The 57,671-nt window shown below is 60.2% G+C and carries 43 protein-coding genes and 1 other RNA gene (1 of these 44 cut by a window edge); 26 read left to right on the top strand and 18 right to left on the bottom strand.

The window, feature by feature from the left end; translation table 11 throughout:
- Both prpF and prpD read left to right on the top strand, forming a co-directional pair.
- Positions 1-860: the 3' portion of a 2-methylaconitate cis-trans isomerase PrpF gene (prpF, locus tag BLU01_RS03640; protein ID WP_092270963.1), read on the top strand. 343 nt of this gene lie to the left of the window's left edge; only the last 860 of its 1,203 coding nucleotides appear in the window; its start codon lies beyond the left edge, outside the window; it ends in the stop codon at positions 858-860.
- Positions 861-1,365: 505 nt separating this feature from the next.
- Positions 1,366-2,850, top strand: a complete 1,485-nt coding sequence (gene prpD, locus BLU01_RS03635; RefSeq protein ID WP_092270960.1) for a 2-methylcitrate dehydratase — start codon at positions 1,366-1,368, stop codon at positions 2,848-2,850.
- Positions 2,851-2,949: 99 nt separating this feature from the next.
- Here the strand turns inward: prpD and BLU01_RS03630 are convergent, their stop codons facing one another.
- Positions 2,950-3,837 (bottom strand): DMT family transporter, encoded by an 888-nt coding sequence (locus tag BLU01_RS03630; protein WP_167370461.1) that lies wholly within the window; start codon positions 3,835-3,837, stop codon positions 2,950-2,952.
- 139 nt (positions 3,838-3,976) lie between these two features.
- Between BLU01_RS03630 and BLU01_RS03625 the strand changes: the two genes are divergently transcribed.
- Positions 3,977-5,386 (top strand): aminotransferase-like domain-containing protein, encoded by a 1,410-nt coding sequence (locus BLU01_RS03625; protein ID WP_092270954.1) that lies wholly within the window; start codon positions 3,977-3,979, stop codon positions 5,384-5,386.
- A 120-nt stretch (positions 5,387-5,506) separates the two neighbouring features.
- Here the strand turns inward: BLU01_RS03625 and ppsR are convergent, their stop codons facing one another.
- Positions 5,507-6,325 carry a posphoenolpyruvate synthetase regulatory kinase/phosphorylase PpsR gene (gene ppsR / locus BLU01_RS03620; RefSeq protein ID WP_092270951.1) on the bottom strand — a complete coding sequence of 273 codons (819 nt, stop codon included), beginning with the start codon at positions 6,323-6,325 and terminating at the stop codon, positions 5,507-5,509.
- A gap of 174 nt (positions 6,326-6,499) precedes the next feature.
- On the opposite strand from ppsR, the gene ppsA reads away from it, so the two are divergent.
- From ppsA to BLU01_RS03580, 8 genes are all read left to right on the top strand, one after another.
- Positions 6,500-8,887, top strand: coding sequence for a phosphoenolpyruvate synthase (ppsA, locus tag BLU01_RS03615; protein ID WP_092270948.1), 2,388 nt, complete (start codon positions 6,500-6,502; stop codon positions 8,885-8,887).
- Positions 8,888-9,041: 154 nt separating this feature from the next.
- Positions 9,042-10,031, top strand: a complete 990-nt coding sequence (locus BLU01_RS03610; RefSeq protein ID WP_092270945.1) for an alpha/beta fold hydrolase — start codon at positions 9,042-9,044, stop codon at positions 10,029-10,031.
- Between the two features lie 118 nt (positions 10,032-10,149).
- Positions 10,150-10,641, top strand: a complete 492-nt coding sequence (gene rraA, locus BLU01_RS03605) for a ribonuclease E activity regulator RraA (RefSeq protein WP_092270942.1) — start codon at positions 10,150-10,152, stop codon at positions 10,639-10,641.
- Positions 10,642-10,691: 50 nt separating this feature from the next.
- A complete protein-coding gene (locus BLU01_RS03600; protein ID WP_092270938.1) occupies positions 10,692-11,687 on the top strand; it encodes a zinc transporter ZntB in 996 nt (331 codons plus the stop codon).
- Positions 11,688-11,750: 63 nt separating this feature from the next.
- Entirely contained in the window at positions 11,751-11,999 is a 249-nt protein-coding gene (locus BLU01_RS03595) for a CrfX protein (protein WP_092270935.1), read from the top strand.
- Positions 12,000-12,001: 2 nt separating this feature from the next.
- A complete protein-coding gene (locus BLU01_RS03590; RefSeq protein WP_092270932.1) occupies positions 12,002-12,826 on the top strand; it encodes a mechanosensitive ion channel family protein in 825 nt (274 codons plus the stop codon).
- A gap of 87 nt (positions 12,827-12,913) precedes the next feature.
- Positions 12,914-13,504 carry an RNA polymerase sigma factor SigX gene (gene sigX, locus BLU01_RS03585; protein WP_092270928.1) on the top strand — a complete coding sequence of 197 codons (591 nt, stop codon included), beginning with the start codon at positions 12,914-12,916 and terminating at the stop codon, positions 13,502-13,504.
- A 107-nt stretch (positions 13,505-13,611) separates the two neighbouring features.
- Complete coding sequence (locus tag BLU01_RS03580) at positions 13,612-14,646, top strand: OmpA family protein (RefSeq protein ID WP_092270924.1); 1,035 nt, start codon at positions 13,612-13,614, stop codon at positions 14,644-14,646.
- Positions 14,647-14,730: 84 nt separating this feature from the next.
- Here BLU01_RS03580 and cobA read toward each other — a convergent pair whose 3' ends face one another.
- The 5 genes from cobA to BLU01_RS03555 all read right to left on the bottom strand — a co-directional run bounded on the left by cobA (position 14,731) and on the right by BLU01_RS03555 (position 20,518).
- Positions 14,731-15,495, bottom strand: a complete 765-nt coding sequence (gene cobA / locus BLU01_RS03575) for a uroporphyrinogen-III C-methyltransferase (RefSeq protein ID WP_092270921.1) — start codon at positions 15,493-15,495, stop codon at positions 14,731-14,733.
- 57 nt (positions 15,496-15,552) lie between these two features.
- Entirely contained in the window at positions 15,553-17,223 is a 1,671-nt protein-coding gene (locus tag BLU01_RS03570; RefSeq protein ID WP_092270918.1) for a bifunctional protein-serine/threonine kinase/phosphatase, read from the bottom strand.
- A 7-nt stretch (positions 17,224-17,230) separates the two neighbouring features.
- Positions 17,231-18,442, bottom strand: coding sequence for a nitrate/nitrite transporter (locus BLU01_RS03565; RefSeq protein WP_092270915.1), 1,212 nt, complete (start codon positions 18,440-18,442; stop codon positions 17,231-17,233).
- A gap of 273 nt (positions 18,443-18,715) precedes the next feature.
- Positions 18,716-19,291, bottom strand: coding sequence for an ANTAR domain-containing response regulator (locus BLU01_RS03560; RefSeq protein ID WP_092270912.1), 576 nt, complete (start codon positions 19,289-19,291; stop codon positions 18,716-18,718).
- Between the two features lie 15 nt (positions 19,292-19,306).
- On the bottom strand, positions 19,307-20,518 hold the full coding sequence (locus BLU01_RS03555; RefSeq protein WP_092270909.1) for a CmpA/NrtA family ABC transporter substrate-binding protein: 1,212 nt from the start codon (positions 20,516-20,518) through the stop codon (positions 19,307-19,309).
- 241 nt (positions 20,519-20,759) lie between these two features.
- Here BLU01_RS03555 and BLU01_RS03550 point away from each other — a divergent pair, with 241 nt between their 5' ends.
- Positions 20,760-21,779, top strand: coding sequence for a quinone-dependent dihydroorotate dehydrogenase (locus BLU01_RS03550; protein ID WP_092281454.1), 1,020 nt, complete (start codon positions 20,760-20,762; stop codon positions 21,777-21,779).
- Positions 21,780-22,080: 301 nt separating this feature from the next.
- Here the strand turns inward: BLU01_RS03550 and rmf are convergent, their stop codons facing one another.
- Entirely contained in the window at positions 22,081-22,296 is a 216-nt protein-coding gene (gene rmf / locus BLU01_RS03545) for a ribosome modulation factor (protein WP_003223300.1), read from the bottom strand.
- 531 nt (positions 22,297-22,827) lie between these two features.
- Between rmf and rlmKL the strand changes: the two genes are divergently transcribed.
- Both rlmKL and BLU01_RS03535 read left to right on the top strand, forming a co-directional pair.
- Entirely contained in the window at positions 22,828-25,098 is a 2,271-nt protein-coding gene (gene rlmKL, locus BLU01_RS03540) for a bifunctional 23S rRNA (guanine(2069)-N(7))-methyltransferase RlmK/23S rRNA (guanine(2445)-N(2))-methyltransferase RlmL (RefSeq protein WP_092270906.1), read from the top strand.
- A 144-nt stretch (positions 25,099-25,242) separates the two neighbouring features.
- The gene (locus tag BLU01_RS03535; RefSeq protein ID WP_092270903.1) at positions 25,243-27,639 is read left to right on the top strand and encodes a sensor domain-containing diguanylate cyclase; all 2,397 of its coding nucleotides are present in this window, start codon (positions 25,243-25,245) and stop codon (positions 27,637-27,639) included.
- A gap of 469 nt (positions 27,640-28,108) precedes the next feature.
- Here BLU01_RS03535 and dacB read toward each other — a convergent pair whose 3' ends face one another.
- A complete protein-coding gene (dacB, locus tag BLU01_RS03530) occupies positions 28,109-29,569 on the bottom strand; it encodes a D-alanyl-D-alanine carboxypeptidase/D-alanyl-D-alanine endopeptidase (RefSeq protein WP_092270900.1) in 1,461 nt (486 codons plus the stop codon).
- Positions 29,570-29,803: 234 nt separating this feature from the next.
- On the opposite strand from dacB, the gene BLU01_RS03525 reads away from it, so the two are divergent.
- Positions 29,804-30,148 carry a YggL family protein gene (locus BLU01_RS03525; protein WP_092270897.1) on the top strand — a complete coding sequence of 115 codons (345 nt, stop codon included), beginning with the start codon at positions 29,804-29,806 and terminating at the stop codon, positions 30,146-30,148.
- Between the two features lie 133 nt (positions 30,149-30,281).
- On the opposite strand, the gene BLU01_RS03520 is transcribed toward BLU01_RS03525, so the two are convergent.
- Complete coding sequence (locus BLU01_RS03520; protein ID WP_092270894.1) at positions 30,282-31,475, bottom strand: benzoate/H(+) symporter BenE family transporter; 1,194 nt, start codon at positions 31,473-31,475, stop codon at positions 30,282-30,284.
- A 390-nt stretch (positions 31,476-31,865) separates the two neighbouring features.
- Here BLU01_RS03520 and BLU01_RS03515 point away from each other — a divergent pair, with 390 nt between their 5' ends.
- Positions 31,866-32,630, top strand: coding sequence for a GntR family transcriptional regulator (locus BLU01_RS03515; RefSeq protein WP_092270891.1), 765 nt, complete (start codon positions 31,866-31,868; stop codon positions 32,628-32,630).
- A gap of 273 nt (positions 32,631-32,903) precedes the next feature.
- Here BLU01_RS03515 and guaD read toward each other — a convergent pair whose 3' ends face one another.
- From guaD to xdhA, 4 genes are all read right to left on the bottom strand, one after another.
- Positions 32,904-34,208, bottom strand: a complete 1,305-nt coding sequence (guaD, locus tag BLU01_RS03510) for a guanine deaminase (protein WP_092270888.1) — start codon at positions 34,206-34,208, stop codon at positions 32,904-32,906.
- Positions 34,209-34,232: 24 nt separating this feature from the next.
- Positions 34,233-35,078, bottom strand: a complete 846-nt coding sequence (gene xdhC / locus BLU01_RS03505; RefSeq protein ID WP_092270885.1) for a xanthine dehydrogenase accessory protein XdhC — start codon at positions 35,076-35,078, stop codon at positions 34,233-34,235.
- Between the two features lie 118 nt (positions 35,079-35,196).
- Positions 35,197-37,596 carry a xanthine dehydrogenase molybdopterin binding subunit gene (gene xdhB, locus BLU01_RS03500; RefSeq protein ID WP_092270882.1) on the bottom strand — a complete coding sequence of 800 codons (2,400 nt, stop codon included), beginning with the start codon at positions 37,594-37,596 and terminating at the stop codon, positions 35,197-35,199.
- A complete protein-coding gene (xdhA, locus tag BLU01_RS03495) occupies positions 37,589-39,043 on the bottom strand; it encodes a xanthine dehydrogenase small subunit (protein ID WP_092270879.1) in 1,455 nt (484 codons plus the stop codon). The genes xdhB and xdhA overlap by 8 nt, the downstream gene beginning before the upstream one ends.
- A 266-nt stretch (positions 39,044-39,309) precedes the next feature.
- Here xdhA and BLU01_RS03490 point away from each other — a divergent pair, with 266 nt between their 5' ends.
- The 5 genes from BLU01_RS03490 (at position 39,310) to ffs (ending at position 47,432) form a co-directional block, all read left to right on the top strand.
- Positions 39,310-39,969: a GntR family transcriptional regulator gene (locus BLU01_RS03490; RefSeq protein ID WP_092270877.1), complete on the top strand. Its 660-nt coding sequence runs from the start codon at positions 39,310-39,312 to the stop codon at positions 39,967-39,969.
- 2 nt (positions 39,970-39,971) lie between these two features.
- Positions 39,972-43,460, top strand: coding sequence for a chromosome segregation protein SMC (gene smc, locus BLU01_RS03485; protein ID WP_092270874.1), 3,489 nt, complete (start codon positions 39,972-39,974; stop codon positions 43,458-43,460).
- 258 nt (positions 43,461-43,718) lie between these two features.
- A complete protein-coding gene (zipA, locus tag BLU01_RS03480; protein ID WP_092270871.1) occupies positions 43,719-44,573 on the top strand; it encodes a cell division protein ZipA in 855 nt (284 codons plus the stop codon).
- Positions 44,574-44,799: 226 nt separating this feature from the next.
- On the top strand, positions 44,800-47,157 hold the full coding sequence (ligA, locus tag BLU01_RS03475) for an NAD-dependent DNA ligase LigA (protein WP_092270868.1): 2,358 nt from the start codon (positions 44,800-44,802) through the stop codon (positions 47,155-47,157).
- A 178-nt stretch (positions 47,158-47,335) separates the two neighbouring features.
- An RNA gene (gene ffs, locus BLU01_RS03470) (signal recognition particle sRNA small type) lies at positions 47,336-47,432 on the top strand.
- Positions 47,433-47,647: 215 nt separating this feature from the next.
- Here ffs and BLU01_RS03465 read toward each other — a convergent pair.
- Positions 47,648-48,397, bottom strand: a complete 750-nt coding sequence (locus BLU01_RS03465; RefSeq protein WP_092270865.1) for a substrate-binding periplasmic protein — start codon at positions 48,395-48,397, stop codon at positions 47,648-47,650.
- 142 nt (positions 48,398-48,539) lie between these two features.
- Here BLU01_RS03465 and dnaX point away from each other — a divergent pair, with 142 nt between their 5' ends.
- From dnaX to BLU01_RS03440, 5 genes are all read left to right on the top strand, one after another.
- Positions 48,540-50,642, top strand: a complete 2,103-nt coding sequence (gene dnaX, locus BLU01_RS03460; protein ID WP_092270862.1) for a DNA polymerase III subunit gamma/tau — start codon at positions 48,540-48,542, stop codon at positions 50,640-50,642.
- A gap of 66 nt (positions 50,643-50,708) precedes the next feature.
- Positions 50,709-51,047, top strand: a complete 339-nt coding sequence (locus tag BLU01_RS03455) for a YbaB/EbfC family nucleoid-associated protein (protein ID WP_092270859.1) — start codon at positions 50,709-50,711, stop codon at positions 51,045-51,047.
- A 288-nt stretch (positions 51,048-51,335) separates the two neighbouring features.
- Positions 51,336-52,370: an NADP-dependent oxidoreductase gene (locus tag BLU01_RS03450; protein WP_092270856.1), complete on the top strand. Its 1,035-nt coding sequence runs from the start codon at positions 51,336-51,338 to the stop codon at positions 52,368-52,370.
- A 65-nt stretch (positions 52,371-52,435) separates the two neighbouring features.
- Positions 52,436-53,038, top strand: coding sequence for a recombination mediator RecR (gene recR, locus BLU01_RS03445; RefSeq protein WP_092270852.1), 603 nt, complete (start codon positions 52,436-52,438; stop codon positions 53,036-53,038).
- 182 nt (positions 53,039-53,220) lie between these two features.
- Positions 53,221-54,369 (top strand): acyl-CoA dehydrogenase family protein, encoded by a 1,149-nt coding sequence (locus BLU01_RS03440; protein WP_092270849.1) that lies wholly within the window; start codon positions 53,221-53,223, stop codon positions 54,367-54,369.
- 117 nt (positions 54,370-54,486) lie between these two features.
- On the opposite strand, the gene BLU01_RS03435 is transcribed toward BLU01_RS03440, so the two are convergent.
- From BLU01_RS03435 to hemN, 3 genes are all read right to left on the bottom strand, one after another.
- Positions 54,487-55,035 carry an adenine phosphoribosyltransferase gene (locus BLU01_RS03435; protein WP_092270846.1) on the bottom strand — a complete coding sequence of 183 codons (549 nt, stop codon included), beginning with the start codon at positions 55,033-55,035 and terminating at the stop codon, positions 54,487-54,489.
- Between the two features lie 91 nt (positions 55,036-55,126).
- Positions 55,127-55,858 carry a fumarate/nitrate reduction transcriptional regulator Fnr gene (gene fnr / locus BLU01_RS03430; RefSeq protein WP_092270843.1) on the bottom strand — a complete coding sequence of 244 codons (732 nt, stop codon included), beginning with the start codon at positions 55,856-55,858 and terminating at the stop codon, positions 55,127-55,129.
- Positions 55,859-56,104: 246 nt separating this feature from the next.
- Positions 56,105-57,487, bottom strand: coding sequence for an oxygen-independent coproporphyrinogen III oxidase (gene hemN / locus BLU01_RS03425; protein ID WP_092270838.1), 1,383 nt, complete (start codon positions 57,485-57,487; stop codon positions 56,105-56,107).
- Positions 57,488-57,671 lie beyond the last annotated feature (184 nt).

The following is a 57,671-nucleotide window of genomic DNA, read 5'->3' as shown; positions in this document are numbered from 1 at the left end:
TCGGTTCGTTCGCGATCAGCAACGGTCTGGTCGAGGCCAGCCGCATCCCGCACAACGGTGTGGCGGTGGTCCGGGTCTGGCAGGCCAATATCGGCAAAACCATCATTGCCCACGTGCCGATCACCAACGGTGAAGTGCAGGAAACCGGCGATTTCGAACTCGACGGCGTGACCTTTCCCGCCGCCGAAGTGCAGGTCGAATTCATGGACCCGGCGGCGGAAGAAGAGGGCGGCGGGGGTTCGATGTTCCCCACCGGCAACCTCGTCGATGACCTCGAAGTGCCCGGCTTCGGCACCTTCAAAGCCACCATGATCAACGCGGGCATCCCGACGATTTTCGTCAACGCGGCAGACATCGGTTACACCGGCACCGAGTTGCAAGGCGCGATCAACAGCGATCCGAAAGCGCTGCTGATGTTCGAAACCATCCGCGCTTACGGCGCGCTGCGCATGGGTTTGATCAAAAACCTCGACGAAGCCGCCCTGCGCCAGCACACGCCGAAAGTCGCGTTTGTGGCGAAACCGGCGGATTACCTCGCGTCCAGCGGCAAAGCGATTGCGGCGAGCGATGTCGACTTGCTGGTGCGCGCCTTGTCGATGGGCAAATTGCACCACGCGATGATGGGCACGGCGGCGGTTGCGATTGGCACGGCGGCAGCGATTTCCGGGACGCTGGTGAATCTGGCGGCGGGCGGAATCGAGCGCAACGCCGTGCGTTTCGGCCATCCCTCCGGCACCTTGCGCGTCGGCGCCGAGGCCAGTCTGGTCAACAGCGAATGGACCGTGAACAAAGCCATCATGAGCCGCAGCGCGCGGGTATTGATGGAAGGGTTCGTCCGGGTGCCGGGTGATTCGTTCTGATCCGAAAGCCACCCCTCACCCCAACCCTCTCCCCAGAGGGGAGAGGGGAAAGGGAGCCGATCTTCATGTTATTCAAGGCCTGAGTTCGACTCGATATGTTGATGTAGTTCGAAAGACACTCGGTCGGCCCTCTCTCCCCAGAGGAATAGGGGAAAGGGAGCCGATCTTCATGCTTTTCAAGGCCTGAGTTCGACTCGATATGTCAGGTCGATGTAGTCCGAAAGACGACTCGGTCGGCCCCCTCTCCCCAGAGGAATAGGGGAAAGGGAGCCGATCTTCATGTTTTTCAAGGCCTGAGTTCGACTCGATATGTCAGGTCGATGTCGTTCGAAAGACAACTCGGTCGGCCCCCTCTCCCCTTTGGGGAGAGGGCTGGGGTGAGGGGGCGATCCACCTGAAAAAATGCACATCAAGCAGGCACCCCAGACCTGCAAAAAAAAACCAACTAAACCTGCCGCTGAGGAAACACCACAACCCAATCATTCCTTCACTGGAGTAACCCCGAATGAGCGCCAACGTCGACCTGAACAACCGCCCCGATTACGACACGGTCCTGCAGGACATCGCTGACTACGTCCTCGACTTCAAGATCGAGTCCACCGAAGCACTCGACACCGCGCGCAACTGCCTGATCGACACCCTTGGCTGTGGCCTGCTGGCACTGCGTTTCCCGGAATGCACCAAGCACCTCGGGCCGATCGTCGAAGGCACCGTCGTGCCGTTCGGCGCGCGCGTGCCCGGCACCTCTTTCCGCCTCGACCCGGTCAAAGCCGCGTGGGACATCGGCTGCATCGTCCGTTGGCTCGACTACAACGACACCTGGCTCGCCGCTGAATGGGGGCATCCGTCGGACAACCTCGGCGCCGTTCTCGCGGTCGCCGATCACCTGTCGCAGAAACGCCTGGCCAACGGTGACGCGCCGCTGACCGTGCGCGCCGTGCTCGAAGCGATGATCATGGCTCACGAGATTCAAGGCGTGATCGCCCTGGAAAACTCCTTCAACCGTGTAGGACTCGATCACGTCATTCTGGTGAAAGTCGCCTCGACCGCCGTTACCGCCAAACTGATGGGCGCCAATCGCGAGCAATTGCTCTCGGCGCTGTCCCACGCGTTTGCCGATGGCCAGGCGTTGCGCACCTACCGCCACGCGCCGAATGCCGGATCGCGCAAATCCTGGGCGGCGGGCGATGCGTCGAGCCGAGGCGTGCGCCTGGCGGACATCGCCATGCGCGGCGAAATGGGCATTCCCGGCGTGCTGACCGCCAAACAGTGGGGTTTCTACGACGTATTGTTCAGCCACAGCAACAACGATTTGGCGCTGAAACCCGAGGACAAACGCGCCTTCAGTTTCAGCCGCCCGTACGGCAGCTACGTGATGGAAAACGTCCTGTTCAAAATCAGCTTTCCTGCCGAATTCCACGCGCAAACCGCTTGCGAAGCGGCCGTCACGCTGCACCCGCACGTGCGTAATCGCCTGCACGAAATCGACCGCATCGTCATTACCACGCATGAATCGGCGATCCGCATCATTTCCAAGGTCGGCCCGCTGGCCAACGCCGCTGACCGCGACCACTGCCTGCAATACATGACCGCCGTGCCATTGGCTTTCGGCAATCTGGTCGCCGAGCAATATGAAGACGCGTTCCACGCTGCGCATCCGATCATCGATGTGCTGCGCGAGAAAATGCACATTGTCGAAGAGCCGCGGTTCACCCGCGAATACCTGGAACCGGACAAGCGCTCGATTGCCAATGCGATTCAGGTGTTTTTCAAGGACGGTTCGAGCACCGACAACGTTGTGGTCGAGTACCCGATTGGCCACCGCCGTCGCCGCGCCGAGGGGATTCCGTTGTTGGAAGACAAGTTCAAGGCGAATCTGGCGAGCCGATTTACCGGGCAGCGGAGCGCCGAGATTTTTGCCTTGTGCAAGGATCAGGCAAAGCTTGAAGCGACCCCGGTGAACCGCTTTGTCGATTTGTTCGTGATCTAACCGGATAAACGCAAAACCTGTAGGAGCCAGGCTTGCCGGCGAAGGCGTATTCAAGGACGCCTTCGCCGGCAAGCCTGGCTCCTACGAGGGCGAGACGTGTCAGGTCCGAAGCCATTTCTCGACCGGCAATTTGGTAATGGCAAACCCCGCCAGCAGCACCGCCGAATACCCCATCAATTCCCGCGACAGACTTTGCCCTTCATACCAGGCGCCAATCATCACCGCGAACACCGGGAAAATGATGAAGACAAACGACAAGATGATCGGGCTGAGCCGTTTCAGCAGCAAAAAGTAAACGATAAACCCGCCCACCGACGCGACCAGTCCCAAGTAGAGCAGGGCGCCCCACGAGCGCGCCGTAATCGCGCCAAACACAGGCGCTTCAACGCTCAGCCCCGCGACAAACAACATCAAACCGGCGAGGCCAATCGGCAAGGTGTTGTAGGTAATCACGCTGATCGCCGCGCCGTGTTTTTTGGTGATCACGTAACACAGCGCATGCATCACTGCCGCCGCCAGAATCGCCACCACGCCAAACAATTCGGCGTGGTCGAGATGCAAGCCCTGGCTGCGGATGATCATGAACAGACTGGCAAAACCGATGGCGATGCCGAGCACCTGCGAGGGATAGATTTTCTCGCGCAGGAACAGCGCGGAAAAAATCAGAATGAACACCGGCATGCAGCTGAACAGCAAAGCGGTCAGGCCCGACGAAACGTGCAGCTCGCCGTAGTTGAGCAAGTAATACGGCAGGCTGAAATACGACAGCGTGACGAACACGAAAAACCAGCGACTTTGCCGCGGAAACAGCAGCGGCTCGCGGCGCAACTTGGCGAAACTCAAAAACAGCGGAAACGCGATCAGGAACCGCAGGCCGGCGGCGGTCAGTGGTGGCACGCTTTCCACAGCAATCTTGATCCCCAGCCACGTCGTGCCCCAACTCAGGCACACAATCAGAAACAACACGCTGGTAATCAACCCGGCCAGCCACGGTTTACGGATCGGGGACGCGGCGCTGAGGGCCATGGACATTGCTCGAACTCCTTTTGCTCGCGGGAATTGACCTGATTGCCGAATAGGTCTATCCCTGATTGCACCTGTTTTCAGCACGCTATTCGGGATGGAAATGACTGTCAAAGTAAGTATTGCCACGGTGTCAATCCTCCGCGAAGGCCTGGCGCACGGGCGCGGGGTCAAATACAAACGGCTGGCTGACGCGCTGGAAAAAAGCATCGGCGAAGGTCTGATCGAGCCCGGCAGCAAACTGCCGCCGCACCGGCTGCTGGCCGATAGCCTTGGCGTGACCATCGGCACCATCAGTCGTGCGTATGGCGAATTGGAGCGGGTAGGGCTGGTGGTCGCGCGCGTAGGAGATGGCACTTATGTGCGTCAGCGCGGGATGGAACGGCTGCGCGATTCGGGTTTTCGCAATGTCAGCGAAGAACCGCAGCCGTTCTTCGACATGAGTCGCAACCAGCCCATTCCGGGGCGCGAGTCAGCGCTGCTCGGTCAGAGCCTGCAAACCTTGGCCAACGATGCGCAGACCTTGCAGATGATCAGCGGCTATACCGCCGACAGCGGGTTGCCGCGCCACCGAGCGGCAGGCGCGCAGTGGCTGCGACATCAGGCATTTGTGCCCGGCGCCGAGCAGGTGATTTGTGTGAATGGCGGTCAGCACGGTTTGCTCTGCGTGCTGATGGCGCTGCTCAAACCCGGCGATACGCTGGTCACCGAGCATTTGACCTACCCCGGTTTGATCAGCGTCGCACGCATGCTGGGAATAAAACTGATCGGCGTTGGCATGGATGACGAAGGACTGTTGCCGCAAGCGCTGTCGGACGTTTGCCAGCAACATCGGGTAGCCGCGCTTTATTGCACGCCGACGATCCAGAATCCTACGGCGGCGGTGATGTCGGTCCCACGTCGGCAGGCGATTGTCGATGTCTGCCGCCAACACAATTTGCTGATTATCGAGGACGAGGCGCACGCCGTGCTTGCGCAGCAGCGGCCATTACCATTAAGTCACTTCGCCCCGGAGCGCGCGGTGTTGATCGGCAGCCTGAGCAAAGCGGTATCGGCCGGGTTGCGCGTCGGTTATTTGCACGCGCCGCTAGCGTTGATCGGACGCTTGAACGCGGCGGTGCGTGGCACGTGCTGGATGGCCAATCCGCTGGCGATGGAATTGGCGACGCAGTGGATCGAAAACGCCAGCGCGCAACATTTGCTGGCGCAGCAGATTGCCGAGATAACGCGGCGCAAGGCGTTGGTCAGTGGATTGCTGCAAGGCCTGGCGTACAAGACGCATGCGCACAGCCCGCACTTCTGGATTGAAGTGCCTGAACCGTGGCGGGCGTCGCAGATTGCCGCTGAGCTCAAGCACAATAATTATCTGGTGGCGACAGCCGAGGCGTTCGCGGTGGGGCATGCGGCGGTGCCGCAATTCATTCGGGCGAGTGTGTGTCATTCGACGGTGGATGATCAGTTGTTGATCGACGGGTTTGCGGCGTTGGCGGGGGCGTTGAGGGGGACCGAGTAATCGTTCTTCGCGGGCAAGCCTCGCTCCTACAGGTTTGTGTCGTTCGCGGCATGCGGGATCGACACGAAACCGGTAGGAGCAAGGCTTGCCCGCGAAGGCGTCCTCACAGGCAATGAAAACCTACTTGAACCGCCGCTCCACGCCTTTCTCGACCAGAATTTTCGCCGAAATCTCTTCCACCGAAAAATGCGTCGAATTGATGTGCGCGATGTTCTCGCGGCGGAACAGATTCTCCACTTCGCGCACTTCAAATTCGCATTGCGCGTAACTCGAATAACGGCTGTTGGGTTTGCGTTCGTTGCGGATCGCGGTCAGGCGGTCGGGGTCGATGGTCAGGCCGAACAGCTTGTGCTGGTGCGCGCGCAGGGCGGCGGGCAGGGTCAGGCGCTCCATGTCATCTTCGGTCAGCGGATAGTTGGCCGCGCGAATGCCGAACTGCATGGCCATGTACAAACACGTCGGCGTCTTGCCGCAACGCGACACGCCCACCAGGATCAGGTCAGCCTTGTCGTAATAATGCGTGCGGGCGCCGTCGTCGTTGTCGAGGGCGAAGTTCACCGCTTCGATCCGCTCCATGTAATTGGAGTTGCCACCAATGGAATGGGATTTGCCGACCGTGTAGGAAGAATGCTCGGTCAGTTCCTGTTCAAGCGGCGCCAGGAACGTCGAGAAAATGTCGATCATGAAACCATTGGAGGTCGCGAGGATCTCACGGATGTCTTGATTGACGATGGTGTCGAAGATGATCGGCCGAAAGCCGTCGGTTTCAGCGGCCTTGTTGATTTGTTGTACCATGGCCCGCGCTTTATCGACGTTGTCGATGTAGGGTCGCGTGAATTTGCTGAAGGTAATGTTTTCGAACTGCGCCAACAGGCTTTGCCCGAGGGTCTCGGCGGTAATACCCGTGCCATCGGAGATGAAGAAAGCAGATCGTTTCATTTGCACCTTGGGCCTTAAGCTAGTGACGAATCTTGGATATGATAGGCGCGATTTGCTGGCCGCCAGTGGCTCGCATTCTCACTTATTTTCCAGGTCCAGGCCATATAGCCGGTCAACGCTCCCCCGAGCCGCCGGCTTCTGAGCTTTTCCAACACAGTTAGTGGAGAGATCACCTTGGTAGAGTACGTAGTTTCCCTCGATAAGCTCGGCGTCCATGATGTAGAGCACGTAGGGGGCAAGAACGCATCCCTGGGCGAGATGATCAGTAACCTCGCAGGTGCCGGTGTATCGGTGCCGGGTGGCTTCGCCACGACAGCTCAGGCTTATCGTGATTTTCTCGAACTGAGCGGCCTCAACGATCAGATCCACGCCGCGCTCGACGCCCTGGACGTCGACGACGTCAATGCCCTGGCCAAAACTGGCGCGCAAATCCGCCAATGGATCATGGAAGCCGAATTTCCCGAGAAGCTCAACGCCGAGATCCGCACCGCGTTCGCCACGCTGTCGGCCGGCAACCCTGACATGGCCGTGGCCGTGCGTTCTTCGGCGACTGCCGAAGACTTGCCGGACGCCTCTTTCGCCGGTCAGCAAGAAACCTTCCTTAATATCCGTGGCGTCGAAAACGTCATTCGCGCCGCCAAAGAGGTGTTCGCGTCCCTCTTCAACGATCGCGCGATTTCCTACCGCGTCCACCAGGGCTTCGACCACAAGCTGGTCGCCCTGTCGGCTGGCGTGCAGCGCATGGTTCGCTCCGAAACCGGCACTGCTGGCGTAATGTTTACCCTCGATACCGAATCCGGTTTCCGTGACGTGGTGTTCATCACCGGCGCCTACGGCCTGGGCGAAACCGTGGTTCAAGGCGCGGTCAACCCGGACGAATTCTACGTTCACAAGCAAACCCTTGAAGCCGGTCGCCCAGCGATCCTGCGCCGCAACCTCGGCAGCAAGGCAATCAAGATGATCTACGGCGAAGTCGCCACGGCCGGCAAGTCGGTGAAGACCATCGACGTCGACAAGGCGGATCGCGCCCGTTTCTGCCTGACCGACGCCGAAGTCAGCGAACTGGCCAAACAAGCGATGATCATCGAAAAGCACTACAAGTGCCCGATGGACATCGAATGGGCGAAGGACGGCGACGACGGCAAGCTCTACATCGTGCAGGCGCGTCCTGAAACCGTGAAAAGCCGCACCCAGGCCAACGTCATGGAACGTTACCTGTTGAAAGAAACCGGCACCGTGCTGGTTGAAGGTCGCGCCATCGGCCAGCGCATTGGCGCCGGCAAGGTCCGCATCATCAAGGACGTGTCCGAAATGGACAAAGTCCAGCCGGGCGACGTACTGGTTTCCGACATGACCGACCCGGATTGGGAACCGGTCATGAAGCGCGCCAGCGCCATCGTCACCAACCGTGGCGGGCGTACCTGCCACGCGGCGATCATCGCTCGCGAGCTGGGCATCCCGGCCGTGGTCGGTTGCGGCAACGCTACCCAACTGTTGAAAGACGGCCAGGGCGTCACCGTTTCCTGCGCTGAAGGCGACACCGGTTACATCTTCGAAGGCGAGCTGGGCTTCGACATCAAGAAAAACTCCGTGGACGCCATGCCTGATCTGCCGTTCAAGATCATGATGAACGTCGGCAACCCGGACCGCGCTTTCGACTTCGCGCAACTGCCGAACGCCGGCGTGGGCCTGGCTCGCCTCGAGTTCATCATCAACCGCATGATCGGCGTGCACCCGAAAGCGCTGCTGAATTACGACGGTCTGCCGCAGGACATCAAGGACAGCGTCGACAAGCGCATCGCCGGTTACGACGATCCGGTCGGCTTCTATGTGGACAAACTGGTCGAAGGCATCAGCACCCTGGCCGCCGCGTTTACCCCGAAAAAAGTCATCGTGCGTCTGTCGGACTTCAAGTCCAACGAATACGCGAACCTGATCGGCGGCAAGCTCTACGAGCCGGAAGAAGAAAACCCGATGCTGGGCTTCCGTGGCGCTTCGCGTTACATCAGCGAATCGTTCCGCGACTGCTTCGAACTCGAATGCCGTGCGCTCAAGCGTGTGCGCAACGAGATGGGCCTGACCAACGTCGAAATCATGGTGCCGTTCGTCCGTACTCTGGGCGAAGCCAGCCAGGTGATCGATCTGCTCGCCGAAAACGGCTTGGCGCGGGGCGAAAACGGTCTGCGCATCATCATGATGTGCGAACTGCCGTCCAACGCGATCCTGGCTGAAGAATTCCTCGAATTCTTCGACGGTTTCTCCATCGGCTCCAACGACCTGACTCAGCTGACGCTCGGTCTGGACCGCGACTCCGGGATCATCGCGCACTTGTTCGACGAGCGTAATCCGGCGGTGAAGAAGCTGTTGGCCAACGCGATTCAGGCGTGCAACAAGGCCGGCAAGTACATCGGCATCTGCGGTCAGGGCCCTTCGGACCACCCGGACCTGGCCAAATGGCTGATGGAGCAGGGCATCGAAAGCGTTTCGTTGAACCCCGATTCCGTTCTGGAAACCTGGTTCTTCCTGGCTGAAGGGCCAAGCGTCGGCCTGATGGGTATGTGAGAGGGCTGCGCGCTGTGGGAGCAAGGCTTGCCCGCGATGGCGAATTCAAAATCGCTATCGCCAGCAAGCTGTGCTCCCACAGGCTGTAGTCGTTTTCTGAGATTGAAGTAGGGCGGGCTCCTCTGGAAGCCGCCCTTTTTTGTGCAAGAGCATTATGCAAAGCAGCAGCAACCTATTTCCTGTCGCCCTGATCAGCGCCGAGCGGCGCGGCGATCTGAGCGAAGACGTGTATCGATTGAAACCCGCCAACAGCCCCGACGGCACCGTCGAGATTGCCGTCACTCGCCTGGGCCTGGCGGACAGCAGCGAGGCACGCGGCGTGCCGGTGATCTTGCTGCACGGCAGTTTTTCCAACCGCCGATTCTGGTTTTCGCCCAAAGGCCTCGGTCTGGGCGCCTACCTGACGCGCCTCGGCTTCGATGTGTGGATCCCGGAAATGCGCGGCCACGGCTTGTCCCAGCGCAACCACGACTACCGCAAAAACCGCGTCGCCGATTACGCTCGCTACGACTTGCCGGCGATTGGCGAATTCGTCCGCGAGCAAAGTGGCCAGGTCCCGCACTGGATCGGTCATTCGCTGGGCGGCATCACGTTGGCGGCCGCGTTGGGTGGCCAGTACATCGGCGAGCCCATCGTCGCCTCGGCAGCGTTCTTCGGTACGCAGGTCAGCCGCACGTATTGGCCGCTGAAGATTCCGCCGCTGGAGTGGAGCGGGCGGTTTATCCTCAAGCGTTTCGCGCAACTGTCCGGCTCCCGCCTGAAGCGCGGCCCCGAAGACGAGCCGATTGGCCTGGCGCTGGAAAGCATGCGCTGGTACGGGTTGTTCGGGCGTTTCGGCGATGCTGACAAGGATTGGTGGGCCGGTCTGGCCGAAGTGCAATTGCCGGTGTTGGCGGTGAGCGCGGCGGGGGATCATCAGGACCCGGCGTGGGCCTGTCGCAAACTCTTTGATCAACTGGGCTCCGAGCACAAGCAGTTCATCAATCTGGGGCGCGAGCAGGGTTTCAGCGACAATTTCGGCCACGTCGAAATGCTCGTGAGCAAAGCGGCGCACAGCGAAGTCTGGCCATTGGTGGCGCGCTGGTTGGGCGATCAACAAACTCCGTTGCTGGCGCAAAAGCCGAATCTGGCTACGGCGAGCTGAGGCCGAGGCTCTGAAAAGGGCATTTCGCTCTGATCGGCTTGCGGCTAAGATATGACGCGTTACGCTTTTCTGGTCACTTTGCGACATCCTCGATTGTCCTTTTTACAGGAGTTTCTCGATGAACCACTACATCACGCCTGACCTGTGCGACGCCTATCCGGAACTGGTGCAGGTGCTGGAACCGATGTTCAGCAATTTCGGCGGCCGCGATTCCTTTGGCGGCGAGATCGTGACCATCAAATGTTTCGAAGACAACTCGCGGGTCAAAGAGCAAGTCGAGCTTCAAGGTGACGGCAAAGTGCTGGTGGTCGACGGTGGCGGTTCGCTGCGTCATGCGTTGCTCGGTGACATGCTCGCCGAGAAAGCGTCGAAGAACGGTTGGGCAGGGCTGGTGATTTACGGCTGCATCCGCGATGTCGATATCCTCGCGCAGACCGACTTGGGCGTGCAGGCCCTCGCCAGCCACCCGCGCAAGTCCGACCGACGCGGGCTCGGCGATCTCAACGTACCAGTGACCTTCGCCGGCGTGACGTTCCATCCCGGCCACTACATTTACGCGGACAACAACGGCGTGATCATCTCGCCAAGCCCGCTGCAAATGCCTGAATAAAGCTGAATAAAAGCAACGGCGCGACTTTTCGCGGCAAGCATGGAGTAAGGATGTTCGAGGAAGACAACGCGCAGTGGGGGCTGGTGCATGCCCTGGTGCTGGATGGCAGAGGCGGTGCGCGTTCGATAGCCCGGACTGAACTCGATGACTTGCAGCTGCAGGCGCATGAAAGTCTGTGGCTGCACTGGGATCGCAGTCATCCGCAAACCCAGACCTGGCTGCGCAAATCCAGCGGCCTCAGCGAATTCAGCTGCGATCTGTTGCTCGAAGAAAATACCCGTCCGCGACTCTTACAGCTTTCCGACAGCGAACTGCTGCTATTTTTGCGTGGGGTGAACCTGAACCCCGGCGCAGAGCCCGAAGACATGGTTTCGGTGCGTATTTTCGGCTCGGCGCAGCGGGTTATTTCCCTGCGTTTGCGGCCATTGCGCGCCACTGATGAGCTACTGGTGCAACTGGGTGACGGCAAAGGGCCGAAAACCGCGTCCGAACTCATCCTTTATATGGCGCAGAACCTGACGAACAAAGTGCAGGATCTGGTCTCTTGCCTCTCGGAAGTGGTCGATGAGGAAGAAGAAAAATTGGATGCCGACGAACGGTATACACCCGAGCATGGCGCCATTTTGCAGATCCGTCGCAGGGCTGCCGGACTGAAACGATTCCTCGCGCCGCAACGGGAAATCTTCGGCCAACTGACGCGGATAAAACTGCCGTGGTTTGTCGATGATGACGGTGATTACTGGAACGAACTGAACAACAGCCTGACCCGTTATCTCGAAGAGCTGGAATTGACGAGGGAGCGGGTGGGGTTGGTCCTCGAGGCTGAAGACCGGCGTTTGAGCGTGCGTATGAACCGCACGATGTACCGCTTCGGGATCATCACCGGGATCTTTTTGCCGATGAGTTTTCTCGCTGGTTTGCTCGGCATCAACGTGGGCGGCATTCCGTTTTCCGACAGCCCTTATGGCTTCCTGATTGCATGCCTGATGATGGTCTCGGTGGCGCTTGGTCAGTGGTGGTTATTCCGACGTTTGCGGTGGGTGTGAAGATGACTCATGTGACCCGGCCAAATTTGATCGCGTCTTTCACAGACATCACGAGAGGTGCGTATGCACGATCCGTTTGAACAGTCTTTGCGTGACATGCTCAAGGCATCTCCGTCCACTCGGGACGATGATGCGTGCCTTGGCCGTGTCCTGAAAACCGCCAACCGCCAGGTCGGCGCCGGCGATCTGTTCAGCCTGCTGGGCCGCTGGTTGCCCGCGCTGATGATTGCCTTGAACAATGGCTCGGCGCATGTCTCGCCGGTCTCCCGCCACCGTAAATCTACCGCTAGCGCTGCTGATAAGGCTGATTGAATATGGAACTTGATCTCTGGACTCAGAGCCTCGTCACCGCAATGACTGCGTTGTGGACAAAAATCGCGAATTTTATTCCGAACCTGTTCGGCGCGCTGGTTGTCCTACTGTTGGGTTTTGTCGTGGCCAAGCTTTTGGACACGTTGCTCTCCAAATTGCTCGCCAAACTGGGCCTTGATCGCCTGATGGGCGGCACCGGTTTGACCAAGCTGCTGTCCCGCGCCGGGCTGCAGGTTCCGATCTCGACATTGATCGGAAAGATCGTTTACTGGTTTGTTTTGCTGATTTTTCTGGTTTCTGCCGCAGAATCGCTTGGACTTGAGCGAGTTTCAGCTACGCTGGACATGCTTGCGCTGTATTTGCCGAAAGTATTTGGCGCCGCGCTGGTGTTGCTGGTAGGTGTGTTGCTCGCGCAATTGGCCAATGGCCTGGTGCGCGGGGCTGCTGAAGGGGTAGGGCTTGATTATGCCTCCGGCCTGGGACGAATCGCTCAGGGCCTGGTCATAATCATCAGTATTTCGGTGGCAATCAGTCAGTTGGAGGTCAAGACTGACCTGTTGAACCACGTGATTGTGATTGTTTTGATTACCGTTGGTCTGGCTGTTGCGCTGGCCATGGGGTTGGGAAGCCGGGAAATTGCCGGTCAGATTCTTGCGGGAATCTATGTGCGTGAGTTGTATGCGGTTGGGCAACAAGTGCGTGTTGGCGAGGTCGAAGGCCAGATCGAAGAGATCGGCACGGTTAAAACCACATTGCTGACTGAGGAGGGTGAGCTAGTCTCTCTCTCCAATCGGATCCTGCTGGAACAGCATGTGAGTAGCCGCTAATCCGGCAAACCCTGCTAATGTATGCCGCCGCTGAATGCCCTCACAGGGCTGCGGCGGACATTGACCTGACTGTCGGCCCGACTTGTTTTGAATAAAGCTCAATCGCTCTCTACGCGCTACGACCCCCGCGAGCTCTCTGATGAGGAGTTGGTCGCGCGCTCGCACACCGAGCTGTTTCACGTAACGCGCGCCTATGAAGAACTGATGCGGCGTTACCAACGAACATTATTTAACGTTTGTGCACGATATCTTGGGAACGATCGCGACGCAGACGATGTCTGTCAGGAAGTGATGTTGAAGGTGCTGTACGGCTTGAAGAACTTCGAGGGGAAATCGAAGTTCAAGACATGGCTCTACAGCATCACGTACAACGAATGCATCACGCAGTATCGAAAAGAACGGCGAAAGCGTCGCTTGATGGACGCTTTGAGTCTGGACCCCCTCGAGGAAGCGTCTGAAGAAAAGGCGCCAGCACCCGAGGACAAGGCCGGACTTGATCGCTGGTTGGTGTATGTGAACCCGATCGACCGCGAGATTCTGGTGCTACGATTTGTCGCAGAGCTGGAGTTTCAGGAGATCGCAGACATCATGCACATGGGCTTGAGTGCGACAAAAATGCGTTACAAACGTGCTCTAGATAAATTACGTGAGAAATTTGCGGGCGTGGCTGAAACTTAGTTCAGCGCAAATATCTCTTACGTGTAGGCAAGTTCTGATAGACTTGCCGCCGAGTTGTCCCCCGGTTTGCGGGACTGCTTCACAATCACCAGATGGGGATTTAACGGATGAAACTGAAAAACACCTTGGGCTTGGCCATTGGTTCTCTTATTGCTGCCACTTCGTTCGGCGCTCTGGCACAAGGCCAAGGCGCAGTTGAAATCGAAGGCTTCGCTAAGAAAGAACAATTCGACAGCGCTCGTAACTTCAAGAACAACGGCAACCTCTTCGGCGGTTCGATCGGTTACTTCCTGACCGACGACGTTGAACTGCGTCTGGGCTATGACGAAGTGCACAACGTACGTGCAGATGATGGCAAGAACGTTAAAGGCGCTAACACCGCTCTGGACGCTCTGTACCACTTCAACAACCCAGGTGACATGCTGCGTCCTTACGTCTCTGCCGGTTTCTCGGACCAGAGCATCGACCAGAATGGCAGCAACGGCCGCAACCGTTCCACCTTCGCCAACGTTGGCGGCGGTGCCAAGCTGTACTTCACTGACAACTTCTACGCCCGTGCAGGCGTTGAAGCTCAGTACAACATCGACCAAGGCGACACCGAGTGGGCTCCAAGCGTCGGTATCGGTGTGAACTTCGGTGGCGGCTCCAAGCCTGCTGCTGCTCCAGTTCCAGCACCAGCTGAAGTCTGCTCCGACAGCGACAACGATGGCGTTTGCGACAACGTTGACAAGTGCCCGGACACCCCAGCCAACGTAACTGTTGACGCTGATGGCTGCCCAGCAGTTGCTGAAGTTGTACGTGTTGAGCTGGACGTGAAATTCGACTTCGACAAGTCGGTAGTTAAGCCTAACAGCTACGGCGACATCAAAAACCTCGCTGATTTCATGAAACAGTACCCATCCACCACCACTACTGTTGAAGGTCACACTGACTCCGTCGGTCCTGACGCTTACAACCAGAAACTGTCCGAGCGTCGTGCAAACGCCGTTAAGCAAGTTCTGACCAACCAGTACGGTGTTGAATCGTCCCGCGTTCAGTCTGTTGGCTACGGCGAATCCCGCCCAGTTGCTGACAACAAAACTGACGCTGGCCGCGCTGTAAACCGTCGCGTAGAAGCGCAGGTTGAAGCTCAAGCTAAGTAATTAGCTGCCGCTCAGGAAAAGCCCGGCTCAGGCCGGGCTTTTCTTTGTCTGCGATTTGGGAAAGTTGCTCTAGATCAGACTGATTCAGGCTGTTTGCTCGGAACTCATCGCGGGCAAGCCATGCTCCCACGGGGAGGAAGTCTTGCAGGCTGCTACTGCACCGATCACCAGAATAGCCGGGCTCTTCAGCGCGAAGCTGTAGGCGTCGTCCTCCATGTTTGTCAGAACACTCCGGCATTCGCGCTGATGCGGCAGGGAGGCGTTCTCGATCATCGCCACCGGCGTGTCCATGGCCATGCCACCCGCCAATAGTTGTTCGCGGATCTCGCTCAACTTCGCTACGCCCATGTAAATCACCAACGTCGTGCCACTTTGCGCCAAGGCCTGCCAGTTCAGACTGCTGTCGTCCTGCGTGTGCGCGGTCAACAGCGTTACGCCGCGCGCCACACCGCGCAGGGTCAGCGGAATCGCACACTGCGTTGCGCCTGCCAGGCCAGCGGTAATGCCATTGACCAGCTCGACGTCGACCCCGCGCTCGCGCAGCCACTGCGCCTCTTCACCGCCACGCCCGAAAATGCATGGATCGCCACCCTTGAGCCGCACCACGCACTTGCCGTGGTGGGCATAACGCAGCATTAGCCGATGAATAAACGCCTGAGGCGTGGAGCGACAGCCGCCGCGTTTGCCCACCGCAATAATCCGCGCAGCCGGGCAATGTTCGAGCACAGCCTCGTTGACCAGGTCGTCGATCAACACCACGTCGGCCTCTCTCAAGGCTCGAACCGCTTTCAGGGTCAGCAATTCCGGATCGCCGGGGCCCGCACCCACCAGCCAGACTTTTGCGCTCATAGTGTTTTCCTCACGAGATAACGGCGAATGACTGGGGCTGCGATCAGTACGCAGCGCTCAGCCATGCAAAAACAGGAACAACAGCAACAGATTCGCCACCAGCGACCCCAGCGCCAACGTCCGCCAGACCTTCAGCGGTTCGCGCTCCAGCAACGGCTTGGGCCGCACGCTCAAACTGCGTCGCTCACCCTGTTCCAGCAGCAACAACCACTCTTCAGCGGTTTCGAAACGCTGCTGCGGATCCACCGCGACGCCGCGCTCCAGGCTGGTCACCAGCCATTCCGGGACATCGGGACGATAACGACTGGCGCTCACCGGCGCGCCGAAACGCGGGCGCTGGAACGCCTCGATTTCGCCGTAGGGGTAGTGGCCGGTCAGCAGAAAAAACAGGGTCACGCCCACCGCGTACAGATCCTGTTGCGCAGTCGGCGCTTCGCCGCGAAAGGCTTCTGGCGCGATGTAACTCGGTGTGCCGGGCAAAGCACTGGGCTGGTCTTCGGAGAGACCGGGGCAATAGGCGAGGCCGAAATCCAGCAGACGCAACTCGCCGTCATCGCCCAACAGCAGGTTTTCCGGTTTGATGTCGCGGTGCAGGATTTGCCGACGATGCAGCATGCCGACCGCACGCAGCAGGCGTTCGGCCAGTTCGCGCCACTGTGCCAGCGGCAAAGGCCCGGCTTGCCGGTGCAACTCGGCGAGGTTCTGCCCGGAGTATTCGCGCATCACGTAGTACAAATGCTGACGCTGAGTGGCGGCATGGACTTGCGGGAAATGTTGCCCGGCAACGCGTTTTAGAAACCATTCTTCCGAAAGCAGCGCTTGCCCGGCGAGGTGATCGTCGTGCCAGTGCGCGGGCAAGGTTTTCAGCAGCCAAGGCTGGTGCTGCGCGTCGCGCACTCGATACAGCAGCGACTGCTGGCTCTGGCCGAGGAGGCCCTCGACTTGCCAGCCTTCAAAAGTCTGGCCCGGTTTCAGCGCCGGTGGCAGCGGCCATTGCTGCAAATGAATCAGCGCATCGCCGATGTTGGTTTCGCCGAGGGCATCGATCCGCACCAGCAGGGCGCTGGCGTTGTCCTGGCTGCCGGCCAGGTGCGCGGCGTTGACCAGCGTTTGCGCGGCGCTGTCGAGGTTCGGTTGATCGCGCAGAATGGCCGCAATCGCGGTGTCGCCGAGCACTGCCCAGACGCCATCACTGAGCAGCACAAATGTCTCGTCGAGGCGTAACTCGCCGTCAAGGAAATCCAGCACCAGATGTTGATCCAGCCCCAGCGCGCGTTTGAGGACGTGCTGCATGCCTTGCTGGTCCCAGACGTGATCTTCACTGATCCGCTGCAACTGATCGGCGTGCCAGCGATAGACTCGGCAATCGCCTACATGCGCGAGGGTAAAACGCCTGCCGCGCATGACCAGAGCGCTGACCGTGGTCAGCAGCGGTTGCCCGCCGCCATTGGCCAGTAACCAGCGATTTTGCGCCGAGAGCAAACGCTCCATTGCCTGCGCGACGCCCCAGGTTTGCGGCGTGGCGTAATAGTCCAGCGCCAACGCCTGCAAGGTCGAACGCGCGGCGAGCCCGCCATCGGCGCATTGGCTGACGCCGTCGGCAATCGCGAACAAATAACCCTTGCTCGCGGCCAGCGCCGGGGCCGGGGTGACCAGGCGCAGCGCGTCCTGATTCTCCTCGCGCGGGCCGATGGCGCTGGCTTCGGCGAAACTCAGTTGCAGGCTCATTCAGGTTTCAGACCCGCGCCGCCGTGACTGCTGCCGAACCCCAAGTGGTCCTCCAGCGCCGTTTTACCCCGTGCAAACCAAACCAGGCGAGCACGCCAAGGCTGGCGAACAACCACAGGGCCATTTGATAGCTGCCGGTGCTTTGCTTGATCGCGCCCATGCCGGCGGCGAGGGCAAAACCGCCGATGCCGCCGGCCATGCCGATCAGCCCGGTCATCACGCCGATTTCGCGGCGGAAACGTTGCGGCACCAACTGGAAAACCGCGCCATTACCGGCGCCCAGGCCGAGCATGGTGCAGACGAAAAGTGCCAGTGCGGCGTAGGAACTTGGCAGGTTGAAACCGACCGCTGCAATGCAAATCGCCGCCACCGTGTACATCCCCAGCAACGTGCGAATGCCGCCGAAACGATCCGCCAGCGCGCCGCCCAATGGCCGCATCAAGCTCCCGCCGAACACGCACGCCGCCGTGTAGTAACCGGCGGCGACCGGGCTGAGACCATATTGGTCGTTGAAGTAGCCGGGCAGGGCGCTGGCCAGACCGATGAAACCGCCGAAGGTCACGCTGTAGAAAAACATGAACCACCAGCTGTCACGATCGCCGAGGGCTTTTAGGTAGTCGGCCATGGACTTGGCTTTCGGCCGTTGCGGGGCGTTTTTCGCCAGCCAGGTGAAGACGAACAGGGTCAGGATCAGCGGAATCAACGCGAAGCCGAACACATTGCTCCAGCCGAACGAGGCCGCCAGTACCGGCGCGATCAACGCGGCGAGGACGGTGCCCGAGTTGCCGGCGCCGGCGATGCCCAGCGCTTTGCCCTGATGCTGCGGCGGATACCATTGCGAGGCCAACGGCAGGGCGACGGCGAACGAGGCGCCGGCCATACCGAGGAACAGGCCCAGCACCAGCGCCTGTTCGTAGCTGTGGATCCCGAGTTTCCAGGCGCCGAACAGTGCGCAGATGACAATTACCTGACCAATGATTCCGGCGGTTTTTGGCGACAGGCGATCAGCCAGCAGGCCCATGGCGAAGCGCAGCACGGCGCCGGCGAGGATCGGCGTAGCGACGACCATGCCGCGTTGCTGGGTAGTCAATTGCAGGTCGGTAGCGATTTGCACCGCCAGCGGCCCGAGCAGGTACCAGACCATGAAACTCAGGTCGAAATAGAGGAATGCCGCGAACAAAGTCGGGGTATGGCCGGATTTCCAGAAGCTTGAATTCATCGCGCACCTCAGCTGTAGGGAGTCTCGAGAAGGAGTCATGAGCTTGCAGGTGGGGCGCCGCCACGGCCGCACCACCGGCCCCGTCATTCGGGGCCAAAACAAAAAAACGCCGCCACCGAATCCGCCATGGGCGAACGAGGTGAGCGACGTCTTTGTCGTAGGTGGGGCAACCGCCGTTGGTTACCTGTGGTGATTACTTAGCGAGAACTGTGCCAACAGCCAGTTTCTGTAATTGTCGAGATTCCCTGTGGCAAACCCCCTCACCACCGGGCTTCAGCCGAGCAACTCACTCATCGCAATAATCTGTTCCGCGACTTGAATCAGCTTCTGCTGGCGGCTCATCGCTTGGCGGCGCATCAGCGTGTAGGCCGCTTCCTCGTTGCAGTCCTTCATTTTCATCAGCAGCCCCTTGGCCAGCTCGATGCGCTTGCGTTCGGCCAGTTGCTGATCCCGCGCATGCAACTGCGCGCGCAACGCCTGATCGCTCTCAAATCGCGCCATCGCCACATCGAGAATTGGCTGCAAACGCTGCGCGTGAATGCCTTCGACGATATAGGCGCTGACGCCCGATTTGATCGCCTGGCGCATCACGTCGGGGTCGTGCTCGTCGGTAAACATCACAATCGGTCGTGGCTGATCGCGGCTGACCAGCACCACTTGTTCCATGACATCGCGGCTCGGTGACTCGGTATCGATCAAAATCACGTCCGGGCGCACCGTTTCGACGCGCGCGGGCAAGTCGATGGTCAGGCCCGATTCGTCGATCACCTCGAAACCAGCCTCAGTCAGCGCCGCTTTCAATCGCCCGACTTTCTTTGCGGTGTCGTTGATCAGGAGGATTCGCAACATATTCGCAGTCTCCTGTCAGCGGCTGGCGAGAAGGGGCGAGCTGTCGCTCATGGCGTGCAGTTTGAAGCTGCGCGCGTAACCGGCCGGGTCCGAACCGTCCCAGACCTTGCCGTCGTTCAACTGACTGCTGCGCATGTGCTCGTCCGGCGTGGCGATGCCCAGCGCCGTCGCGGCCTCACGGTACACATCCAGTTGCTGGACCTTGCGCGCCACGCCGAGGTAATCCGGGTCGTCGCGCAGCAAACCCCAGCGGCGGAACTGGGTCATGAACCACATGCCGTCCGACAGATACGGCAGATTCACCGCGCCGCCGCCATGGAAACGCACGGCGTGCGGGTCTTGCCAGCGATTGCCCAAGCCATCGGCGTAATCGCCGAGCAGCCGCGGCTCGATGCAATCCACCGGCGCGTCGAGGTATTCGGGGGCACTTAACAGCTGCGCGGTGCTGCGACGATTCTCGGTGCTTTGTTCGATGAAACGGCTCGCTTCGAGAATCGCCATTACCAGTGCCCGCGCAGTGTTGGGGTATTGCTCGACGAAGGCGCGGCTGCAACCGAGGACTTTTTCCGGGTGATCGGGCCAGATGGTCTGGGTCGTTGCCATGGTGAACCCGAGGTTCTGTTTCACCGCGCTGGCGCTCCACGGTTCGCCGACGCAAAACCCGTCGATCCGCCCAGCCTGCAAGTGCGCGACCATTTGTGGCGGCGGCACCACCACGCTGTCGACATCGTGCAAGGGATGAATGCCCTGGCTCGCGAGCCAGTAATACAGCCACATCGCGTGAGTGCCTGTCGGAAAAGTCTGAGCGAAGGTCAGTTTCGCGCGAGTTTGGTGCACGTGCCGGTCGAGTGCTTCAGGACTGGTCACCCCGAGCGCCTGCAAACCGTGGGACAGATTGATGCTCTGGCCATTCTGGTTCAGGCCCATGAGCACCGCCATGTCGGTCGGCGCTACGCCGCCGATGCCCAGATGCACGGCGTAGATCAGTCCATAAAGGCTGTGCGCGGCGTCGAGTTCGCCGCTGACCAGTTTGTCGCGCAGGTTGGCCCACGACGATTGGCGCTTGAGGTTGATGGTCAAGCCATACGGTTGGGCGAAGCCCTGAGTGGCGGCGACCACCACCGAGGCGCAGTCGCTCAGGGCCATGAATCCTACGTTGATCGCGGACTTTTCCGGGGCATCGCTGCCATTGACCCAGGCCAGCGGGCCCGCTGTGGTTTGATTCATCGGGTGTCCACCGTGCATAAAAAAGCGCCGTTCCCGATGACTGCCGAGCAGAACCGGGTGACGACGCCATTGTCTTTTGACTCCTGCCGCCATTGGCAGGAGCGCTGATGTCATGAGCTGATAGCAATGAGAGTGCAAGGCATATGCCAGTGAGTTGATTTGCCTGTGCGCCTCGCTTGCGACCACGTTGCCCGGCTATAATCGCCGCCTCATTTCGCCGCCATTCGAGTCAAACCCGCCCATGTACACCCTGGCCCGTCAGCTGTTGTTCAAACTTTCCCCGGAAACCTCCCACGATCTGTCTCTGGACCTGATCGGCGCGGGCGGGCGTTTGGGCCTCAACGGCTTGCTGTGCAAGGCCCCGGCAAACGTGCCGGTGAAGGTCATGGGCCTTGATTTCCCCAACCCGGTGGGTCTGGCGGCCGGTCTGGACAAGAACGGCGCGGCCATCGATGGTTTTGCCCAGTTGGGTTTTGGTTTCGTCGAAATCGGCACGATCACCCCGCGTCCGCAGCCGGGCAATCCGAAACCACGGATTTTCCGTTTGCCGCAAGCCGAGGCGATCATCAACCGCATGGGCTTCAACAACCTCGGCGTCGATCACTTGCTAGCCCGCGTTGCGGCAGCCAAGTACAAAGGCGTGCTCGGGATCAATATCGGCAAAAACTTCGACACGCCGGTCGAGCGTGCGGTCGAGGATTACCTGATCTGCCTCGACAAGGTCTACGCGCATGCGAGTTACGTGACGGTCAACGTCAGTTCGCCGAACACCCCGGGCCTGCGCAGCCTGCAGTTCGGTGATTCGCTCAAGCAATTGCTCGCCGACCTCGCGCAACGTCGTGCCGAACTGGCGTTGCGCCACGGCAAACATGTGCCGCTGGCGATCAAGATTGCTCCGGACATGACCGATGAAGAGACCGCGCAAGTGGCCCAGGCGTTGATCGAAACCGGCATGGACGCGGTGATCGCCACCAACACCACGCTGAGCCGGGTTGGCGTCGAAGGGCTGGAGCATGGCGAAGAGGCGGGCGGCTTGTCCGGTGCGCCGGTTCGCGAGAAAAGCACCAATACGGTCAAGGTCTTGGCCGGTGAACTGGCCGGGCGTTTGCCGATTATTGCGGTGGGCGGGATTACCGAGGGCAAGCACGCGGCTGAGAAAATCGCTGCGGGCGCGAGTCTGGTGCAGATCTACTCCGGCTTCATCTACAAAGGTCCGGCGCTGATTCGCGAATCGGTCGATGCCATCGCTGCTATTCGCTGATATCCCTCGTCCATGTACATGTAGCAGCTGCCGAGCCTGCGAGGCTGCGTTCGGCGGCGAAGCCGTCGTAAACCCTGCGTGTGCGGGTGTGTCTGCAAGACCGGGGTGTCTGATTTCACGACTGCTTCGCAGCCGAACGCAGCCTCGCGGGCTCGGCAGCTGCTACAAAGGATGGCGATGTTTTTGGAATAAAAAGGGCACCTCGAAGGTGCCCTTGGGCCGGAGCCCGCCGTCCGGATGGGACGTGCGTGGTTAATGTGTTACGTAATCGGATTGTTGTGTTGCAGTGTCAGGCCCTTTGTTAGCCAACGGCGTGAAGTTCGTTGAGTCTGTGGATTCCCGCAGTGCCGGTCATACCGTCCCAGTTGTCGCCGCGTCCTTCTCGCCAGCCGTTAATCCAGGCTTGGCGTACCGACGGTAGAGTAAATGGGCAAAGCTCACGGGATTTGCCACCAACGCCATATTGATATCCGCGCAAAAATGCTCTTTCCAACGGATCACGCTTAAGTCTTCTCATAGGGTGTTGCCCTCACTTGTTGACTGTATTCATCGCGTCGACCTCAATTGAGGTCTGGCAGAAAAATTCTGCCGTTGGCGGCTCGCTGCCGGCGTCGCGAGCCAAGTTGTTGACGTCGTTGCGGCGTCAACCTGTGTTGAGTTCTAACCAATGCGTCACATCGAGGGAATGATCGTTTTGTCATAAGGACGTAACCGGAAAGATGCTATGGCCATAAGTAACACGATGTATGACGCGTGTTTATTGGCCAAACCCCGGTATGATCAGCTCCGCGCTGTATGACGGGTTTAATCCCTTAGTGAGAATGACCCACGTTTACGCTGCGGTATTATTCGACGAAGGGTCGCTTTATGACTTTTTGTTGCTGCGACTTTTTTATCTGCCCTGGCATCTAAGCTCCTTTAACCCGAGCAGCCAGGGTGGGACGGCACACCTTCGTGCCACGCGGGCGCTCTTTTAGAAAAGCGCCTGATTGAAAACCGGACCGGCAATGCGTTGCCGGCCCACTTAGCCAAAGGCTCTGAAATTCCAATGTCCGATCAATTCGAAATCTTCCTCACTTGCCCTAAAGGCCTCGAAGGCCTGCTCATCGAGGAAGCCGTCGGGCTTGGCCTTGAAGAAGCGCGCGAACACACCTCGGCCGTGCGCGGCTTGGCCACCATGGAAACCGCATATCGTCTGTGCCTGTGGTCGCGTCTGGCGAACCGGGTGCTGCTGGTGCTCAAGCGTTTCCAGATGAAGGACGCCGAAGACCTCTACCACGGCGTGCTCGACATCGAGTGGCAAGACCACATGCTCAACGACGGCACCCTGGCCGTTGAATTCAGCGGCCACGGTTCGGGCATCGACAACACGCACTTCGGCGCGCTGAAAGTCAAAGACGCCATCGTCGACAAACTGCGCACCCCGCAAGGCGACCGTCCGTCCATCGACAAGCTCAACCCGGACCTGCGCATTCACCTGCGTCTGGACCGTGGCGAAGCGATTCTCTCGCTCGACCTCTCCGGCCACAGCCTGCACCAGCGCGGCTATCGCTTGCAGCAGGGCGCGGCACCGTTGAAAGAAAACCTCGCCGCAGCGATTTTGATCCGCTCCGGCTGGCCACGCATTGCCGCCGAGGGTGGCGCGCTTGCTGACCCGATGTGCGGTGTCGGTACGTTCCTCGTCGAAGCCGCAATGATCGCCGCCGATATGGCGCCGAACCTGCGCCGCGAGCAATGGGGTTTCACCGCTTGGCTGGGTCATGTCCCGGCGCTGTGGAAGAAGCTTCACGAAGAAGCCACCGAGCGTTGCGCAGCAGGTCTGGCCAAGCCACCGCTGTGGATTCGCGGTTATGAAGCGGATCCGCGCCTGATTCAACCGGGCCGCAACAACGTCGAGCGCGCCGGCCTCAGCGAATGGATCAAGATTTATCAGGGCGAAGTCGGCACTTTCGAGCCGCGCCCGGACCAGAACCAGAAAGGCCTGGTGATCTGCAACCCGCCGTACGGCGAACGTCTGGGTGACGAGGCGAGCTTGCTCTATCTCTACCAGAACCTCGGCGAACGTCTGCGTCAGGCTTGCCTGAACTGGGAAGCCGCGGTGTTCACCGGTGCTCCGGACCTCGGCAAGCGCATGGGCATTCGCAGCCACAAACAGTATTCGTTCTGGAACGGCGCGTTGCCGTGCAAATTGCTCCTGATCAAGGTCACGCCGGACCAGTTCGTCACCGGCGAGCGCCGCACCCCGGAGCAACGTCAGGTCGAGCGCGAGCAGGCTGAAGTCGAAGTCGCCGACAACGATGTGGCGCCGGGCAAGTACGAGAAGTACAACAAGAACGGCAACCCGATCAAACCGGCTCCGGTGGTGATCGAGCAACCGCGCTTGAGCGAAGGCGGGCAGATGTTTGCCAACCGCTTGCAGAAAAATCTCAAGGCCTTGGGCAAGTGGGTCAAGCGCGAAGGCATCGATTGCTACCGCGTCTACGATGCCGACATGCCGGAGTATTCGATGGCCATCGACCTGTATCAGGATTGGGTCCACGTCCAGGAATACGCCGCGCCGAAGTCCATCGACCCGGAAAAAGCCTCGGCGCGCATGTTCGATGCCCTGGCGGCGATTCCGCAGGCCTTGAACATCGACAAGAGCCGCGTGGTGGTCAAGCGTCGCGAGCGTCAGAGCGGCACCAAGCAATACGAACGTCAGGCTGCGCAGGGCAAGTTCGTCGAGGTCAACGAAGGTGGCGTGAAGCTGCTGGTCAACCTCACCGACTACCTCGACACCGGGCTGTTCCTCGACCACCGGCCAATGCGCATGCGCATCCAGAAAGAGGCGGCTGGCAAGCGCTTCCTCAATCTGTATTGCTACACGGCGACCGCCAGCGTGCACGCAGCCAAGGGCGGCGCGCGCAGCACCACCAGCGTCGATCTGTCGAAAACCTACCTCGATTGGGCACGGCGCAACCTGTCGTTGAACGGTTTCTCCGACAAGAACCGTCTGGAGCAGAGCGACGTGATGGTCTGGCTGGACGCCTGCCGTGAGGAGTTCGACCTGATCTTCATCGATCCGCCGACCTTCTCCAATTCCAAGCGCATGGAAGGCATCTTCGACGTGCAGCGCGATCAGGTGCAACTGATCGACCTGGCCATGGCGCGTCTGGCGCCGGGCGGCGTGTTGTACTTCTCCAACAACTTCCGCAAGTTCGTGCTGGAGGAGAATCTGACCCAGCGTTACGCGGTCGAGGAAATCACCCCGCAGACCGTCGATCCGGACTTTGCCCGTAACGGCAAGATCCACCGCGCCTGGAAAATCACGGCCCGCTGACACCTCAGGGCATTTGGATCCACAGAGCCTTGATTTTCAAAGGCTCTTGGCTCCTCGCCGAGCTAGCCAAATTAGTGGCTAATAGCTATAACTCAACCACGGCCAATGGGCTTTTCCGGCACCAGGCGTTTTGAGTTGTGTTCTATGTCGTTGCACGCCGTGCGCCCCAAGATCCTGGGTTTTATCAGCGAAGATGTCTCGGCCTGGCTGGTCGCGTCGCTGGTATTGCTCGCTGGCGGGATTCTCACGGGATTGCTGGCGTGGGGCACGCTGAATCTGTTTCACCATCAATTGCGGCAACGCTTCCAACTGCTGGCCAGTGAGCGTTACAGCCGTATCGAAGAACGTTTCGAAGATCAGGAGCAGCGCCTCGACGGGCTGCGCCGGTTCTTTGCCAATTCCGGATCGGTGTCCCGCGCCGAATTCGACGGCTACACCGAACCCTTGTTGCATCGCACCCAAGCGTACTCGTTTGCCGAGCGCGTCAGCCGCGAAGAGCGCCCAGCGTTTGAGCGCGAAGTGCGTGGCCAGGGTTTTGCCGACTTTTCCATTCGTGAATTGAAGGCATCGGGCGAACTGCAACTGGCCGGCGACCGCGATGAATACGTGGCGGTGCTGTACAGCCAGACGCTGAGTCGGCTCGGTTCGCCGCTCGGCTACGATTTGCTCGCGCAACCCTTGCGCCGCGCGACCCTCGAACGCGCAGCCCAGTCGGGGCGCATGGCGGTGTCGCAACCGATGCATCTGGTCAGCGTTGAACCGGCCTATGCGCGCGGCGTGCTGCTGGTGGCGCCGGTGCAGCGTGAGCAAAACCCGGTCGGTTCGACTCAGCCATTCGGCTATGTGATGGCGGTGATCAGCATGCGCCAGTTGCTCGCCGAGGGGCTGCCGGACGCCGGTTATGACTATCTGACGGTGCGCATTCTCGACTTGTCGACCGACGATCAGCACGAGGTGTTGTACGAATCTTCGAACACCCCGGCCGAAAGCAGTTTGTTCGCCAGTCGTCTGCTGCGCATGGCCGATCACGATTACCAAGTGGATATTCAGCCCAGCGAGGCATTTTTGCAGGCGAATCATTCGTCGGTCACCAGCCTGGTGGTGCTTGGCGGTTTGCTCAGTGTGTTGCTCAGTGCGCTGCTGTACGTGTTGGTCAGTCAGCGGCAACGCGCGCTGACCCTGGTCGAGCAGCGCACCGAGGAACTTCGCGCCCGTGAGGAGGAATTGCGCGGCACGCATGGCCAGTTGCGCGGGGTGCTCAACGCGGCGACGCAAGTGGCGATCATCGCTACCGATCTGCGCGGCGTCATCAGCACCTTCAATGCCGGCGCCGAGCAGATGCTCGGTTATGCAGCGGCCGAAGTGGTCGGGCACATGACCCTGGAGAGCCTGCACTTTCCCCGTGAGCTGGTCGCGCGTTCGGCGGAATTGAGCGCGCGTTACGGCAAGCTGATTCCGACCTGCCAGGCGATGCTGGTCGAGGGCGGCGAGGAGGGCGGTCATCAGGCGCGCGAATGGACGCTGGTGCGCAAGGATGGCAGTCATCTGGCGGTAAACATGCTGGCGACGCCGGTGCTGGACGAGCAGGGGCTGTGGGTCGGGCACTTGGCGATCTGCATCGACATCACCGAGCGCAAGCGTGTCTACGAAGCCTTGGCGGCGCGAGATCTGCTGCTGAAGAAACTCAGCGCGCATGTGCCGGGCGGCATCTATCAATTCAAAATGGAGTTCGACGGGCGCTTCAGCGTGATTTATGCGAGTGATGGCATCCGCGAGATCTATGAGCTCGATCCGGATGTGTTGCTGTTGAATGCCGAGGCGATTTTCTCGCGGATTCATCCGCAGGACTCAAGCCGCGTGCGCGCGTCGATCCGCGCCTCGGCGCAAACCGTCAGTCCGTGGCGCGAGGAATATCGCGTGCAACTGCCGCAGCGTGGTTTGCGCTGGGTGCGCGGCGAGGCCACCCCGGAAGAATTGCCCGGCGGCGGCGTGCTGTGGCATGGCTATATTTCCGACATTTCCGATCTGAAGCGGGTGGAAGAAGAATTGCGCGCGCTGTCGGTCACCGATTCGCTGACCGGCATTCACAATCGGCGCTATTTCCAGGAACGCCTGACCACCGAAATGGCCCGGGTCGAGCGCGGCGGCGGCGAGTTGTCGGTGATCATGCTCGATATTGACCATTTCAAACGCATCAACGACCAGCATGGCCACGCCGTCGGCGACCGAGTGTTGCAAGCGGTCTGCGAACGCATCGGCCATCGCCTGCGCCGCACTGATGTGTTCTGCCGTTTGGGCGGCGAAGAGTTCATGGTGCTGTGCCCGGACATCGACGGCGAACACGCGCATGTGCTGGCATTGCAGCTGTGGCAGGCGTTGCGCAGCTCGCCGATTGACGGCGTCGGCACCGTCACCGCGAGTTTCGGCATCGCCAGTTGGCGCGCCGGCGAAGGCGCCGATTCATTGCTGCTGCGCGCCGATTCCGGGGTATACGCCGCAAAACAAGCGGGCCGCGACCGGGTAGAAGCACAGCCAGGCTGACCCAAGCCTCGGTAACTCCCCAGATTTTATGCCCCAACCCAAATCCCCTGTGGGAGCCGAGCTTGCTCGCGAAAGCGGTGTGTCAGCCACCATTCAAGTCGACTGACCCACCGCCATCGCGAGCAAGCTCGGCTCCCACAGGGATTTGTGGTTGGTCAGGGAAATCGTGTTCAACCCACAACCCTGTAGGAGCTGAGCTTGCTCGCGAAAGCGGTAAGTCAGCCAACAAATTAATCAACTGACCCACCGCCATCGCGAGCAAGCTCAACTCCTACAGGGATTTGTGGTTGGTCGGGGAATTTGTGTTCACCGCAGGTGCAGGGATTTGTGGTGGGGCAGAGAATTTGTGCTCAACCCACATCCCTGTGGGAGCCGAGCTTGCTCGCGATAGCGGTGTATCAGCCAACATTTAAGTCGACTGCCACACCGCCATCGCGAGCAAGCTCAGCCCCAACAGGATTTGTGTGCTTTACAGCACCGAAGCCGTGGCTGGTACTTTTGGCTGGCGATACAGATCAAGCAGCACTTGGTCCAGTACCGACGACGCGCCAAACGGGGCTTTGTCGTTGAGGATAGCCACCACCGCCCAGGTGTTGCCGTTGACATCGCGGCTGTAGCCGGAGATCGCGCGGACGGTGTTCAGGGTGCCGGTCTTGATGTGCGCTTCGCCGCGCATTGCCGTGGTTTTCAGGCGTTTGCGCATGGTGCCGTCGGTGCCGGCGATCGGCATCGAGCTGATGAACTCGGCGGCATATGGGCTGCGCCACGCGGCTTGCAGCATGCCGGCCATTTCACGTGCGCTGACGCGTTCGGCGCGGGACAGGCCGGAGCCGTTCTCCATCACCAGGTGCGGCGCGGTGATGCCTTTCTGCGCCAGCCATTGACGGACCACACGCTGAGCAGCCTTGGCATCGTCACCGTCGGCGTCATTGCGGAAGCGCTGGCCGAGGCTCAAAAACAGCTGCTGCGCCATGGTGTTGTTGCTGTACTTGTTGATGTCACGAATGATTTCCGCCAGATCCGGCGAAAACGCCCGCGCCAACACTTTTGCGTCTTTCGGCGTCGGCGCCAAACGGTCGCGGCCCTGAATGCTGCCGCCCAGTTCTTTCCAGATCGCCCGCACGGCGCCCGCGGTGTAAGTCGCGTGATCGAGCAGCGACAGGTAAGTCTGCGAACTGCAGCCTTCTCCCAACTGCCCGCCCACCGTCACGTTGACGCTGCCATCCGGTTGGGTCACCGGGTTGTAGCGCACGCCGCCGGTGCATTGTTTGGAGGTGATCGCCTTGACCTGATTGTCGATGCGCACGCTGGCAATCGGCGGCTCCACCGACACCAGCACTTTGCCGTTGTCGTTGCGCGCAACAAAACGCAGGGCTTTGAGGTTGACCATCAGCGAATCGGGTTTGACCAGGAACGGCTTGTTCTCGTCATTACCGTCGTCATTGAATTGCGGCAATTGCGGTTGCATGAAGAAGCCGCGATCCAGCACCAGATCGCCAGTAATCTGCGTTACGCCGTTGGCGCGCAGGTCGCGCATCAGCAGCCAGAGTTTTTCCATGTTCAGCTTCGGATCGCCGCCACCCTTGAGGTAGAGGTTGCCGTTGAGAATGCCGCCGCTGAGCGTGCCGTCGGTGTAAAACTCGGTTTTCCACTGATGGTTGGGGCCAAGCATTTCCAGCGCGGCGTAAGTGGTGACCAGTTTCATGGTCGATGCCGGGTTGACCGAAACGTCCGCGTTGAAAATCGTCGGCGTGCCCGGGCCGTTGAGCGGAATCATCACCAGCGACAGGGCGTTGTCCTGCAATTTGCTGGCCTTGAGGGCTTTTTCAACATTGGGAGACAGTGCGGTATTGATCGGGGCGGCAGAAACCGGGAGCGCCAGGGGCAGAAGAAGACTGGCAAAAAACAGTGGACGCAAAGATTTGATCATATGAAGTAAAACCCTGCAGGCGAGGGGAAAAAAGGCGAGGGCATGAAGATAAAATCCCTCAGTGGTCATGAAAGTGTCGGCATTATGCCCCAAGGTGACGCACCTTGTGCCGTGCGCAACCCCCCTGATTGGCTATTTTTTTACCGACGGTAGCCTGGCCACTACCGTGGAGCGGGTAATTGGCGCCTTAAACTGCTAAAGTGCCGCCCGTTATTACTTATGAGGATTGTTCCAATGGCGACTAACCGTTCCCAGCGTCTGCGCAAAAAACTGTGCGTCGATGAATTTCAAGAGCTGGGTTTCGAACTGAACCTGGATTTCAAAGAAGATTTGGCTGATGAAGCCATTGATGCTTTCCTCAACGCTTTCCTGAAAGAAGCTATGGAAGCCAACGGTCTGGGTTATGTTGGCGGCGATGACTTCGGTCTGGTTTGCCTGCAGAAGCGTGGCTCGGTGTCCGAAGAGCAGCGCGCTGCTGTTGAAGCCTGGCTCAAGGGCCGCAGCGAACTGACTGAAGTCACTGTCAGCCCGCTGCTCGACGTCTGGTACCCGGAAAAGCCGATCAATCCGGTAGCTTGATGTCATAAAAGAAACGGCGACCCACGGGTCGCCGTTTTTTTTTGCCTGCGATTAGGGGGCGCCGGATTGCTGTGGGAGCAAGGCTTGCCCGCGATGGCGCACCTGAGATCGCCATCGCGGGCAAGCCTTGCTCCTACGGGGCCGTGCGCCAATTCAAAATCAGCAACGTCAAAACCCCCGCGACAATCCCCCAAAACGCCGAGCCGATGGAAAACAGCGTCAGCCCCGACGCGGTGACCATAAACGTAATCAGCGCCGCTTCACGTTCCTTCGCCTCATTCATGGCAATGCTCAAACCATTCATGATCGAGGCAAACAGCGCCAGCGCGGCAATCGACAGCACCAATTCCTTTGGCAACGCTGCGAACAGCGCCGCCAACGTCGCGCCGAACACCCCGGCGATGCCGTAGAAAATTCCGCACCAGACCGCCGCGGTGTAACGCTTGTTGCGATCCTCATGGGCGTGCGGCCCAGTGCAGATCGCCGCGCTGATCGCCGCCAGGTTGATGCCGTGCGAGCCGAACGGCGCCAGCAGCAGCGAGGCAATCCCGGTCGTGGTGATCAGCGGCGAGGCGGGCACGTTATAGCCGTCGGCGCGCAACACAGCGATGCCGGGCATGTTTTGCGAGGTCATCGCCACCACAAACAGCGGGATGCCGATGCTGATGGTCGCGGCGAAGGAAAAGTGCGGCGTGGTCCACACCGGCGTCGCCACTTCCAGATGAAAAGCGCTTAAATCCAGCAACCCCATAAACCCCGACAACGCCGTGCCGATCAACAGTGCGGCGAGCACCGCATAACGCGGCGACAGGCGTTTGACCAGCAGATAAGTGAAGAACATCGCCAGTACCAACGTCGTGCGATGCTGCGCCGCGACAAAAATCTCGCTGCCGATCTTGAACAGAATCCCGGCGAGCAGGGCGGCCGCCAGTGATGCCGGGATCTTTTTCATCAGGCGCTCAAAGCTGCCGGTCAAACCACAAATCGTCACCAGCACCGCGCAGGTAATGTAGGCGCCGATGGCTTCGCCATAACTCACGCCCCCGAGGCTGGTGATCAGCAACGCGGCGCCGGGCGTCGACCAGGCAATGGTGATGGGCGTGCGATAACGCAACGACAAGCCGATCGAGCACACCGCCATGCCAATCGAGATCGCCCAGATCCACGAAGAAATCTGCCCACTGCTCAGGCCCGCCGCTTGCCCGGCCTGGAACATCAGCACCAGCGAACTGGTGTAGCCAGTCATCATCGCGATGAACCCGGCGACAATGGCCGACGGCGAAGTGTCGGCAAATGGGCGCAGGCGAGTGTGCGTGACGTCGTTCATGACAGCGGTGTTCCTTGTTCTAGTGGAGATGCCCGCGCCCTTTGTAGCAGCTGGCGAAGCCTGCGTTCGGCTGCGCAGCAGTCGTGAAATCAGGCAGCGCGGTGTATCAGGTAAACCGCGAGCACAGGGTTTACGACTGCTTCGCAGCCGAACGCAGGCTTCGCCAGCTGCTACAGGGATCGGGGTAGACGCGCGGATTCTGCGTTCAAGCCTAAACTCAAATGTAACGGACCGTTGCAATACAGCCGTGGCCGCAATCAGCCATACAGTCGTGTTGCCACCATCCATTGTGTACAATCGCGGTGTTTTTTACGCGATACTTGCCAGCGACCCACTGTGCCGTATTACAGTCACGGTCTATTCGCCGCAGTTCTCCCGACTCGAGTGCCCATGAACGAACAGTTGCAGCCCCTCAAGAAACAACCGCGAGCAGGCAAAGCCGGCCGCAGCGGTACCCAGGACGATATTGTCTACGCGCATATCTTCGAGGCCATCCTCGAACAGCGTCTGGCGCCCGGCACCAAGTTGAGCGAAGAAGCGCTGGGGGAAATTTTCGGGGTCAGCCGCACCATCATTCGCCGCGCGTTATCGCGACTGGCGCATGAAGGCGTGGTATTGCTGCGGCCGAACCGTGGCGCCGTGGTCGCCAGCCCGAGCGTCGAAGAGGCGCGTCAGGTGTTCCTCGCCCGGCGTCTGGTCGAGCGCGCGATCACCGAACTGGCCGTACAGCACGCCACCGCCGAGCAGATTGCCGAGCTGCGGCAGATGGTCAACGACGAGCGCGACAGCTTCTCGCGTGGCGATCGCGGCGCCGGTATCCGGCTATCGGGTGAGTTCCATTTGAAACTCGCCGAAGCTGCGAAGAACGCGCCGCTGATCAGCTTCCAGCGCAGCCTGGTGTCGCAGACCTCGCTGATCATCGCCCAATACGAAAGCGGCAACCGCTCGCATTGTTCGTATGACGAGCACACGCAGTTGATCGACGCGATTGAAGCGCGCAACGGTGGTCTGGCGGTGGATTTGATGATGCATCACATGGACCACATCGACAGCAAACTCAACCTCGACGAAGAAAGCGCGTCGGATGATTTGCACGCAGTGTTCTCGCATTTGTTGCAGACCAAAAAGCCTGGGCGTTCGGCTGCCAAGCTCTAACGCAGACCGAGTCGCGGCCATCGCGAGCAAGCTCGGCTCCCACAGGGATTTGTGAGCGACACAGTTCATTTGCAGGCGCGATCCCGCTGATCGCGAGCAGGCTCACTGCTACAGGGGATTTGTGTACGACACCGATCAAATGTGGGAGCGAGCTTGCTCGCGATAGCGATCTGACAGGCAATAAAAATCCCCCAGGCTCTAAGAGCGACGGGGGATTTTTTTATGCCCGGAAAAACCTTCAGATCGTTCCCACGCTCCAGGTCGGGGAATAACTCAGCGCTGGTGCACTTGATTCCCCGCCGCATAGGTCTGCAGCACCGTCCGGTCATCGCCCAGCGTCATCAACACAAACAACGTTTCGGCGATGTCTTTCGACTGCTTCAAGCGATAGCTCAGCAGCGGTGTGGCGTTGTAATCCAAGACCAGGAAGTCCGCGTCAGTGCCCGGCTGCAACGTGCCGATTTTCTCTTCCAGACGCAGCGCACGCGCGCCGCCGAGGGTCGCCAGGTACAGCGATTTGAACGGGCTCAACCGCGCGCCTTGCAGTTGCATGACTTTGTACGCTTCGTTCAGGGTTTGCAGCAGCGAGAAACTGGTGCCGCCGCCAACGTCCGTGCCCAGGCCGACATTGACCTTGTGCTTCTCGGCCATCGGCAAGTTGAACAAACCGCTGCCGAGAAACAGGTTCGACGTCGGGCAAAAAGCGATCGCCGAGCCGGTCTCCGCCAGTCGCGCACACTCGTCATCACACAAATGCACGCCGTGGGCGAACACCGAGCGCTCGCCGAGCAGTTGGTAATGGTCGTAGACGTCGAGGTAACCCTTACGCTGGGGGAACAGCTCCTTGACCCACTCGACTTCCTGCAGGTTTTCGCTGATGTGCGTCTGCATGTACAGATCAGGGTATTCGCCGAGCAATTGACCGGCGAGGGTCAGTTGTTCCGGGGTGCTGGTCGGGGCGAAACGTGGGGTCACCGCGTAGTGCAAACGGCCCTTGCCGTGCCAGCGCTCAATCAGCGCTTTGCTCTCGACATAGCTCGATTCAGCGGTGTCGGTCAGGTAGTCCGGCGCGTTGCGGTCCATCATCACCTTGCCGGCGATCATCCGCAGGTCAAGTTGCTCGGCGACTTCAAAAAAAGAGTTCACCGATTGCGGGTGCACGCTGCCGAATACCAGCGCGGTGGTGTTGCCGTTGCGCAGCAGTTCCTTGACGAAAATATCCGCGACTTCATCGGCGTGGGCCTTGTCGCCGAACTGGCTTTCGCACGGGAAGGTGTAAGTGTTGAGCCAGTCGAGCAACTGCTCGCCGTAGGCGCCGACCATGCCGGTTTGCGGGAAGTGAATGTGCGTGTCGATGAAGCCTGGCGTGATCAGCGCATCCTGATAATGAGTGATCTCGATATCGGCCGGCAGCGTCGGCAGTAAATCGCAGGCGTGGCCGAGGGCGCTGATCTGGCCGTTATCGACCACCAGCAGGCCGTCTTCGAAATACTCATACGAGGCTTCGATCCCCACTTCGGCGGGGTCGGCGATGCTGTGCAGGATGGCGGCACGGTAGGCTTTGCGAGTCAGAGGCATGTCGGTTCTCAGTGTCTGGGCTTATCAATTAGAAGCTTGGCTGCGGCGTGAAGCAGGCAGCAGTTTGGCAATCGATGATCCGGCGCTGGCAGTTTGCTGGCCGAAGTTCGCGTTATAGGTGGCGATGATTTCGCCGGCGATGGAGACGGCGATTTCCACAGGCAACTTGCCTTTGACTTCGCCAATGCCCATCGGGCAGCGCATGCGTTGCAGCACGGCGCTGTCGAAACCGCGGTCGCGCAAACGATGTTCAAACTTGACGCGTTTGGTCTTCGAGCCGATCAGGCCGAAGTAGGCGAAGTCGTTGCGCTTGAGGATCGCGGCGGTGAGTTCGAGGTCGAGCTGGTGATTGTGGGTCATGACGATGCAATAGCTGCCCACGGGCAAATCGTCGATTTCATCGAGCGGTTCTTCGGCGACGATTTTACGCACGCCGTGGGGGATCTGGTCGGGGAACTCGGCGTCGCGCGAGTCGATCCAGCGCACGCGGCAGGGCAGGCTGGCGAGCAACGGCACCAGCGCGCGGCCGACATGCCCGGCGCCGAACACGGCGATTTGCGCCTGGACCTGGCCCATCGGTTCGAACAGCAACACGGTTACGCCGCCGCAGCACTGGCCCAGACTGGCGCCCAGGCTGAAGCGCTCCAGATGCGTATCCTGTTTGCCGCTGGCGAGTATTTCGCGGCTGATCTGCATGGCTTTGTATTCCAGATGCCCGCCACCGATGGTGTCGAAACTCTGTTTGGCGCTGATGACCATTTTCGAACCGGCATTGCGCGGCGTCGAGCCGAGCTCTTCGATGATGGTCACCAACACGCAGGGTTCGCCTTGGGATTGCAAGTCGGCGAGGGCGTCGATCCAGTTGTACATGTTTCACCTCGACATCTGTGGTGTCTGTCAGTCCGTCATCGCGAGCAGGGCTCACTCCCACATTTGGAATGCATTCCCCTGTGGGAGTGAGCCTGCTCGCGATGGCCGCGCCTCGGTATCAGAGCGAAGCCAACTCAACGTCGGTTTCGACAGCCTTCGCCGCTTTCAACTGGCGCATCTGCTCGCAGCCCCACAACACCCGCTCCGGCGTCGCCGGCGCATCGATATTCGGCTGATGTTTGTAGTCACCCAAACTCGCCACGGCATCCTTGATCGCGCACCACGAAGCAATCCCGAGCATGAACGGCGGCTCACCCACAGCCTTGGAATGGAACACCGTGTCTTCCGGGTTCTTGCGGTTTTCCACCAGCTTCACTCGCAGGTCCAGCGGCATGTCAGCGACGGCCGGGATCTTGTAGCTCGCCGGGCCGTTGGTCATCAGTTTGCCCTTGTTGTTCCACACCAGTTCTTCCATGGTCAGCCACCCCATGCCCTGGATGAAACCACCTTCAACCTGACCGATATCGATCGACGGATTCAGCGAAGCGCCGACGTCGTGAAGAATGTCGGTGCGCAGCATTTTGTATTCGCCGGTCAAGGTGTCGACGATCACTTCACAGCACGCCGCGCCGAACGCGTAGTAATAGAACGGCCGACCCCGCGCCTGACTGCGGTCGTAAAAGATTTTCGGGGTCTTGTAGAACCCGGTGCTCGACAACGAAACCTGCGCGAAATACGCCTGCTGGATCAGCGCTTCAAACGTCAGAATGTGATCGCGAACCCGCACGTGACCGTTGTGGAATTCGACGTCTTCTTCGCTGACCTTGTATTGCCGCGCGGCGAATTCCACCAGGCGTCTCTTGATGATTTCCGCAGCGTTCTGCGCGGCTTTACCGTTCAGGTCGGCGCCGCTGGAAGCAGCGGTTGGCGAGGTGTTCGGCACTTTGTCGGTGTTGGTCGCGGTGATCTGCACGCGGTCCATTTCCACCTGGAACACTTCGGCCACGACTTGCGCGACTTTGGTGTTCAAACCCTGGCCCATTTCGGTGCCGCCGTGGTTCAAGTGAATGCTGCCGTCGGTGTAAACGTGGATCAGCGCGCCGGCCTGATTGAGGAAACTCGCGGTGAACGAAATGCCGAATTTGACCGGGGTCAGCGCCAGGCCTTTTTTCAGAATCGGGCTGTTGGCGTTGTAGCGGCGAATCGCTTCGCGACGCTCGGCGTACTGGCTGCTTTCTTCGAGTTCGGCGGTCATTTCTTCGAGCATGTTGTGCTCGACGGTCTGGTAGTAATGCGTGACGTTGCGCTCGGTTTTGCCGTAGTAGTTGGCCTTGCGCACCGCCAGCGGATCGAGGGCCAGATGACGGGCAATCGCGTCCATCACTTCTTCAATCGCCACCATCCCTTGCGGGCCGCCGAAACCACGGTAAGCGGTGTTCGACGCAGTGTTGGTTTTGCAGCGGTGGCCGTTGATGGTCGCGTCGCCGAGGTAGTACGAGTTGTCGGCGTGGAACATCGCCCGGTCGACAATCGACGCCGACAAATCCGGCGAACAACCGCAGTTGCCGGCCAGTTCCAGCGCGATGCCGTGCAGGCGACCGGTGCTGTCGAAGCCAACGTCATATTCGACGTAAAACGGGTGACGCTTGCCGGTCATCAGCATGTCTTCGACGCGCGGCAGGCGCATCTTGGTCGGCTGACCGGTGAGGTGCGCGATCACTGCGCACAGGCACGCCGGGCTGGCTGCTTGAGTTTCCTTGCCGCCGAAACCACCGCCCATGCGCCGCATGTCGACGACGATTTTGTTCATCGACACGTCCAGCACTTCGGCGACCAGTTTCTGCACTTCGGTGGGGTTTTGCGTCGAGCAGTAAACGATCATCCCGCCATCTTCGGTCGGCATCACCGAGGAGATTTGCGTCTCCAGATAAAAGTGTTCCTGGCCGCCGATGTGCAGCGTGCCCTGGATGCGATGCTCTGCAGTCGCCAAGGCACCGGCGGAATCGCCGCGCTGGTGAGTGTGGCTGTCGAGCACGAAGTGGCGTTTTCGCAAGGCTTCAACCACGTCCAGAACGGGCTCGAGATCTTCGTATTCGATGATCGCGGCCATCGCCGCTTTGCGCGCGGTTTCCAGGTCCTTCGCCGCCACCGCAACTACCGGTTGGCCGACGAATTCCACGGTGTCGATGGCCAGCAATGGGTCGCCCGGCAGCAGCGGGCCGATGTCTTTCAGGCCCGGCACGTCTTCGTGAGTGATGGCGATGCGCACGCCTTCGAATGCGTAGCACGGCGCGGTGTCGATGCTGATGATTTTCGCGTGGGCGCGGTCCGACAGGCGCGCATAAACGTGCAACTGGTTCGGAAATTCCAGGCGGTCGTCGATGTACTGCGCTTCACCGGACACGTGCTTGGCGGCGCTGTCGTGCTTGACGCTGCGGCCGACGCCGGTGGTCAGGTCCTGGGCGAACAGTTCAGCCAGTTCGGCTTGGGTCTTCTCTACAGCGTGATGATTAGACATAAGCGGTCACCCGAGTCTCGATGTGCGGTGTTTGCAGTTCGATGAAGTATTTGCGCAGCAGGTTTTGCGCGCTGAGCAGGCGATATTCCTTGCTCGCGCGGAAATCCGAGAGCGGGGTGAAATCTTCCGCCAGCGCGGCGCAGGCACGTTCGATGGTGGCGTGGTTGAACGGCGCACCGAGCAGCGCGGTTTCGCAGTTTTTCGCGCGTTTCGGGATCGCCGCCATGCCGCCGAATGCCACGCGGGCGTCGGCGATCACACCGTTTTCAAAGCGCAGATTGAACGCGGCGCAGACTGCGGAAATGTCGTCGTCCAGACGCTTCGACACTTTATAGGCGCGGAACAGTTGTTCGGCGCTGGCGCGGGGCACGATGATCTTTTCGATGAACTCGCTTTCCTGACGCGCGGTAACCCGGTAATCGATGAAGTAATCTTCCAGCGCCAGGGTGCGGCGGGTTTCGCCCTTGCACAGCACAATCTGCGCGCCCAAGGCGATCAGCAGCGGCGGCGAGTCGCCGATGGGCGAGGCGTTGCCGATGTTGCCGCCCAAGGTGCCTTGGTTGCGAATCTGCAACGAAGCGAAGCGTTGCAGCAGTTCGCCGAAGTCCGGGTATTCCGCTTTCAGTGCTTCGTAGCAATCGGAGAGGGCGGTGGCGGCGCCGATTTCCAGGCGATCGTCGAAACGCTCGATGCGCTTCATTTCGGCCACGTTGCCGACGTAGATCATCACCGGCAAGGTGCGATGGAATTGCGTGACTTCCAGCGCCAGGTCGGTGCCGCCGGCCAGCAGGCGGGCTTGCGGATAAGCGTCGTAGAGGTCGGCCAGATCGGCCACGGTCAGCGGCACCAGGCAACGTTTGTCGCCACTGTTGAGCTCGCCGATGTCGGTTGGGGCGATGGCTTTGAGGCGGGCGATGGTGTCGGCCTCGCGCGCATCGAACTGGTCGGGTTGCTTGCCGCAGCACGATTGCTGCGCGGCTTCGAGAATCGGCCGATAGCCGGTGCAGCGGCAGAGGTTGCCGGCCAGCGCTTCGTGGGCCTTGTGCGAGTCCGGCGCGTCGCTGTTCTTCTGTAGCGCGAACAACGACATCACGAAGCCCGGCGTGCAGAAGCCGCATTGCGAGCCGTGGCACTCGACCATGGCTTGTTGCACGCTGTGCAACTGGCCTTGGTGCTTGAGGTCTTCGACGCTGATCAGTTGTTTGCCGTGCAGTGACGAAACGAACGTCAGGCACGAGTTGAGGCTGCGATAGCGAATGTGTTCGCGGCCATCGTCATCCGTTTGCAGCTCGCCGACTACCACGGTGCACGCGCCGCAGTCGCCGCTGGCGCAGCCTTCTTTGGTGCCGGGTTTGCCGACGTGGTCGCGCAGGTAATTGAGCACGGTCAGGTTCGGGTCCAGGGCGTGCTCGCTACGGAGTTCCTGGTTGAGTAAAAACTGGATCACGGATGGCCTCGCAGACTCATTATTGTTGTTAACCGATGTGAGCCGAATTTATCAGGTCTGACTTTTCGGTCAATGGTTTTCTGACTTAAAGGTCAGGAAATCAGCTTTTCTCGATCAACAGCGCGTTTCATTAGTATTGACCCTCACGTGTCAGCTTGCTTTTTGCTTATTTCGTGCCAAAAACCGCCGGGTGGGCACTCCGCCATGACGTAGCAATTGCGCTACACTGCGCCGCTTGTGCAGATCGAAGAGTTTGAAGGACAACCATGACGTTCAAGGCGCCGGACAGCCTCGCCGAGCAAATTGCTCACCACCTCGCCGAACGTATCATTCGCGGCGAAATGAAGCCGGGAGAGCGCATCCAGGAACAGAAGGTCACGCTGGCACTTAATGTCAGCCGCGGTTCGGTCCGCGAAGCCTTGCTGATCCTGGAGCGCCGCCACTTGATCGCGATCCTCCCGCGACGTGGCGCCCATGTCACCGAACTCACCGCGCACAAGGTCCAGAGCCTGTGCACGCTGATGAGCGAGTTGTACATCTTGCTCGGCAACGCCGTGGCCAGCGGCTGGCGAGTCCAGGCTGACCTGGCGGCGTTCGTGCAGATCCAGCAACGCCTGAGCGCTAGTTACGAGCGCCAGGACATCCGCACATTCGTTGACGACAGTTTCAGCGTGATGCGCGCTGCATACCCGTTTGCCAACAACCCGTATTTGCAGGAAACCGTGGAAAATCTGCAGCCGGCCATGAGCCGCGCGTATTTTCTTGCACTGGAACAGCGCAAAGCCGAGATGAGCGAGTTCCTCGAATTGTTCGAGCGCTTGCTGGCGGCAGTGATCGCCCGTGACTTCCCGCAGATTCGTGTGGTGCTGACGGCCTATGCCCAGCGCAGCTGCGATCTGGTGATCTCCGCCCTGACGGTTGCTTAAGCGTGCGGCTCAAGTGCATCAAACTGGCGGGGTTCAAATCCTTCGTCGACCCGACCACGGTGAACTTCCCCAGTAACATGGCGGCAGTGGTCGGGCCCAATGGTTGCGGCAAGTCGAACATCATCGACGCCGTGCGTTGGGTGATGGGCGAGAGCTCGGCAAAGAACCTGCGCGGCGAGTCGATGACCGACGTCATCTTCAATGGCTCGACCAGCCGCAAACCGGTCAGCCAGGCGAGCATCGAACTGGTGTTCGACAACTCCGACGGCACGCTGGTCGGCGAATACGCGGCTTATGCGGAAATCTCGATTCGCCGCAAAGTGACCCGCGACAGCCAGAACAGTTACTTCCTCAACGGCACCAAATGCCGGCGGCGCGACATCACCGACATCTTCCTCGGCACCGGCCTCGGCCCGCGCAGCTACTCGATCATCGAGCAGGGGATGATCTCCAAGCTGATCGAAGCCAAGCCTGAAGACCTGCGCAACTTTATTGAAGAAGCGGCCGGCATCTCCAAGTACAAGGAGCGCCGCCGCGAGACTGAAAACCGAATCCGCCGCACCCATGAAAACCTCGCGCGCCTGACCGACTTGCGCGACGAGCTGGAACGCCAACTCGAACGCCTGCACCGCCAGGCCGAGTCGGCCAAAAAGTATCAGGAATATAAAGGTGAGGAACGTCAGCTCAAGGCGCAATTGTCGGCGCTGCGCTGGCAGGCGCTGAACGAGCAGGTCGGGCAGCGTGAAGCGGTGATCGGCAATCAGGAAATCACCTTCGAAGCGTTGGTCGCTGAGCAACGCAACGCCGACGCCGCAATTGAACGCCTGCGTGACGGTCACCATGACCTGTCCGAGCGCTTCAATCTGGTGCAAGGGCGCTTTTATTCGGTCGGCGGCGACATCGCCCGGGTCGAGCAAAGCATCCAGCACGGCCAGCAGCGTTTGCGCCAATTGCAGGATGATTTGAAAGAAGCCGAGCGCGCTCGCCTGGAAACCGAATCGCACCTGGGCCACGACCGCACGTTGCTGCTGACCCTCGGCGAAGAGCTCGACCTGCTGACCCCGGAACAGGAAGTCACCAGCGCCGCCGCCGAAGAGGCCGCCGCCGCGCTGGAAGAATCCGAAACCACCATGCACGCCTGGCAAGAGCAGTGGGACACGTTCAACCTCACCGCCGCTGAACCGCGCCGCCAGTCCGAAGTGCAGCAGTCGCGCATCCAGCAGCTGGAAACCAGCATGGAACGCCTGGCCGAACGGCAAAAGCGTCTCGGCGAGGAGCGCGCACTGCTCTCGGCCGACCCTGAAGACGCGGCGATCATGGCGCTCAACGAGCAGCTCGCGGAGTCCGAGGCGACGCTTGAGGATTTGCAGACCAGTGAACAGGCGCAAGTCGAAAAACTCGAACAGCTGCGTCAGGAATTGCAGCAAGCTCTGACCGCCCAACAAACCGCGCAAGGTGACTTGCAGCGTCTCAACGGGCGATTGGCCTCGCTGGAAGCCTTGCAGCAAGCCGCGCTCGATCCGGGCACTGGCACTGCTGAATGGCTGCGCGAACAGAACCTGGCCGAGCGTCCGCGCCTGGCCGACGGCTTGAGCGTTGAGGCGGGTTGGGAGCTGGCGGTGGAAACCGTGCTCGGCGCCGACTTGCAAGCGGTGCTGGTCGACGACTTCGGCGATTTTGATCTGGCCGGGTTTGCCCAAGGCGATTTGCGTTTGCTCAGCACCGCCACCGATGGCGTGCGCGTGGCCGGCAGTCTGCTCGACAAGGTCGAGGCGCCGGTTGATCTGTCGCCATGGCTGGGGCAGGTCAAACCGGTTGAGAGTCTCGATCAGGCCTTGGCCCTGCGCGGGCAATTGGCCGACGGCGAAAGCCTGATCAGCCGCGACGGTTATTGGGTCAGCCGGCACTTTCTGCGGGTGCGCCGCGCCAGTGAAGCTGAAAGCGGCGTGATCGCCCGTGGTCAGGAAATTCACAATCTGGGCATCGAACGTGAAGAGCGCGAAGCCACGGTCGAAACCCTCGAAACACAATTGCAGAACCTGCGCGCGCAACAGCGTCAGCAGGAAAACGGCCGCGAACATTTGCGCCGTTTGCTGCAGGACGAAGCGCGTCAGCAAGGTGAATTGAAAGCCCAGCTGTCCGCCGGCAAAGCCAAGGCTGAACAACTGACGTTGCGCCGCACGCGTCTCGACGAAGAGCTCAGCGAACTGGCCGAGCAACGCGCGCTGGAACACGAAAACATTGGCGAGGCGCGCCTGCAATTGCAGGAAGCTCTCGACGCGATGGAGCTCGACACCGAACAGCGCGAATTACTGATGGCTCAGCGCGACAGTTTGCGCGAACGTCTTGATCGGGTGCGCCAGGAAGCGCGGCAGCACAAGGACCATGCGCACCAATTGGCCGTGCGTCTGGGCTCGCTGAAGGCCCAGCACGACTCGACGCGCCAGGCGCTGGAACGTCTGGAGATGCAATCCGAGCGCCTGACCGAGAAGCGCGAACAGCTCAGTTTGAATCTGGAGGAGGGCGAGGCACCGCTGGAAGAGCTGCGCCTCAAACTCGAAGAGCTGCTCGACAAGCGCATGACCGTCGACGAAGAACTGAAAACCGCGCAAGCCGCCATGGAAGACGCCGACCGCGAATTGCGTGATGCCGAGAAGCGCCGAAATCAGGCCGAGCAGCAGTCGCAGTTGATTCGCGGGCAGATGGAAACCCAGCGCATGGAATGGCAAGCCCTGACCGTGCGCCGCAAAACCCTCGAAGATCAATTGCTGGAGGATGGCTACGACTTGCATGGCGTGATCGCCACGCTGGTGGCCGAGGCCAACGAGAAGGACGCCGAGGAAGAGCTGGAGCGCATCGCCGCACGTATTGCGCGGCTCGGTGCGATCAACCTCGCGGCCATCGACGAATACACCCAGCAATCCGAACGCAAACGTTATCTGGACGCGCAGAACGACGATCTGGTCGAAGCGCTGGACACGCTGGAAAACGTGATTCGCAAGATCGACAAGGAAACCCGAAACCGCTTCAAAGATACCTTTGATCAGATCAATGCCGGAATTCAGGCACTTTTCCCAAAAGTTTTCGGTGGCGGCAGCGCCTACTTGGAACTGACGGGCGAAGATCTACTCGATACAGGGGTGACAATCATGGCGCGGCCGCCAGGGAAGAAGAACAGCACCATCCATTTGCTCTCCGGCGGCGAAAAAGCCCTGACCGCATTGGCCCTGGTATTTGCCATCTTCAAGTTGAACCCGGCGCCGTTCTGCATGCTTGATGAAGTTGACGCGCCACTGGATGACGCTAACGTTGGACGCTACGCACGGCTGGTCAAGGAAATGTCGCAGACGGTGCAGTTCATCTACATCACCCACAACAAGATCGCCATGGAAATGGCCGATCAACTGATGGGGGTGACGATGCATGAACCGGGTTGTTCACGTTTGGTAGCGGTAGATGTCGAAGAAGCAATGGCAATGGTGGATGCCTGAGTCTCGGGCTGTAGGGCCGGTGATACGCGGTTGTAGGACGGTTCTTCTTGCCTTTCGTTGCTGGCCAATCGACATATTCGCTCAAGCCATTGTGACAGACGGTGTAAAGTTGCCTTTGGTCGTGCTAGTTTAATGTCAATTTTTCGTATACGTGGGCAAAACGCCTGTCAGAACATAGAGTTGGCGCCACGTTTTAAAGCGGTTTGCACGTTGTAAACCCCTTATTTTTCAGCATTTTTTATAGAGGCACGGGATTACATGGAAATCGGTCTGCGCGAGTGGCTGATCGTCATCGGCATTATTGTCATTGCCGGTATTCTTTTCGATGGCTGGCGCCGTATGCGCGGCGGCAAGGGAAAACTAAAATTCCGTCTTGATCGAAGTCTGTCCAACCTGCCGGACGAGGACACCAGCGCCGAGCTGTTGGGCCCGCCCCGCGTGCTGGACACGCATAAAGAGCCGCAACTGGACGAGCACGATTTGCCGTCGGTGAGCATGCCGGCGCGCGAACCTCGTGAATCCGGTTCCAAGCGCGGCAAGCGTGGCCATGGCGAACCTTCGCAGGGCGACATGAACCTGAGCCTGGATCTGGACGGCGGCCCGAGCTTCAGCAGCCGTGACGACGATTTCCCGGATGACACCAAGTCGTCGCCGGCGGTCAGCGACAAAGAACAGCCGCAAGCCGAAGAAGTGCTGGTGATCAGCGTGATCTGCCGCGACGCTGCCGGCTTCAAGGGCCCGGCGCTGTTGCAGAACATTCTCGAAAGCGGCCTGCGTTTCGGCGAGATGGATATTTTCCACCGCCACGAAAGCATGGCGGGTAACGGCGAAGTGCTGTTCTCCATGGCCAACGCGGTCAAGCCGGGCATCTTTGATCTGGACGACATCGACCACTTCAGCACGCCGGCCGTGAGCTTCTTCCTCGGTCTGCCGGGCCCGCGTCATCCGAAGCAAGCCTTCGACGTGATGGTGGCCGCAGCGCGCAAGCTGTCGCAGGAACTGAACGGCGAACTGAAAGACGACCAGCGCAGTGTGCTGACCGCCCAGACGATCGAGCATTACCGTCAGCGTATCGTCGAGTTCGAACGTCGCGCCCTGACTCAGAAACGCTAAAGGCAAAAGGGCTGTTGTGGCGAGGGGGCTTGCCCCCGTTGAGTTGCGAAGCGGCCCCAAAAACCATGCCGCCCGTTGTGCCAGATAAAACACGATCACAATATTTGCGACTGCTTCGCAGTCGAACGGGGGCAAGCCCTCTCGCCACATGGTGCAAGCCTTTAGGCTATCGTGATTAGAAAATTGAGCAGCTTCGGCTGCTCTTTTGCTTTATGAGAGAACACCCATGACCGCCGCCAAAACCCGCATTCTAGAGCTGCGCGCTGAGCTGGATCAGCACAACTATCGCTATCACGTGATGGACGAGCCGAGCATTCCGGACGCCGAGTACGACCGCTTGTTCCACGAGCTCAAAGCCCTCGAAGCCGCCAATCCCGAACTGATCACCAGCGACTCGCCAACCCAGCGCGTCGGCAGCGCAGCCTTGTCGGCGTTTACTCAAGTGCGCCACGAAGTGCCGATGCTCAGCCTCGGCAACGCCTTCGAAGAAACCGACATGCGCGAGTTCGACCGCCGGGTAACCGACGGCCTCGACTTGCCGACCGGTGATCTGTTCGGCGCTGGGGCGGCGGTGGAATACAGCTGCGAACCGAAACTCGATGGCCTGGCGGTCAGCCTGTTGTATCAGGACGGCGTATTGGTGCGCGGCGCCACGCGCGGCGATGGCACCACCGGCGAAGACATCAGCGTCAACGTGCGCACCGTGCGCAATATTCCGCTGAAGCTGCACGGCACTGGCTGGCCGGCAACCCTCGAAGTGCGCGGCGAAGTGTTTATGTCCAAGGCCGGTTTCGAACGGCTCAACGCCTCGCAGCTGGAAGTCGGCGGCAAGACCTTCGCCAACCCGCGTAACGCCGCCGCCGGCAGCTTGCGCCAACTCGATTCGAAGATCACCGCCAATCGTCCATTGGAATTCTGCTGCTACGGCATCGGGCAGATTTCCGCCGATATCGCCGACACGCACATCGGCAATCTCAAGCAGTTGCAGAAGTGGGGCATGCCGATCAGCCATGAACTGAAACTGGCGCACGGCATCGACGAATGCCTGGACTACTACCGCGACATCGGCGAGCGCCGCAACGCGCTCGGTTATGAAATCGATGGCGTGGTGTTCAAGGTCAACAGCATCGCTTCGCAGCGCGAGTTGGGTTTCCGCGCCCGCGAACCGCGCTGGGCGATCGCCCATAAATTCCCGGCGATGGAAGAACTCACCGAGCTGCTCGACGTCGAGTTTCAGGTCGGACGCACCGGCGCGGTCACGCCGGTGGCGCGACTGAAACCGGTCAAAGTAGCCGGCGTCACCGTGGCCAACGCGACGCTGCACAACATGGACGAAGTCGCGCGCCTGGGCTTGATGATCGGCGATACCGTGATCATTCGCCGTGCCGGTGACGTGATTCCGCAAGTGGTGCAAGTGGTCACCGAGCGCCGTCCGGAAAATGCCCGCGCGGTGCATATCCCGGAACAATGCCCGGTGTGCGGCTCGCACGTCGAGCGCACGCAACTGGTCAAGCGCAGCAAGGGTCGCGAGACCGTCAGCGAAGGCGCGGTGTACCGCTGCGTCGGGCGCCTGGCGTGTGGCGCGCAACTGAAACAAGCGATTATCCACTTCGTCTCACGCCGCGCGATGGACATCGAAGGCTTGGGCGACAAGAGCGTCGAGCAGTTGGTCGACGAAGGTCTGGTGAGTTCGCCGGCCGATCTGTACGCGCTGAAATTCGAAGACATTGTCGACCTCGAAGGCTTTGCCGAGCTGTCGAGCAAGAAGCTGCTCGCGGCCATCGAAGACAGCAAGCAGCCAAGCCTGGCGCGGTTCGTCTATGCGCTGGGCATTCCGGATGTCGGCGAAGAGACGGCCAAGGTGCTGGCGCGCTCTCTCGGCTCGCTGGAGCGCGTTCAACAAGCGTTGCCGCAAGTGCTGACGTACTTGCCGGATGTCGGCCTGGAAGTGGCGCACGAGATTCACAGCTTTTTCGAAGATGCGCATAACCAGCAGGTGATTACCGAACTGCTCACGCACGGTTTGCAGATTCAGGATCAGGGCGAGTTGGGCGCCGAGTTCTCCGCGAGCACCACGCTCGGTGGTTTCCTCGACAAGCTGCACATTCCCTCGGTCGGGCCGGGCGGGGCGCAGAAACTGGCGGACAAGTTTGGTTCGCTGCAAGGCGTGATGAGCGCCGATTGGCTGGACATGCGTCAGGCGTTGCCGGAGAAGCAGGCGAATTCGGTGCGTGATTTCTTCGCGGTGGCCGAGAATCGGCAGATTGCTGAAGCGGCGGAGAAACAGCTGCGTGATTTCGGCATGCACTGGAAGAGCGAAAAGAAAGTCGTCGAAGGTTTGCCGCTGGCAGGGCAGACCTGGGTGTTGACCGGTTCGCTGGAATTGATGAGCCGCGACGTCGCCAAGGACAAGCTCGAAAGCCTTGGCGCCAAAGTCGCTGGCTCGGTGTCGGCGAAGACCCACTGCGTGGTCGCAGGCCCAGGCGCTGGCTCGAAACTGGCCAAGGCCAATGAACTCGGGTTGAAAGTGCTGGATGAAGAAGCGTTTGTGGTGTTCCTGAAAGACCACGGCATCGAGGTCTGACCCGAAACCCGGCTATGATCGTTCCCATGCTCCCGGTCAAGTCGCCCGGCGTTTTTAAAGGCCTGCGCATGTCCTTGACCTGATTCATTTTTTTAATCTGGATCGAACGGTTGTAAGTTCGTCTCAGATAGGTACAATGGCGCCGTTCGCCGTCAGGTGAACGTCGTTATGGTGACCCCATCGGTCCCCCCGCAACGATTACCCGTGAACCTGGTCAGATCCGGAAGGAAGCAGCCACAGCGGGAACATTGTGTGCCGGGGTGTGGCTGATGGGGTTGCCTCCATAACGCCGCACGGTTTCTCTATCGTGCTTATCAACCCAAAATATTTTTGCTGCTCTGCCATGGATCAACTCCAGGGCGGTGTTTTTTCGTGTGCGCGTTTTTCCCTGCAGGAGTGAGCCTGCTCGCGATGGCGGTGTGTCAGCCGACGTCAATGTTGAATGTTATTGCGCTATCGCGAGCAGGCTCACTCCTACATGAGGATTGCGTTAAGGCTCGCGGGGCTCGGCGCCAATGTAGAGCCCGATGATGTCGTCAATTTCCCCCGACATTTTCATCCGCAGCAAGGTGCGCAAAATCCGCTGCACCGGCACTTTCGGGTCGTTGCGCACGTAGCAGCCGACATTCTGCTCCTGCAACAGCGCCACCGCTTGCAGCTGCCGCTCCGGCAACAGGCGCTGGTTGAACCAGTCGAGCGTCCATTGATTGCTGACCGCGTAGCGATAGCGGCCAGCCAGGAGTTTTTCCAGCACTTGCTCCTGGCTGCGCGCGTCTTCGCGTTGCAACTGGCCGCTGTCGAACAGCGGTTGCAGCGTCGGGTAGATGTAACCGAGCACCGTGCCGACCGATTCTTTTTGCAGGTTCGCCGGCACCACCGCAATCGGCGGGCCTTGGCGGCTGATCAGCAAGTCGCGCTGCACAAACAGCGGAATGCTCCAGATGTAATCGCCGGACTGGTTCGGCTGCCACGATTGCGCGGCATAGCAGCGCACATCGACCTCGCCGTGCTCCATGACGCTTTGCACCCGCGCGCGCGGCACCACGTGAAACTCCGCCGGCGCGCCGACCTGAGTCGACAGGCTGAGCATCACGTCATACAAAATGCCCTGGGTCGGGCGGCCGCGTTCCAGTTGCACCAGCGGCATTGCCCAACCGTCGGCCAGCACGTAACGCACCGGCGTGTCGGCGGCGGCGACATTCAGGCAGATCCACAACAATGCCCCCAGGGCCAACCGCATAAACGCTCCGGAACTGATAAACCCGAGCCGCAAATGGCCCCCAAAGTGCAGCTTAGCCAGATTAGACGAGCGCGCCGGATGCAATTTTGGGCCTGCTCCGCTAGCATTAGCCGCTTCTGCTTCCCAGTGGCGACGGTTTTCGATGAGTTATCAGGTTCTTGCACGTAAATGGCGTCCGCGCTCGTTCCGCGAAATGGTCGGCCAGACCCATGTGCTCAAGGCTCTGATCAATGCCTTGGACAGCCAGCGGCTGCACCACGCTTACCTGTTTACCGGTACGCGCGGGGTCGGCAAGACCACCATCGCACGAATCATTGCCAAATGTTTAAACTGTGAAACAGGCATCACTTCGACGCCGTGTGGCGAGTGCTCGGTGTGCCGCGAAATCGATGAAGGGCGCTTCGTCGACCTGATCGAGATCGACGCCGCGAGCCGGACCAAGGTCGAGGACACGCGTGAGCTGCTCGACAACGTGCAATACGCGCCAAGCCGTGGTCGCTTCAAGGTCTACCTGATCGACGAAGTGCACATGCTTTCCAGCCATTCCTTCAATGCGCTGCTGAAAACCCTCGAAGAGCCGCCGCCCTACGTCAAGTTCATCCTCGCGACTACTGATCCGCAGAAACTTCCGGCAACTATTCTCTCGCGGTGCCTGCAGTTCTCGTTGAAGAACATGACTCCCGAGCGAGTCGTCGAGCATTTGACCCACGTGCTGGGCGTTGAGCAGGTGCCGTTCGAGGACGACGCGCTGTGGCTGCTCGGCCGCGCCGCTGACGGTTCGATGCGCGATGCGATGAGCCTGACCGATCAGGCGATTGCCTTCGGTGAAGGCAAAGTCATGGCCGCCGACGTGCGGGCGATGCTCGGCACGCTCGATCATGGCCAGGTGTTTGATGTCCTGCATTCATTGATCGAGGGCGACGCCAAGGCGTTGCTCGAAGCCGTCCGTCACCTGGCTGAACAAGGCCCGGACTGGAACGGTGTGCTGTCCGAGATTCTCAATGTGTTGCACCGCGTTGCGATTGCTCAGGCGTTGCCTGAAGGCGTCGACAACGGTCATGGCGACCGAGATCGCGTGCTCGCACTGGCGCAGGCCTTGCCGGCCGAAGACGTGCAGTTTTATTACCAGATGGGCCTGATAGGCCGCCGCGACTTGCCGCTGGCGCCGGACCCGCGTGGTGGCTTTGAAATGGTCCTGTTGCGCATGTTGGCGTTCCGGCCGGCGGACACGGCGGATGCGCCGAGGCAACCGCTAAAGCCAGTGGGGATCAGCCAGGCCACAGTTGATTCCGCAAACTCAGTGGCTGCCGCGCCGGTTGTTGCGCCGGTAGCCGCTACGGCAGTTGCACCAGCGCCTGCGCCTGAAACCCAGCCTGAGGCGCAAACCAAGCCTGAGCCTGAAAGCAGACGTGAGCCTGAGCCGCAGCCAGTTGCGCCAGTGGTTGCGCCCGAGCCCGTGGCAGAAGCGGTCGCCCCCGAAGCCTTGGTTGATTTGCCGTGGAATGATCCGGTCGAAGCTGAAATCGTCCAGCAGCCGGCCGCCGAGCCGATGCTGGAAACGGCCAGCGAACAACCCGAATTGCCGCCAATGCCGCTGCCGACGCCGGACAGCGTGGTACCGGACGCGCCGGAATGGGCCGCTGCGCCGATCCCCGAGCCGTCGGTGGCCGACGTTGATGCCGCCACCCCCGGCGTTGACCTGGATGACGAGCCGCCGCTGGACGAGGATTACATCGAGCCGGACATCGACTCGGCTTACAGCTACCTTGATGAACTGGCCAGCGAACACACCGCCGAACCGGCGCCGGAACCCGAGCCGGAACCGGCTGCGATGCCGGCGACCGGTCTGGCGCTGCAATGGCTGGAATTGTTTCCGAAATTGCCGATCTCCGGCATGACTGGCAGCATCGCCGCCAACTGCACGCTGATCTCGGTTGAAGGCGATCACTGGTTGCTGCACCTCGATCCGGCGCACAGTGCGTTGTTCAACGCGACCCAGCAACGGCGCTTGAACGACGCGTTGAACCAGTTTCACGGGCGCACGCTGACCCTGAGCATGGAGCTGATCAAACCTGAGCAGGAAACCCCGGCCCAGGCTGCATCGCGGCGCCGGGTCAACCGCCAGCGCGAGGCCGAAGAGTCGATCCACGGTGATCCGTTCATCCAGCAAATGATGCAGCAGTTCGGTGCGGTGATCCGTAACGATACTATTGAACCTGTCGAAGCCCTGGTCAGTCAGGGCTAATAACTGAAGGCGTTTGGCTTTAGACGCCGGGCGCTGTTTTTATCCAAGTACTTTGAGGTGATTACCATGATGAAAGGTGGCATGGCCGGCCTGATGAAGCAGGCGCAGCAGATGCAGGAAAAAATGGCCAAGATGCAGGAAGAACTGGCCAACGCCGAAGTCACCGGTAAGGCTGGTGGCGATATGGTCACCGTGCTGATGACCGGTCGTCACGACGTCAAGCGCGTGACCATCGACCCAAGCATGGTCGAAGGCCTGAGCGAAGACGACCGCGAGATGCTCGAAGCGGTATTCGCCGCCGCCGTCAACGACGCCGTGCGCAAGATCGAAGCCAACAGCCAGGACAAAATGTCCGGCGTGACCGCTGGCATGCAACTGCCGCCGGGAATGAAAATGCCATTCTGATTCGCCAACGCGCATTGGATGGGCTACAAAAAAATGCCAGGCATCGCGCCTGGCGTTTTTATTTCTGCCGCACGCGAGCGCCCTGTTTTTGTGGCGAGGGGGCTTGCCCCCGTTGGCGTGCGAAGCGCTCCATAACCTGCCAACGGGCTTTATGGTCTAGCGCCTGCTACGCAGCCGAACGGCGGCAAGCCCCTTCGCCACAATGGCAGGCAGAAACATCGAACGCCGCACCGCGACAAGGGTCTGCTCCCTATAGCTGCCAAATTCATCGATCAAGGAGACGCTCACATGCCGCAAGCATTGACCCTCAACCAACGTATCGTCCTGGTGTCCCGCCCGGTGGGCGCGCCGACTCCGGAGAATTTTCGCCTGGAGCGCGTCGCGCTGCCGGATCTGGCGGAAGGCGAGGTGTTGCTCAAGACCCTTTACCTGTCGCTCGACCCCTACATGCGCGGGCGCATGAGTGACGCGCCGTCCTACGCCGCGCCGGTGGAAATCGACGAAGTGATGACCGGCGGCGCCGTCAGCCGTGTCGAGCATTCGCGCAATCCGAAGTTTCACGAAGGTGATCTCGTGGTCGGCGCCACCGGTTGGCAGAGCCACAGCATCAGTGACGGCCGCAACATCATTCCAATCCCGTCCGGGCTGCCGAGCCCGTCGATGGCATTGGGCGTGTTAGGCATGCCGGGCATGACCGCGTACATGGGCCTGATGGACATCGGTCAACCGCAATCCGGCGAAACGCTGGTGGTCGCCGCTGCTTCCGGAGCAGTCGGTTCGGTGGTCGGCCAAGTGGCGAAGATCAAAGGCCTGCGCGTGGTTGGCGTGGCTGGCGGCGCCGAAAAGTGCCGTTATGTGGTCGAGGAATTGGGCTTCGACGCCTGCATCGACCACAAGAGCGACAACTTCGCCAGTGAACTGGCAGCGGCCTGCCCGCAAGGCGTCGACATCTATTTCGAAAATGTCGGCGGCAAGGTCTTCGATGCCATCGTGCCGTTGCTGAATGCCAAGGCGCGGGTGCCGCTGTGTGGCCTGATCGCCGGTTACAACGCGCACGAAACGCCGAGCGGCCCGGATCGTCTGCCGCAACTGCAGCGCACCTTGCTGACCAAACGCGCACGCATTCAGGGCTTTATCGTGTTCGACGACTATGGCGATCGTCAGCCGGAATTCGTCAGCGCCATGGCGCCGTGGGTGCGCGACGGCAAGGTCAAGTTCCGCGAAGACATCGTCGATGGCCTGGAGCAGGCGCCCGAAGCATTCATCGGTCTGCTGGAAGGACGCAACTTCGGCAAACTGGTGGTGCGGGTCGCCCAGGACTGAGCATTTGACGCTGGCCAGAGGCGCGGGTATAAACCGCGTCTCGTTGTTTTGTCGGACTTTTCCCCATGAGCTTCAGCCCTCTGATTCGCCAACTGATCGATGCCCTGCGAACGCTGCCGGGCGTCGGCCAGAAAACCGCCCAGCGCATGGCGTTGCAACTGCTCGAGCGCGATCGCAGCGGCGGTTCGCGACTGGCCCAGGCATTGAGCCAAGCGATGGAAGGGGTCGGCCACTGCCGTTTGTGCCGCACGCTGACCGAAGACGACCTCTGCCCGCAATGCGCCGACAACCGTCGCGACGACACCTTGCTGTGCGTGGTTGAAGGGCCGATGGATGTCTACGCCGTCGAGCAGACCGGTTTCCGCGGTCGTTACTTTGTGCTCAAGGGCCATTTGTCGCCACTCGACGGGCTCGGCCCGGAAGCCATCGGCATTCCGCAATTGCTCGCGCGAATCGCCGAGGCGGGGACGTTTACCGAGGTCATTCTCGCGACCAACCCGACAGTCGAAGGTGAAGCGACCGCGCATTACATCGCCCAGTTGTTGAATAACAAAGGCTTGATCGCCTCGCGTATCGCCCATGGCGTGCCGTTGGGCGGGGAGCTGGAGTTGGTCGACGGCGGGACGTTGGCGCATTCGTTTGCCGGGCGTAAGCCGATCGCTTTGTAGCTTCTTGACTGACGCCATCGCGGGCAAGCCTTGCTCCCACAGGTAATGCGCCGCATGTGCTTTTTGTGGGAGCACGGCTTGCCCGCGATGCAGGCGCTTCAGTCTCCTTGATTCACAAAGCGCTATTGAAAACCAAGCAAGCGCTCGGTTAACGTCGCTGAACCCTTCAGTGGAGTTCGCCGATGCCTGCCTTTCAGGAATACTTCGATCCCAGCCACCAATTGGTTCGCGACAGCGTCAGGCGTTTCGTCGAGCGCGAGATTTTGCCGGACATTGATCAGTGGGAAGAGGCCGAAAGCTTTCCCCGCGAGCTCTACCTCAAGGCAGGTGCAGCGGGGATTCTCGGCATCGGTTATCCCGAAGCGCTGGGCGGCAGCCATGAAGGTGACGTGTTCGCCAAAGTCGCGGCCAGCGAAGAACTGATGCGCTGCGGGTCCGGTGGTCTGGTCGCCGGGCTCGGTTCGCTGGACATCGGTCTGCCGCCGATTCTCAAATGGGCGCGGCCCGAGGTGCGCGACCGGGTGGTGCCGCAAGTGCTGTCCGGCGAGAAGATCAGCGCGCTGGCGATTACCGAGCCCAGCGGCGGCTCCGACGTGGCCAATCTGCAAACCCGCGCCGTGCGCGATGGCGACGTCTATCGGGTCAATGGCAGCAAAACCTTTATCACCAGCGGTATCCGCGCGGACTTCTACACAGTCGCGGTGCGCACTGGCGCGCCGGGTTTCGGCGGCATCAGTTTGCTGATGATCGAGAAGGGCACCCCCGGTTTCACGGTCGGGCGGCAATTGAAGAAAATGGGTTGGTGGGCGTCGGACACCGCCGAATTGTTCTTCGATAACTGTCCGGTGCCGGCAGGCAACCTGATCGGCGCCGAGAACATGGGCTTCGCCTGCATCATGGGCAACTTCCAGAGCGAACGCCTGGCGCTGGCGCTGATGGCCAACATGACCGCGCAACTGGCGTTGGAACAGAGCCTGAAATGGGCGCGCGAGCGTGAAGCGTTTGGCAAACCGATCGGCAAGTTTCAGGTGCTCAAACACCGCTTGGCGGAAATGGCCACGGCGCTGGAAGTGTCACGCGAGTTCACCTATCGCCAGGCTGCGAAAATGGCGGCGGGGCAGAGCGTGATCAAAGAGATTTCCATGGCGAAGAATTTTGCCACCGACACCGCGGATCGCATCACTAACGATGCGGTGCAAATTCTGGGTGGCATGGGTTACATGCGCGAAAGCCTGGTGGAGCGGCTGTATCGGGATAACCGGATTCTGTCGATTGGCGGCGGGACGCGGGAAGTGATGAACGAAATCATCAGCAAGCAGATGGGGCTTTGATTCGGCGGTGCAGCGGCTGACGCCATCGCGAGCAAGCTCGCTCCCACAGGTAATGTGCCGCATGTGCTTTTTGTGGGAGCACGGCTTGCCCGCGATGGCGTCCTCGCAGGCGCCGCTTTATTGCTCGCTCAACGCAAACTGCGTCAGGCAGAACGTCGGAATGCCCATGTCTTCCAGTCGCTGCGACCCACCCAGCTCCGGCAAATCGATAATTGCCGCCGCTTCGTGAATCCGCGCGCCCATGCGCCGAATCAGGTTGGCCGCTGCGATCAGCGTGCCGCCGGTGGCGATCAAATCATCAAACATCACCACCGAATCGCCTTCGCACAAGCTGTCGGCGTGCACTTCCAGAAAAGCCTCGCCGTACTCGGTGGCGTAGCCCTCGGCCAACACGTCCGCCGGCAGTTTGCCCTGCTTGCGGAACAGCACCAGCGGCTTGTTCAACTGATACGCCAGCACCGAACCGATCAAGAAGCCACGCGCGTCCATCGCACCAATGTGCGTGAAGTCGGCCTCGACGTAGCGGTGGGCGAAGCTGTCCATCACCAGGCGCAGGGCCGTTGGCGATTGAAACAGTGGGGTGATGTCACGAAAGATTACGCCCGGCTTGGGGAAATCGATCACGGGGCGGATCAGGGATTTGATGTCGAAGGAGTCGAAGACCATCGTCGAGTTGTCCTGGCAGGGCTGCAAACGTCGCAGTATAACGGCGGCTGAACCGTTTCGCTCAGCCGCAATTGCACTACTCGGCGCGCAGTCAGTCCAGAGAGCCGCCGGCCAGGGCGCACAGCTGGATCGGGTCGAGGATATGAATTTCCTTGCCCTCGGCGGCGATCAGCTGGTTTTGCTGGAAACGGGTGAACACCCGCGACACGGTTTCCACTGCCAGGCCCAGGTAATTGCCGATTTCGTTGCGCGACATGCTCAAGCGGAACTGGTTGGCCGAGAACCCGCGCGCGCGAAAGCGTGCAGACAGGTTGACGAGGAACGTGGCGATGCGCTCGTCGGCGGTTTTCTTTGACAGCAGCAACATCATTTGCTGATCGTCACGAATCTCGCGGCTCATCACGCGCATCAACTGGCGGCGCAGTTGCGGCAATTGCAGCGCCAGTTCGTCGAGGCGTTCAAACGGGATTTCGCAAACCGAGGTGGTTTCCAGTGCCTGCGCTGATACGGGATGCTTTTCCGTGTCCATACCCGACAAGCCGACCAGCTCGCTCGGCAGGTGGAAACCGGTGAGTTGTTCTTCGCCGCCATCGCTGAGGCTGAAAGTCTTCAGGGCGCCGGAGCGAACTGCATAAACGGAATCGAACGTGTCGCCCTGGCGAAACAGGAATTCGCCTTTTTTCAACGGGCGACCGCGTTTAACGATCTCGTCCAGCGCTTCCATGTCTTCCAGATTCAAAGAAAGTGGCAGGCAGAGAGGGGCCAGGCTGCAATCCTTGCAATGGGCCTGGCTGTGAGCGCGCAGTTTGACTGGCTCGGACATTTCTTCAATCCTTGTGGGAAAACACACATAAGCCGTAAGGGTAACTCACGGGAGGACATTCAGGCCAGCGCACGGCGATTCTGTCGTAGGACGATAGAGCATGCAGTGCGGCGGCCGTTACCCGAAATGCAGGCAGTGATGGGAGATAAACGGCTGAGCCCGGAACAAATCAAAGCCAAACTTGGCGTGCTCAAAGCGGCGTCGCCGGCCATGCAGTCCAGACAGCACGCCTGCTGAGATGACCGCCTAAATCACCCGCGAAAAGCGCTGGCGGTTTTGCTGTTCCAGGTACGCGTCGAACACCATGCACACCGAGCGCACCAGCAAGCGCCCGGCGGGCAGCACGCTGATGCGTTCGCTGTCGAGTTCGATCAAACCGTCGTTGGCCATCTCCTGCAATTGCGGCCAGAGTTCACTGAAATAGCCACGAAAGTCGATGTTGAAGGCTTGTTCGATGCTGGCGAATTCAAGGTTGAAGCCGCAGATCAATTGCTGAATCACCGCCCGGCGCAAACGGTCATCGGCGTTGCACAGCAAGCCGCGATTGGTCGCCAGTTGTGCCGAGGCGAGGGTGTTCTGGTAGAGGTTGAGGTCGCTGGTGTTCTGGCAGTAGAGGTCGCCGATCTGGCTGATCGCCGAAACGCCGAGGCCGATCAAATCGCAATGGCCGTGGGTGGTGTAACCCTGAAAGTTGCGTTGCAGGGTTGATTCTTCCTGGGCAATCGCCAGTTCATCGTCGGGCAGGGCGAAGTGGTCCATGCCGATATAGCGATAGCCGGCCTGGGTCAGTTGCTCGATGGTGTTCTGGAGCATTTCGAGTTTCTGCGCCGGGCTCGGCAGGTCGGCGCTGTTGATCCGCCGTTGCGGCATGAAGCGTTCCGGCAGGTGCGCATAGTTGAACACCGAGAGCCGGTCCGGCTGCAGGTTAATGACTTCTTCAACGGTGCGGGCGAAGTTTTCCGGGGTCTGGCGCGGCAAACCGTAGATCAGGTCGATGTTGATCGAGCGAAACTGCAAGGTCCGCGCGGCGTCGATCACGGCGCGGGTTTCTTCCAGGCTTTGCAGGCGATTGACCGCGCGCTGTACTGCCGGGTCGAGGTCTTGCAGGCCGATGCTGACCCGGTTGAAACCCAGTTCACGCAGCAGGCCCATGGTCGACCAGTCTGCCTCGCGCGGGTCGATTTCGATGCCGTAGTCGCCGGAATCGTCATCGAGCAAATTGAAATGCTTGCGCAGGTGCGCCATCAACTGACGCAATTCGTCGTGGCTGAGGAAGGTCGGGGTGCCGCCGCCGAAATGCAGTTGCTCGACTTTTTGCGCGGGGTCGAGGTGGCAGGCGATCAGTTGGATTTCCTGCTCCAGCCGCTGCAAGTAGGGGAGTGCGCGACCGCGATCCTTGGTGATGACTTTGTTGCAGGCGCAGTAATAGCAAATGTTCGCGCAGAACGGCACGTGCACGTACAGCGACAGTGGCCGCAATGCTTTACGGCTGTCGCGCAGGGCATGAAACAGGTCGAATGTGCCAACCTGGCTGGTGAATTGAACGGCGGTCGGGTAGGAGGTATAGCGCGGTCCCGACAGGTCGTAACGGCGGATCAGATCAGTGTCCCAACGAATGGCGTCGAGCATGCGGGCATTCCCCCGGATAGGCTTGCAGTGGCAGCGAGTCTATGGGGTGCGACGTTGCGGCATCTTGATTTGCATCAACGCTGTCATTGCCAACCATCGCCAACTATCCCTTGTAGCAGCTGCCGAGCCTGCGAGGCTGCGTTCGGCGGCGAAGCCGTCGTAAACACTGAGCCCACATCGTCCT

This window comes from Pseudomonas prosekii, assembly GCF_900105155.1.
Classification (GTDB): domain Bacteria; phylum Pseudomonadota; class Gammaproteobacteria; order Pseudomonadales; family Pseudomonadaceae; genus Aquipseudomonas; species Aquipseudomonas prosekii.
This window is presented reverse-complemented; position numbering and strand designations above follow the sequence as displayed.

What these genes read in the sequence shown, in the direction of transcription:
- guaD (WP_092270888.1), bottom strand. Translation starts at nt 34,208, where the DNA reads ATGCCTCTGACTCGCAAAGCCTACCGTGCCGCCATCCTGCACAGCATC.
- ligA (WP_092270868.1), top strand. Translation starts at nt 44,800, where the DNA reads ATGACCGCCGCCAAAACCCGCATTCTAGAGCTGCGCGCTGAGCTGGAT.
- BLU01_RS03595 (WP_092270935.1), top strand. Translation starts at nt 11,751, where the DNA reads ATGCACGATCCGTTTGAACAGTCTTTGCGTGACATGCTCAAGGCATCT.
- dnaX (WP_092270862.1), top strand. Translation starts at nt 48,540, where the DNA reads ATGAGTTATCAGGTTCTTGCACGTAAATGGCGTCCGCGCTCGTTCCGC.
- BLU01_RS03490 (WP_092270877.1), top strand. Translation starts at nt 39,310, where the DNA reads ATGACGTTCAAGGCGCCGGACAGCCTCGCCGAGCAAATTGCTCACCAC.
- hemN (WP_092270838.1), bottom strand. Translation starts at nt 57,487, where the DNA reads ATGCTCGACGCCATTCGTTGGGACACTGATCTGATCCGCCGTTACGAC.
- BLU01_RS03600 (WP_092270938.1), top strand. Translation starts at nt 10,692, where the DNA reads ATGTTCGAGGAAGACAACGCGCAGTGGGGGCTGGTGCATGCCCTGGTG.
- BLU01_RS03515 (WP_092270891.1), top strand. Translation starts at nt 31,866, where the DNA reads ATGAACGAACAGTTGCAGCCCCTCAAGAAACAACCGCGAGCAGGCAAA.
- xdhB (WP_092270882.1), bottom strand. Translation starts at nt 37,596, where the DNA reads ATGTCTAATCATCACGCTGTAGAGAAGACCCAAGCCGAACTGGCTGAA.
- BLU01_RS03520 (WP_092270894.1), bottom strand. Translation starts at nt 31,475, where the DNA reads ATGAACGACGTCACGCACACTCGCCTGCGCCCATTTGCCGACACTTCG.
- BLU01_RS03440 (WP_092270849.1), top strand. Translation starts at nt 53,221, where the DNA reads ATGCCTGCCTTTCAGGAATACTTCGATCCCAGCCACCAATTGGTTCGC.
- BLU01_RS03555 (WP_092270909.1), bottom strand. Translation starts at nt 20,518, where the DNA reads ATGAATCAAACCACAGCGGGCCCGCTGGCCTGGGTCAATGGCAGCGAT.
- BLU01_RS03565 (WP_092270915.1), bottom strand. Translation starts at nt 18,442, where the DNA reads ATGAATTCAAGCTTCTGGAAATCCGGCCATACCCCGACTTTGTTCGCG.
- zipA (WP_092270871.1), top strand. Translation starts at nt 43,719, where the DNA reads ATGGAAATCGGTCTGCGCGAGTGGCTGATCGTCATCGGCATTATTGTC.
- BLU01_RS03550 (WP_092281454.1), top strand. Translation starts at nt 20,760, where the DNA reads ATGTACACCCTGGCCCGTCAGCTGTTGTTCAAACTTTCCCCGGAAACC.
- xdhC (WP_092270885.1), bottom strand. Translation starts at nt 35,078, where the DNA reads ATGTACAACTGGATCGACGCCCTCGCCGACTTGCAATCCCAAGGCGAA.
- BLU01_RS03610 (WP_092270945.1), top strand. Translation starts at nt 9,042, where the DNA reads ATGCAAAGCAGCAGCAACCTATTTCCTGTCGCCCTGATCAGCGCCGAG.
- rlmKL (WP_092270906.1), top strand. Translation starts at nt 22,828, where the DNA reads ATGTCCGATCAATTCGAAATCTTCCTCACTTGCCCTAAAGGCCTCGAA.
- BLU01_RS03560 (WP_092270912.1), bottom strand. Translation starts at nt 19,291, where the DNA reads ATGTTGCGAATCCTCCTGATCAACGACACCGCAAAGAAAGTCGGGCGA.
- BLU01_RS03535 (WP_092270903.1), top strand. Translation starts at nt 25,243, where the DNA reads ATGTCGTTGCACGCCGTGCGCCCCAAGATCCTGGGTTTTATCAGCGAA.
- ppsR (WP_092270951.1), bottom strand. Translation starts at nt 6,325, where the DNA reads ATGAAACGATCTGCTTTCTTCATCTCCGATGGCACGGGTATTACCGCC.
- BLU01_RS03625 (WP_092270954.1), top strand. Translation starts at nt 3,977, where the DNA reads ATGACTGTCAAAGTAAGTATTGCCACGGTGTCAATCCTCCGCGAAGGC.
- BLU01_RS03570 (WP_092270918.1), bottom strand. Translation starts at nt 17,223, where the DNA reads ATGAGCCTGCAACTGAGTTTCGCCGAAGCCAGCGCCATCGGCCCGCGC.
- fnr (WP_092270843.1), bottom strand. Translation starts at nt 55,858, where the DNA reads ATGTCCGAGCCAGTCAAACTGCGCGCTCACAGCCAGGCCCATTGCAAG.
- BLU01_RS03590 (WP_092270932.1), top strand. Translation starts at nt 12,002, where the DNA reads ATGGAACTTGATCTCTGGACTCAGAGCCTCGTCACCGCAATGACTGCG.
- BLU01_RS03465 (WP_092270865.1), bottom strand. Translation starts at nt 48,397, where the DNA reads ATGCGGTTGGCCCTGGGGGCATTGTTGTGGATCTGCCTGAATGTCGCC.
- BLU01_RS03455 (WP_092270859.1), top strand. Translation starts at nt 50,709, where the DNA reads ATGATGAAAGGTGGCATGGCCGGCCTGATGAAGCAGGCGCAGCAGATG.
- BLU01_RS03525 (WP_092270897.1), top strand. Translation starts at nt 29,804, where the DNA reads ATGGCGACTAACCGTTCCCAGCGTCTGCGCAAAAAACTGTGCGTCGAT.
- rraA (WP_092270942.1), top strand. Translation starts at nt 10,150, where the DNA reads ATGAACCACTACATCACGCCTGACCTGTGCGACGCCTATCCGGAACTG.
- cobA (WP_092270921.1), bottom strand. Translation starts at nt 15,495, where the DNA reads ATGAGCGCAAAAGTCTGGCTGGTGGGTGCGGGCCCCGGCGATCCGGAA.
- BLU01_RS03450 (WP_092270856.1), top strand. Translation starts at nt 51,336, where the DNA reads ATGCCGCAAGCATTGACCCTCAACCAACGTATCGTCCTGGTGTCCCGC.
- BLU01_RS03435 (WP_092270846.1), bottom strand. Translation starts at nt 55,035, where the DNA reads ATGGTCTTCGACTCCTTCGACATCAAATCCCTGATCCGCCCCGTGATC.
- prpD (WP_092270960.1), top strand. Translation starts at nt 1,366, where the DNA reads ATGAGCGCCAACGTCGACCTGAACAACCGCCCCGATTACGACACGGTC.
- BLU01_RS03580 (WP_092270924.1), top strand. Translation starts at nt 13,612, where the DNA reads ATGAAACTGAAAAACACCTTGGGCTTGGCCATTGGTTCTCTTATTGCT.
- recR (WP_092270852.1), top strand. Translation starts at nt 52,436, where the DNA reads ATGAGCTTCAGCCCTCTGATTCGCCAACTGATCGATGCCCTGCGAACG.
- dacB (WP_092270900.1), bottom strand. Translation starts at nt 29,569, where the DNA reads ATGATCAAATCTTTGCGTCCACTGTTTTTTGCCAGTCTTCTTCTGCCC.
- rmf (WP_003223300.1), bottom strand. Translation starts at nt 22,296, where the DNA reads ATGAGAAGACTTAAGCGTGATCCGTTGGAAAGAGCATTTTTGCGCGGA.